Below are 56,440 nucleotides of genomic sequence, written 5' to 3'. Positions count from 1 at the left end.
CTTCGCCGTCGGCGGCACCTCCATCGCGGCGATCAAGATGGCCTACCAGATCGGCCAGGCGTTCAATGTCGAGGTACCGGCACGGGTGGTGCTCGGCCATCCGACCATCGAAGCCCTGGGTGGCTGGCTGCGGACCGGATCTAGCATTCAGGTGGACAATGGCAACCTGATCACCTTCCGCAGCGGTGACGGGCAGCGCAACGTGGTGTGCATCCACCCGGCCGGCGGCACCGCGTTCTGCTACCTGTCCCTGGCCAAGGTGCTGCCCGAGGCGGTCGGCGTGTACGGCGTGCAGTCGCCGGGGCTCAACCCCGGGGAGGCCACCGAGCCCACGGTCGAGGCGATGGCCGAGGCCTACCTGCGCCAGATCGAGCCCTTGCTGGAGCGGCCGCTGGTGCTCACCGGGCTGTCGTTCGGCGGCCTGGTGGCCTACGAGATGGCCCGGCGCCTGCGCGAGGCCGGGCGGGCGTCGGTCAGCGTGGTGCTGCTCGATACCCAGGGCTCGGACGATCCGGCCTTCCGCGGGCAGATCGGCACCGTCGACATGGCCGAGTTCCGTGACAAGCTGGTGCGCTTCAACGGCATGTACCCCGGAATCGAGGACGCCCAGGTCGAGCGCTATTTCCACCTGTACAACCACAATCGCCTGGCCATGGCCGCCTACACCTGTCCGCCGCAGGCCGGGCGGGTGGTGCTGGTGCAGGCCCGTGAAGACCTGCCGCGTGGCCAGTTGCGCGCCTTGCGCGGGTTCTGGCGGCGTCGCGCCGCCGACGGCTACCTGGCCACCCTGGTGCAGGGGGGGCATTGGGACATGCTCGAAAGCGCCGAGATTCATCGGGTCTCACGGACGATCCAGCGCGAACTGCAACGTTTCGATGCCCAGGAGGGGAAATGATGAGCGTGCTCCAGGAAACCGTGCTCGCGCGTTTTGCCGCCCAGGTGCAACGAGATCCGCAGGCCCTGGCGGTGATCGACCGACAGCTGCACATGACTTACGCCGAGCTGGCCAGCGCCAGTGAGCGCATCGCCCGGGGGCTGCAGGCGCGGGGCGTATTGCCGGGCCAGGCCCTGGCGCTGTACCTGCCGCGCGGCTGGCAATGGCTGGCGGCACTGCTTGGCGCGCTCAAGGCCGGCGCCGTGGTGATGCCGCTGGATCGGGCCAGCCCCGCCGAGCGCCGCGGGTTGATGCTGGCCGATGCCGACTGCGTGGGCGTGCTCAGCCTCGCCGATGCGCCCCAGGGTTTGCCGGGGCCGTGGGAGGCCAGTGTCGAGGCGTTGCTGGACCACCCGGATCAACCGGCCCAGCCGTTGCCGGAGCGCTTTGCCGAGGTCATGTGGCTGTTCTACACCTCCGGCACCACCGGGGTGCCCAAGGGCGTGGAGGTCGGCGAGCGCGGGCTGCTGCGCCTGGCGCAGGCCGGCAGCTATATCGACATCCGCCCCGGCCAGCGTTTCGCCTGCCTGTCCAACCCGGCGTTCGATGCCTGCAGCTTCGAGTTGTGGGCGCCGTTGCTCAATGGTGGTTGCGTGGTGATGGTCGCCGACGAGGACGTGCTCGACGCCCGCCGGCTGGCCCGGCTGCTGCAGGTACAGCAAGTCGATACCCTGTTCATCACGGTGTCGCTGTTCAACACCCTGAACGCGCAGTACCCGGCGTGCTTTGCCAGCCTGCGCCAGGTGCTGACCGGTGGCGAGCAGGTCAGCCCGGTGGCGGTGCGTGCCTGGTACCAGGCCAACCCGGACAGTGCCTGCCGCCTGTTCAACGTCTACGGCCCCACCGAGTGCACCACCTTCGCCCTGTGCCACCCCATCCCGCGCGACTTCAGCGGCGACAGCGTGCCCATCGGCCTGCCGCTGCCGGACACCGGCATGCAGGTGCTCGACCCACGCCAACAGCCGGTGGCGCCGGGAGCAGTCGGCGAGCTGTACCTGAGCGGCAGCGGCGTGGCCCGTGGCTACCGCAACCGCCCCGAGGAGACCGCGCGCGCTTTCGTGCGCCTGCCGGCGCTGGATGGCGGGCGGCATGTGCACTACCGCACCGGCGACCTGGTGCGGGTCAACGACCAGGGGCAGGTCGAATGCCAGGGGCGGGTCGACCGGCAGATCAAGGTTCGCGGTTTTCGCATCGAGCCGGGCGAGGTGGAGCAGCGCCTGCTCGAACACCCCCAGGTGGCCCAGGCCTACGTCTGCAGCCGCCGGCAGGCTGCCGAGGACCATCAACTGCTGGCCTTCCTGGTGCCGTGCGGGGAGCTGGACTATCGCGTGTTCGACGCCTACCTGCGTGCCCACCTGGCGTCCTGGATGCGCCCGCACCAGTTGTTCCGGGTGCCAGGCCTGCCACTGACGGCCAATGGCAAGATCGACCAGGAGCGCCTGCTTGCCCAGGCCGACACTCCCTGGCGACCGCCTGTCGAGGCAGGCGAGCACTCGCCGGCCCTGGACTGGCTGTTGCAGCAGGCGCGCACGCTGCTCGGGCAACCCGCCCTGGGGGGCCAGGACGACTGGCTAGGCAGCGGCGGTGATTCGCTCAGGGCCATGCGCCTGAGGTCGGCGATCCGTGACCGCTGGCAGCAGGAAATCTGCATTGCGACGTTGCTCGGCGAGCCGTTCGCGGCCTTGGCCGAGCGACTGCAGAGCGGGCAGGGCATGACGCCGGCCTATCCCCCCGCGCCGGCCGCGCAAGGCGCCCGTCGCGGTCCGGCTAGTGCCGAGCAGCGCCGGCTGTGGCTGGAGCAGCAGCGCGTGCCCGACTCGACCGCGTACAACGTGCCCATGGTCCTGCACCTGGCCGCAGGCGCTGATCCGCAGGCCCTGGCCGAGGCGGTGAGGCGACTGGTGGCCAGGCACCCCGCGCTGCGCACGGCTTTCGTGGCGGGCGCCGACGGTCCGGAGCAGGTCGTCTGCGAGCAGGCGGCGGTGTGCCGGGTGCTTGCAGCGGGCGCGCTGGACGACAGCACCTGGCCAGCCTTTGCCAGCCTGGTGTTCGACACCCCGTTCGAGCTGGCAAGCCCCACGCTGCTGCGCGCCTGGGTGGCGCCACACGCCGACGGCAGCTGCCGCCTGCTGCTGAACCTGCACCATATCGTCACTGATGGCTGGTCGATGAACCTGCTGTTCGACGACCTGGCCAGCCTGTACCAGGATGCCCTGCAGGGACAGGAAAGCGCAGCAGCCACGCCGACACTGGACCCGCTGGACTTCGCCTCGTGGCAGCGGCAGTGGAGCGTCAGCCCGCACTACCGGGAGCAGCGCCGCGCCTTGGCCACGCTGCACGCCCGTCACGGCGAGGCGACCCCGCCGCGGCCAGCCAGGCACCCCGGACAAACAGGAGGGCGGCTGTATCGCCAGCCCTTGGGCGAACGGCGCAGCGCTGCGCTCGAACGTTTTTGCAGCGAGCAGCGCCTGACCCGCTTCGACGTGTTGTTCAGCGTCTTTGCCTGGAGCCTGCACGCCCTGGTCGGCTGCGAGCGTCCACGGATCGCCAGCCCGGTGGCCAACCGCCCGCTGGCCCAGTTCGAGGCCAGCGTGGGCATGTTCGCCAACACAGTGCTGATCCCGACCGATCTGCAGGGCACGCAAGCGCTGGGCGAGCAGCTGCGCCGACAGACCGCCACCGTGCGTGACGTGCTGGCCTTGCAGGACGTGGCCCTGGCTGATCTGGTCGAGGACCTGCGGCTGTCCTCCGACCAGGCCCTGTTCGACTACCTGTTCGTACTGGAGAACACCGACTACGCCAAGCTCGCCGCCGCACCTCTGCGGGCCAGCCTGGAGCCGTACCCGACACCCCAGGCCAAGTGTCCGCTGACCTTGCTGGTAGTGGGCGGCGAAGGGCCGTTGGAGTGCTGGTGGGAGTACCAGTGCAGCCATTTCGACGCCCATGAGGTGGCCGCGCTGGACCAACTGCTGCAGCGGGGGCTGGATTTGCTGCTGGAAGACCCTCGGGCGACCCTCGACAGCCTGGTGGCGCCTTATCGGCAAAGCCTGCCGCCGGCCAGCGAAGGCCTGGCCGCCACGCTGCCGTTCGCCACGCTGGCCGACTGGTTCGAGCATCAGGCGCAGCAGACTCCCGAGGCCACCGCGCTGGTGGCCGGACAGCTGCAGTTGAGCTACGCGCAACTGAATGCGCTGGCCGACACCCTGGCGGCGACCTTGTCCAGCCAGCACGCACGCGACGAGTCGGCGACCATGGTGCTGTTCCTGGCGCCGTCGGTGGAGCATGTGGTGGCCTTGCTGGCCCTGGCCAAGCTCAATATCACCGCCGTGCCGCTGGACCCGAACTACCCCGTTGCGGTGCAGCGCCAGGTGCTGACCCAGGCGCGCCCGGACTGCGTGCTGTTCAGCAGCGCCACGGAAACCGTCCTGGCCGCGCTGGACGTCGAGCTCCTCAGCCGTCACCGGGTGGACCTCGACGCGCCGGCACGGTCCCTGGAACGCCTGCGCCACAACGGCGAGCGACCGCTGTACACCTTGTTCACCTCGGGCTCGACCGGCACGCCGAAGGGGGTGCAGGTGGCCGACCGTACCCTGTGCAACCTGTTGTACTGGCAGCGCCACGCCGGCCAGTTGCCGGCCCGTTCGGTGACCTTGCAGTTTTCCATGCTGTCGTTCGACGTGGCGTTCCAGGAGCTGTTCGGCACCCTGTGCGGCGGCGGTTGCTACCACCTGATCGAGCCCCACTGGCGCCAGGACTCCCAGACGCTACTGGCGTACCTGCAGCAGGCGCGTATCGAGCGGCTGTTCCTGCCCTGCGTGGCCTTGCAGCACCTGGCGCAGACCGCCGTCGCCCAGGGCATCTACCCAGCGGCCCTGCGCGAGGTGGTGACGGCCGGCGAGCAGTTGCTGTGCAGCGAGGCGTTGCGCAGTTGGTTCGGCGGCATGCCGAAGGCCCGCCTGTTCAACCACTATGGCCCCACCGAAACCCATGTGGTCAGCGCCTACCGCTTGCCAGCGCAGGTGAGCGACTGGCCGCTGCGCGCGCCAATCGGGCAGGCGGTCGACAATGCCCGGCTGCTGCTGGTGGACGCCTATGACCGTCCCGTACCCCCTGGCAACCAGGGCTACCTGCTGGTGGCAGGGGCGATGGTCGCCCGCTGCTACCTGGCAGATGTGGCGCTCAACGCCGAGCGTTTCGTCGAACTGCCCCAGGCCGACGGCAATCGCTGCCTGTATTACCGCACCGGCGACCTGGCCTGGGTCGATGCCCAGGGCTGCCTGCACTACGTGGGTCGCGACGATCAGCAGGTCAAGCTCAGTGGCCATCGCCTGGAACTGGGGCAGGTCGAGGCGGCACTGATGGCGGTGGCCGGGGTGGCCAACGCGGTGGTGACGGTGCAGGGCGAGCCCGCGCGCCTCACCGCCTATCTGCAACTGACCGGCATACCGCCCTCGGCACAGGATCTCGATCGCCAGGTGGCGCGGCATTTGCCGGCCCATGTGCGCATCGACCAGTACCGACGCCTCGACAGCTGGCCGCGCACGCCCAGCAACAAGGTCGACCGCAAGGCGCTGGCCGGGCAGGGCGAGGCCCTGGAGCGGCGGCGCGTGCAGGCAGCCACCTTGACCCCGCTGGAAAACCAGCTGGCCGCGCTGTTCCGCGAGGTGATCGGCCACGACATCGAGCCGACGCAGACCTTCTTCGAGGCGGGCGCCACCAGCCTGGGCCTGATGCGCCTGCAGGCGCGCTACGCCCAGGCCTTGCCCGGCGCGCCGAGCATGGCCGAGCTGTTCGAGCACGTGACGATCCGCCGCCTGGCCGCGCACCTGGCCCGTGCCGAGGCCGCACCGCAACGCCTGGAGCGCACGGTCACCGCTGGCGAGCAGCCGATGGCGATCATCGGCATGGCGGTCAACGTGGCCGGTGCCCGCGACCTCGGCGAGTTCTGGACGATGGTCCAGGGCAATGCGCTGGGCATCGAGCACTTCCAGGCCGGCGAAGGCCTGGTCGGCGCACGCAGCCAACTGCAGGGCATGCTCGACTTCGACCCCGAGTACTTCGGCATCAGCCGCCAGGAAGCGCGGCTGATGGATCCGCAGCAACGCCACCTGCTGATGGCCTGCGTACAAGCCCTGCAGCATGCCGCCATCGTGCCGGCGGCGGGCGGCCCGCGCATCGGCCTGGTGGCCAGTTGTGGCGAGACCACCTACTTCCAGCAGCTGCTGCGCGAAAACGGCGAGGGCGAGCTGCCGGATGGCTTCCAGCTGGCCCTGCATCACGACAAGGACTTCCTCGCCACCAAGGCCGCCTACCACCTGGACCTCACCGGGCCGGCGCTGAGCGTGCAGGCCGCCTGCGGCAGTTCGCTGATCGGCGTGCACCTGGCCTGCAACCTGCTGCGCCAGGGCGACAGCGACGTGATGCTGGCGGCCGGCGTGCTGATCGACCCGACCCTCAGCGACGGCTACCGCCACCGTTCGCAGCACATCTTCTCCCGCGACGGGCTGTGCCGGCCGTTCAGCGAGGATGCCAGCGGTACCCTCGGCGCCAGTGGCTACGGGGTGGTGGTGCTCAAGCCCCTGGCCCGCGCCCGTGCCGACGGCGACCGCATCTATGCGCTGGTGGAGGGCTCGGCACTGAACAACGATGGCCGCGGCAAGATGAGCTACACCGCGCCGTCGGTGGCCGGGCAGGGCGCGGTGATTGCCCAGGCCCTGGAAAGAGCCGGGGCCGCAGGTGCCGACATCGGCTATGTCGAGGCCCACGGCACCGGCACCTTGCTCGGCGATCCGGTCGAGGTCGCCGCGTTGGCCCAGGCATTCGGCGAGGCGCCGGCGGGCAGTTGCGCCCTGGCCTCGGTGAAGAGCCAGATCGGCCACCTGGGCGCTGCTGCCGGCGTGGTCGGGCTGATCCGCGCCACGCTGGCGGTGTACCACGGGGTGATCCCGCCGAACCTGGGCTTTTCCCGGATCAATCCGCAGATCGACCTGGCGCGCTCGCCGTTCCATATCCCGACCACGGCATGTCCCTGGCCGGCGGGGCGGCGACGCATGGCCGGGGTCAGCAGCTTCGGCATCGGCGGTACCAATGCCCATGTGATCGTCGGTGCCGTGCAGGCGGAGCCACAGGAGCCTGAAGATGCAACACCGTTGTTGCTGCTGTCCGCCCATAGCCGTGAGGCACTGGAACGCGACATCGCCGCCACCGATGCCTGGCTGCGCGCCAACCCCGGGCAGGCACACGCGGTGTTGCGTCACCTGCAGGCCGGTCGCCGGCAGGGGCGTTGGCGCTTTGCGGCGCCGTACCGGGCGGGCGACGCCTTGCCGTTGTCGGCCATCCGCGAGGTCACGCCAACGCAGGCGCGGCTCAAAGCCAGCGAAAACGCACCTGATGACCTGCTGACGGCGTGGTACGAAGGCGCGCAGATCGAATGGCCGGGCCGTTCGGCGCCGCCGCCCTGGAACCTGCCGCCTGCGTCATTCGATCTGCAGCCCTTCCACTTCCAAGGTCAAGCGGCAGCGCAGCGCCAGCCGCTGGCCGACTGGTTCCATCAACGGCAGTGGCAGCGGGTGCGACGGCTGGGCACATCCATGGCGCAGGGTGTCCGGCAGACGCTGGTGGTGTGCGTCCGCGAGGCCATCGACGACGTATTGCTCGCAACCCTGGGCCGTGCCTACCGGCGAGTCGTGCAGGTGCAGGCAGGCCAGGGCTACCGCCAGCTCGCCACGGATCGCTTCGAGCTCGATGTGCTCGACGTCCAGGCGCTGGGGCGGTTGCTCGAGGCGCTGCCGGGTGAACTGGATTGGCTGCACGCCTTGCCCTTGTCGGTGACCGGCGCGGTGGACGAACAAAGCCTGGCGGCGGCCCAGTGGGCCTGCCTCGATACGCCCAGCAGCCTGCTGCAGGCCTGGGGCCAGGCACCGCGCGACGCCGACCTGCGCCTGTGGCTGCTGTCCTGGCAAACTTGCGCGGTGCAGGGCGCGGTGGCGCGTCCGGAGCTATCGGCCCTGGCCGGGGTGACCGAAGTTGCGCCCCAGGAATACCCGCTGCGCTGCCACTGGCTGGACTGCCCGAGCCCATCGCTGGGCGAGCATGCCAACGCCCTGGCCACGTTGCTGGCCGAGCCCGAGGCATTGCCCCGGCGCATGGCGCTGCGCGAAGGCTACCTGTGGCGGCCGCGCCTGGTGCCAAGCCCGCTGCCGTCGCCCGCGGCGCCAGGCCTGGCCGAGCGCGGCACATACCTGATCCTGGGGGCTGGCGGCATCGGCCGCACCCTGTGCCAGCACCTGCTGCGCGCAGCGGACCGGCGCGTGGTGCTGCTGTCGCGTTCGCCGGTAGCGGACCTGGACCACGAGCGGGTCGATTGGGTGCAGGCCGATCTTGCCGACCTGCAGCGCTGGCCCCAGGTCCTCGAGGCGCTGGTCCAACGCTACGGGCGTTTCGACGGGGTGATCCACGCCGCCGGCATCGGCGCCGGCAGCCTGATTCGGCAGCGCGATGCTCGGCAGATGGCGATCGCCATGGCCGCCAAGACCCACGGCTTGCTTGCCGTGGAGGCGCTGATCGCACGGATGGCACCGGATTTCGTGTTGTACTGCTCGTCCATGTCGGCGCTGTTCGGCGGTGCCGGTCACCTCGACTACGCCGCCGCCAACGCCGTGCTCGACGGCTTCAGCCACTACCGCGCAGCGGGCGACGAAGGCTGCCTGCGCCTGGGCATCAACTGGGACATCTGGTGTGATACCGGCATGGCCACGCGCGGCAACGGCAACGATGCGGCGCACCAGCAGCACCTGAAGGTCGGCCTGTCGGCGCAGGAGGGCTGCGAAGTGTTCGAGCGCGCCATGGCGGCGCAATTGCCCCAGGTGCTGGTCTCGACCACGGCACTGCACAGCGCCCGGCGTTTCTATCCACGCCGTCATGGTGCCGTGGTCGCACCGGTCGACGAGCAGCCGCGCCAGGACGATCTGCCGACACTCCTGCGCGAATGCCTATGCCAGTGGCTGGGCGTGGACTCGCTGGAGGACGATGCCTCCTTGTATGACCTCGGCGCCGATTCCCTGACCCTGCTGGACCTGATCGACGAACTGCAGCACGCCACCGGCGTGGTCGTGCAACTGTCCCAGTTCAGCCCCCATGTCAGCCTGCGCGAGGTGCTGGCCCTGGTGGACGCGGACTCAGGCCAGGCCGCATGCGGCAGCGATCCGTGGCGCGAGGCGCTGCGCATCGATCCGTGGCAGCAGGGCGATGGTCGCCAATACCTGTACCTGATCCACCCGGTCGGTGGCGATGTCCAGGCCTACCGCGAGCTGGCCGCGGTGCTGCACCCGAGCCTCGGCGTGCGGGTGATCGCCGACCCGGTGCTGCGCCAGCCTGAACTGGCCAACCTTTCACTGGCGGCGCGGGCGCAGCTGTACCTGGAGGCGATACAGGCCGACCTGCCCGATGGCGCAAGCTGGGGGCTGCTCGGTTGGTCCTTCGGCGCCTGGGTGGCCCAGGCCATGTGCGCGTTGGCCTGTGAAGCCGGGCACGAGCCACCGACGCTGTACCTGGTCGATCCACCTGCGCCGGACGCCGGGACAGAGTTGCGGCAGATCGACGAAGGGCAGATCCAGCAGGTGTTCGAACAGGAGTTCGCCCTGCGCAACGGCGAGTCGGACGGCGCGCGCTATCTGGAGCGCCTGGTGACCTGCTGTCGCAACAACCTGGCAAGCATGCTGGGGCATGCGCCGGCAACGCAGGCCGGCCCGACCGGGCGCCTGTTCATCGCCACGCACCCCAACCCCTATGGCATCGGCAGTGGCTGGCAGACCCAGGACTTGCGCCAGGCCTGGCAGGCCTTGCTGCCGGACCTGGACAGCTGGACGACGTTGGATACCGACCACTATGGCATCGTCACCGGCCCCTGGGCCCGGCAGATTGCCGAGGCAATCAATGCCGACCTGCTCAGGCAGGAGGAGCGTGTCCATGGTGCCTGAACACGCCACGCCACCGGCGTGGCTGAGCCCGCTGCTGCGGGTATTGGGGGCCGGGCCCTTGGTGCAGCCGATGGACCGTGAGGCGTATTGGCGACTGCTGCACCTGTGGCAAGCCGAGGTGGTGCTGCCGCTGCTCGCCGAGGCGCTCGCCGAACACGCTCCGGCCGTGGTCACGCTGCAACGTCTGCACCAACGTGCCAGCCTGGGCCTGCGCGGGCGGACCGGTGAGTGGCGCGCTGCGCTCAGGCCGGTGCTGTTGCCAACGTTTCGCCGGGCCTACGACTTCGAGAGCGCCCATGCCCAGGCCTATGACAGCGCCCTGGCCTACGGTCAGGCACCGTCCAACCAGGCAATGATCGCCGGGCAGTTCGGCGACGCTGAGGCATTCGCCCGACACTATGCACAGCTGAGTACCGAGGCCAATGCCCAGGCATTTGCCACGGCCAACGCGGCGGCCAGCAGTGAGGTCGCTGCCCGCGCCTATGCCCACGCTGACGAACAGGCGTGCGCCAGTGTTGTCGGCGCCTTGGCGCGGGTCTGCGGTTGGGCCTGCGCGACCTCGATCGAGCAACGCATGGCGCGAGTGACGCAACTGGCGGCGGGGCTCCAGCGCCTGGCGAGCCAACTCAATCAACACACATCAGGGAGGGAAGCATGGATCAACAGGGATTGAGCGCCATCGAGCGGATTGCCGGCGCCCAACGCGCGCCGTACCGCAGTATCAGCGTGGAACGGCTGACACCGATCATCGGCGCCGAGATCGGCGGGGTCGACCTGTCGCGCAGCTTGCCGTCGGAGCAGCTGGTGGAGATCCGCCGGGCGTTCCTGGAAAACCATGTGCTGGTGTTCCGCGACCAGCAACTGAGCGTCGAGCAGCACAAGGCCTTCGGTCGGCTGTTCGGCCAGCTGCGCGCCTTGCCCCTGGAGGACATCGACGGCGACGACCCGGAACTGGTGGTGATCCGCGCCAACGCCCAGTCGCGTTTCGTTGCCGGCGAAACCTGGCACACCGACGGCACCGCCGACCCGGAGCCGTCCATGGGCTCGATGCTGTATGTGAAGGAAACGCCGGCCATCGGCACGGGCGGCGACACCCTGTTCGCCAACATGCACCTGGCGCTGGAGATGCTGTCGCCGGCGATGCAGGGGTTTCTCGGCACCTTGACGGCCATTCATGACGGCGAGATCCCGTGGAAGGGCTACACGCCGCCGCCAGGCCTGCCCAAGACCGAACACCCGGTGGTGGTGCGCCATCCAGAGACCGGACGAGCCTCGCTGTTCGTCAACTCGGGCTTCACCTCGCATATCGTGCAGTTGTCCGCCGGCGAGAGCCAGGTGCTGCTGGGGATGTTGTTCGACCTGGTGGCCCGCGAGCCGGTGCTCAGTTGCCGGGTACGCTGGGCGCCGGGGACCCTGGTGTTCTGGGACAACCGTTGTACCCAGCACCATGCAGTGTGGGACTACTTCCCGCATTCGCGGTATGGCGAGCGGGTGACGATTCTTGGCGGGCGGCCACAGGCCTAGGCCATCTGCCGCAACAACTGGTCGAGCACCAGCTCGCCAAAGGCCAGGTTGCCATGCAGCGGATCATCGACTTCACAGAACTCGATCCGCTGCAGCCCCCGGTCGTCATTGGCGGCCTCCCGCACATCGACCAGCTCGACGCCCAGGGCGCGCAGGCGCTCGACCAGCCGGGCCTGGGCGGCCATGAACACTCGCGCGTCGGACATCGGCGGCACCCGTTGCGGCGGCAGCACGGCGTATACCTTCAGGTCCAGGGCCAGCGCCTGCTCGTAGAACGCCAGGGCAGGGCGCGACAGGGTGTCGATGATTGTGGCGAACAACGGGCCTTCGAGAAAACCGAGGTCGAACTCGCCGTCCGCGCCCTGGTAGCACAGCCAGTTCTGGGTGGTGGCCAGGTAATGCACGCTCAGGCCGATGCTGGACACCAGCGGCCCGGGAATCCGTCCGAGATTGGGGGCGTCGAGCTGGGCAAGGGCCTGGCGGTACAGCTGTTCGATCTCGGGGTCGCGCATTGCCACGTCGTCCGCCGTCAGGCGGAAGAAGTCGACGCCGAAATCGCGCCCGGCACCCAGCGGCCCACCACCGAACGCCAGTCCCCTCGTCCTGGCGGCCAGGCCGACGACACCGACATGGGAGTCGCCCAGCAGCAGGAAACTAGGCGTAGTAGTCGAGTCTGGCGTCTTCACAGACAAGGTCCTCGCTGGCCAGGGATGGAGTGGCGGTGGGGGCTGCCGGCACGGTTTCGCCATCCAGGCCGGCAAAGAACTGGCGCATCACGAAGGCCACGCCCTCGGGCGTCACCTCGCGCTGGTTGGGCTGGTAGAAGGCGCCCTTGAACGGCGTGCCGGTGATGATCTCGTAGGAGGGGAAGTAGTCCACGCCGGGCAGGTCCTGGCACAGCTGGCCAGCGACGGCGCGCAGCACCGATTTGGAATAGGTGGTGGCACTGAGTACATGTTCGCCAGTGGCGCTGGCGGTCAGCGGCACCGGTGAGACGGTGAGCAGCAACTTCAGGTCCGGGTTCACGGTACGCATCAGCGCGATGGCGTCGGTCATGGCCTGGTAGCTGTCGTTGAAGCCGAAGTTGCGGAACACGTGTACCTGCGGGTCGAACTCACCGCGCACGGTGCCCGGGCACACCGGGTACAGCACGCCCGTGTCGCGGTTGGCCCAGGCCTCGGTCAGGCCCAGGGTGAAGACGAACACCTTGGCGCGGCGCAGCGCCAGGCGAATCGCCGCCAGGGTCTGCTCCCGTGCGTCGAACAGTGCCTGCTCGCTGGCAAAGCCGGCCGCATCCAGCGCCGGTCGGAACGGATCGAAGAAGCGCCCGTCGTGCTGCCAGGTTTCGCTCGACTGTGGCTGCCTGCCCAGCGCCCACTCCAGCCACTGGCGCAGCATCGCCGGGGTATAGAGGTTGCCGGTGCGGAACGAAAAAACGCCATACTGTTGCGCCTTGCGTTCCTGCTCGGTCATCGCGGCCGGCGCCGGCTCCGCGTCGAGCCAGTTCATCCCGCGCGCCACCAGGGCCTGGCCGATGTGCTGGGCGAAGCAGGAACCTGCGGTGACGATGGCGTCCTTGGCGTCGATCTCGAAGGCGGGCGACCACAGTTCGCCGATCCGTTCGGCGGGCCGCTCGGCGATAGCCGTGCGCCAGAAGGCGCGGGGTGGCAGGCATTGGTAGGGGTTCATGGGCTATCCGTGCAGGTCGAGGCTGTAGATGAGGTCGTCGTGCCAGCGGCCACCAAGCCGGTAGGCTTCCGGCACACGGCGGGCGAGGGTGAAGCCGCACTTCTCCAGGACCCGGCAGGAGGCCGTGTTGCCGTCGGTGACGGTGGCCTCCAGCGAGGTGAGTTCGGTGGCGCTGGCGAAATCCACGATCACCCGCAGCGATTCACTGCCCAGGCCCTGGCCATGCCACTCGGGCAGCAGCAAGTAGCCGCACTCGGCATGCCCTGGGCGCAGCACGCGCAGGCCGGTGACCCCGACGTCCCGGCCGCTGGCCTTGTCGGTCATCACCAGGCACAGCCAGTGTTCGGCGCCGGGCGACCAGTCCGGCAGGCGATGCTCGAACCCCCGGCGCACTTCACTTTCCGGCAGCTCGTCGAACACATGGCGCATGGTCTCGGGCTCGCGGTGGAGCCTGAGGAACAGCGGCCAGTCGGCTTCGGTCAGGGGGCGCAGGTACAAGCGATCGGTGTGCAGCTCCAGCATCCGGTACTCCTTGCGGGATTGGGAGGGCTGGAGGATTTGTACGCTGGGTTGTCTTGAGGTTCAAGCCTTTGTCCGCTGTTTGCGCGATGTGCTGAGCGAGCGCCACGGTCCGATGCGCCACGGGCTTGCGGCTCTACTAATCTCAAAGGGCTATTCAAATAACCTTGCGTCCCACCGGAGGTTGACCATGAGAGGCTTGAGCCGCGCACTGGATGATTTTCAGGATGACATCGTCGCTGGCGATTATCTGCACGCCATCAACTGCATGAACGAACTGCTGACCGAGTACCGCCAGGGGCTGTCCGACACACTCTGGCGGGAAAGTGTGGTCGATCAATGTCGTCAACACCCGATATTCCAGTTGCTCAAGCAAGATCCCTATACATCACGCGCCTTCGACAAACCCAGAGGTTATCCGGGGGATGCGGTGATGCTGGACTACGCCTACTACCAACAGCCGCCATCGGATGCCAGCGAGTTGGGCAAGCGGATCTTCAATGTCGTGACCTCCAGCCCGAATGCGCTCAGTGTGCGTTGGCGTCGCGAGCATATCGCCTGGTTGATCGAGCAGATGGCAGGCCAACGGGAAGCGTTGTCGCTGATGAGTGTGGCTTGCGGGCATTGTCGGGAGCTGGAGCTGCTTACGCCATCGACCCGCGCGCGCATCACCCGTTTCGTTGCCTTTGACAACGACGCCGAGACGCTGACCCAGGCCAGGCAAGTCTCTCCCGAGATCACGACCTGGCAGTGCAATGTCAAGAGCTTGCCTGCAAACGGTGAGCACAACGGCTTCGACTTTATCTACAGCATTGGCATCTACGACTATCTCAGCCACGCCCAGGCAGCGACGCTCACCACCTGGCTGATGGCCAGACTCAATCCGGGTGGTCGACTGCTGATTGCGAACTTCACTGCGGACAACTGGGGAAGGGGCTACATGGAAGCGTTCATGGACTGGAACCTGGTGCTTCGATCACGCGAGCAGATGAGAGGGTTCATTCCCCAAGGCGCGTCACCGCACACCTGCCTGTACTTCGATCCCTACCGCAATGTCATCTATCTATTGCTCAGCCGACCTGCCAACTAGGCCGTCAGGCTCCTGACCGGACTCCGTGATTAATCGATCAGCTCCGTGTCCATCCCTTGGTGCGCTGGGGTAAAATCTGCACTTCACCCCGGCGCCAACACCCGTCAGACAAAGGACTGTATGCCCGCCATTGCGCTACTGCGTCGTCTTTTCGCCACTTTCGTCCTCGCAGTGCTCACCGGCTGCCAGCCCGAGCCTGCACCGCCGCTCGACCAGCAACTCTACATCTGGCAACGCCAGTGGCGGCCGGCCCACGAACAAGCCCTGGCCGAAAGCCGCGCCGACTTTTCGACCCTGCGTGTGCTGGCCTTGCAGGCCCAGCCCAAGGCCGGCTGGAGCAGGGCGCTGGTCAACCTGCCTCAGCTCAAGGCCGATGGTCGCTCGGTGATCGCCGTGGTGCGGCTGGACGGTCAGTTGCCCGCGCTCGACCTGCAGCTGGCCGGCACCCAGATCGCCCAATTGCTGGCCGACTGGCAGGCCGCCGGCTTGACCCCGAGCGGGCTCGAGATCGACCACGACAGCGGCAGTGCCCGCCTGCCGGGCTATACCGAATTCCTCCTGAAACTGCGCGAGCAACTGCCGCCGGGCCTGAAACTGAGCATCACCGCGCTGCCCGCCTGGCTCGACAGCCCGCACTTGCCAGCGCTGTTGCAGGCGGTGGACAGCAGCGTGTTGCAGGTACACGCGGTGAGTGATCCCCGTCGAGGCCTGTTCGATCCGCTGCAGGCGAAGACCTGGGCCGAGCGCTGGAGTCGCGTCAGTGACCGAGCGTTCTACCTGGCCTTGCCCGCCTATGGCATCGCGCTGCTGCCGGATACCGGTGGTGCGCCGGTGGTGGAAAGCGAAACCCCATTGAACCGACCCGGCGAGCGCCGCGAGCTGCTGGCCGATCCGCAGCAACTGGCGGACCTGGGCAGGCAACTGCGGAACAAGCCGCCCGCGCACCTGGCCGGGTTGATCTGGTTCCGCCTGCCATTGCCCGGCGACCGCCGGGCCTGGAGCCTGACCACCCTGAAGGCGGTGGCGCGCGGCGACACGCTCGCCAGTCAGTGGCGGGTCGAACTGTCCGAGCAGGCCGGACTCTACGACATCAGCTTGGTCAACGTCGGCAATCTTGACCTGCCGGTACCCGCGCGGGTGGAACTGAACGTAGAGTCCTGCGATGCCGCGGATGGGCTCAATGGCTACCGCCTGCAGCAATCCCCGCAACACCTCATCTTCAACCGCCAGTCCAGCGTGCGTGTGGCCGCTGGCGGCCGGCGCGTCCTCGGTTGGGCGCGCTGCCATGGAATCGAACAAGGAGCATGGAATGTCTACCCCTGACTGGCCCCGGCGCCTGCTGTGCCTGTCCCTGAGCGTGCCGGTAGGCACGGCGCTGGCCTGTGGCCCGGACTTCCCGATGCGCCTGCTGGATGACCGGGCGCAGACCCTGTCCGAGCTGCCGGAAGGCAACTTCGGCTTCGAGGTGAATCGCCTCGGTGAGCAGCTGGCAGGCCTCAAGCCCACCACCGAGATGACCCTGACCCCTTACTGGGACGGTGACGACAACGACCGACCCTACCGGGAGCAGCGCCGCCGGATCGAGGCCGACGAGTTGCCGGAATCGCTGCGCGAAAAGGTCGCGCAACTGCGTGCCCTGCAGGATCCGCAACAGGTGCTGGAGCAGGGCGCCGAACTGCCGGATGAACTGCGCCTGTACATTGCCGGCGCAGTGGCCTTCGACACCGACGACCACGCCCTGGCGGCGGATTACTTCGCCAAGGTGCTGGCCCTGCCTGCCGAACAACGCAAGCTGCGCAGCACCTGGGCGGCCTACTCGCTGGGGCGGGCGCTGATGGCCCGCAGCTTCGAGGCCGGCGATGATCCGCAACAGACGCCGCAGGCCCTGCAAGCCCAGGCGCGCGAGGCCTTCCACCAGGCTCGCACGCTCAGCGCCGAAGGCTTCAGCGATCCGCTGGAACTGGGGGTGGCCAGCCTTGGCGAAGAGGCCCGCCTGGCCAAGCTCGCCGGTGACTGGAACAGCGCCATCCAGTTGTATGCCAGCCAGAGCCGCCTGGGTTCGGGCAGCGGCTACAGCTCGCTCAGGCAGCTTGCCGACGAACTGGTGAGCCTGCCGGATGAGCAGTTGAAGGCGCTACTGGCACAGCCGATGCCGCGCAAGCTGCTCACAGCCTACCTGCTCAGCCATGTCGGCTGGGACTACGACGGCCAGCCGCCGACCCAGGCCCGGCGCCTGCCCGCGTTGCTGCAGGCCAGTGTCGGCGACAAGCTGGAAGACGCCGACCGCCTGGCTGCGTTGACCTACCAGCAAGGCAACTATGCCGCGACCAGAAGCTATCTGCAGCAGGCAGGCGACACCGGACTTGCCTGGTGGCTGCGCGCCAAGCTGGCCTTGCGCGACGGCGACAAGACCCAGGCTGCGGCTGCCTATGCCAAGGCCGCCGCCGCATTCCCCCGCGAAGAGTCGTGGGGTTCGCGACAGACACCCGATTGGGACTACGAAAGCGTGAAGCCCGGCTGCCGGGTAGAGGGCGAGGGCGCGATCCTGGCCCTTGAGCGTGGCGACTACCTGCAAGCCTTCGACCTGCTGTACCGCAGCCAGGAGATCTACTGGCAGGACACGGCCAGCGTGGCCGACCGCGTGCTGACCCTGGATGAGCTCAAAGGCTATGTCGATGCCCATGTGCCGGCACCGCCAGCGCCCAAGGTGGAAGAGGGCGGTTACGTGCCGCGCCCAGTGGCGACACAGCTGCGCGAGCTGCTGGGTCGACGCCTGCTGCGCGAGGGGCGCTATGAAGAAGCACCCGGCTACTTCGCCACGCCACAGTTGCAAGCCGACGCCAAGGCCTACGGCCAGCACCGCCAGGATGCCGTCTCGCGCTGGACCCCCACCGGCCGCGCCGAGGCTCTGTACGCTGCGGCAAGCCTGGCGCGCAGCGCGGGCATGGAGATTCTCGGTTATGAAATGGCCCCCGACTATGCCTGGCTGGGCGGTGGCTACAGCCTCGGTAATGCCGAGGTGAAGCCAGGGCCTTTCCTGGCCGCTGGCGAGGTGCAGCGCCAACGGGCGACCGAGGCCAAGCCCGATCAGCGATTCCACTACCGCTATGTCGCCGCCGACCTGGCCAACCAGGCCGCTGACCAGCTGCCACACAGCAGCCAGGCCTTCGCCGCAGTTCTGTGTACGGCGGCCGGATGGGTGCCCGGCAGCGAACAGGAAAGCGCGCTGTACAGGCGCTACGTGCAGCAAGGGCCGTTCGTGCAGTGGGCGGAGGATTTCGGCAAGCAATGCGAAGAGCCCCGGTTCGACCAGGCCAACAAGCGCTACCTGACCGAGAAGCTGGACAGCGTGCGCACGGCGTTGCGGCCGTACAAGGCGCAGGTGCTGCCGGTGGGGTTGGTGGTGCTGGCGGGGGTTGCCTGGGCGTGGATGCGGCGGCGCAAGGCAAAGGCTTGAAATGAGATCGAGCGCCGCGAGGGCGGCGCTCGATTAACCGCCGTCAGTTCTGCGCGGTCTTCTGGCCGGGCTCCAGCTTCACTGTCTCCTCCAGGGTGAAACGCCCCAGCGGGTTCTGCAGGAAGTTCTGGATATTGCTGCGCGAGATGTTGATGTACGGGCTGTAGTACAGGTCGATCCAGTGCACGTCCTGCTTGGCCAGCTTCTGCAGATCCTCATACATCTGCTTGCGCTTGATCGGGTCGGTTTCCACCCGGGCCGCGGCCACCAGGTCCTTGACCTTGTCGTTGTGGTAGCGGGTCATGTAGTTCATGTTGGTGTCGTGGCCCAGCACGAAGGTGGTCTTCTGGTCCGGGTCGAGCACGTCGTTGGTCCAGTACATCACCGACAGGTCGTAGTCGCCGTCGACCAGCATCTGCCAGCTCTGGGTCGGGTCGACCTTCTGCAGGTTGGCGGTGATGCCGACGTCGGCCAGCTGCTTCTGCACCAGCACGGCGATCTGCTCGTCGGCCTCGTTGCCGGCGTTGACCACGTAGTTGACCTTCAGCCCCTCGGCGCCGGCTTTTTTCAGCAGCTCGCGGGCCTTGGCCGGGTCGAACGGGCGTTGCGGGTTGTTGGCGTTGTGGTAGAGCGCGCCCTTGGGAATGTACGAGTAGGCCATTTCGCCGTGGCCGAAGGTCACGGTGTCCACCAGTGCCTTCTTGTCGATTGCCAGGTCGATCGCCTCGCGCACTTCCTGTTTGCCCAGCAGGCCCTTGGAGTGGTTGATCAGCAGATGATCTTCACGGGTCGAGGGGTCGATATGGATGGTGATCTTCTTGTCCTTCTGCAACTCGTCCACCTGGGTGAACGGCACAAAAATCGCCGAGTCCAGTTCGCCGGCCTGGACCTTCATCATGCGCGTGCGGTCATCCGGGATGGAGATCCACTCCACGCCATCCAGGCTGACCTTGTCGGCCTGCCAGAACTCCGGGTTCTTCTCCAGGATCACCCGGTCGCCCCGTAACCATTCCTTGAGTTTGAAGGCCCCGGACACTACCGGGTTCTGTGCGTACTCCTCCTCGCCGAGCTTGTCCATGGCCTTTTTCGACAGGATCGAGATGTTGGCGGTGGCGAGCTGGGCCAGGAACGGTACCGACTTGCTGTGCAGGGTCACCACCAGGGTATGCGGGTCGGCGGCCTTGGCGGTGTCGATGATCTTGTACGAGTCGGCCCAGAGCGAGCCCGGGTTGTCGCGGATGCGCAGCAGGGAGAAGGCGGCGTCCTCGGCGGTGATCGGCGAGCCGTCGGAGAACTTGGCGTTGCGCATCTTGAAGGTGTAGGTCAGGCCGTCGTCCGAGACCTTCCAGCTTTCGGCCAGGCCCGGTACCAGTTGGGTGCCGCTGTTGTCGACGCGGATCAGCACGTCATAGACGTTGGCGAACACCCAGCTGTCGCGGTTCTGCGCGCTCTTGATCGGGTCGAAGGTGGTGCTTTCCTCACGGCAGCCGATGGTCAGCACGCCGGCTGCCTGGGCCATGCCGCTGGCCAGGGTGCTGGCGGCCAGTATGGCGGCGGTGAGAAGTTTCAATGCGGCGGGTTTCATGCTCAAGCTCCGTTTGATGGTCATGGTGGTGAAGTCAGCAGGGCAGTTGCGGATGCACGCAGGCGTGGCGCCGGGCGCCCTGGATATGCTCGGGTGGCGCGGTGTCGCTGCAACCGGGCAGCGCATGCCGGCAACGCGGATGGAAGGCGCAGCCGGAGGGCAGGTTCAGCGGGCTCGGCGGCTCGCCGGCCAGCGGGTCTTGCGGCAGGCGTCGGGCCGGGTCGATGTCGGCGATGGACTGGATCAGCGCGGCGGTGTAGGGGTGGCGCGGGGCGGTAAAGACCTCGTGCACCGGGCCTTCCTCGACGATCTGCCCCAGGTACATCACCGCCACCCGGTCGCACAGACGGCGCACCACGCCCAGGTCGTGGGTGATGAACAGCAGCGCCAGGCCCATGCGCTCACGCAGTTCCAGCAGCAGGTTGATGATCTGCCCCTGGATCGACACGTCCAGCGCGGCGACGCATTCGTCGGCGACGATCAGCCGGGGCTCGACGGCCAGGGCCCGGGCGATGCCAACCCGCTGGCACTGGCCACCGCTCAGCGAACCGGGCCGCCGCTCGGCCAGTTCAGCGCGCAGGCCGACCAGCTCGAGCAGTTCGCCGACCCGGGCCGGAATCTGCGCGGTAGGCACCTTGCGCTGCACCTGCAACACCTCGGCGAGGATCTGGCCGATGCGCTGGCGTGGGTTGAGCGCGCTGTACGGGTCCTGGAAGATCATCGCGGTCTCGCGGCGCAGGCGGGCGATATCCGCCGGGTTGCCCTGGTTCATGTCGGTGCCGTCGAACAACACCTGGCCGCCGCAGCTCGGGGTGAGCTGGAGGATGGCCCGGGCCAGGGTGCTCTTGCCGCAGCCCGACTCGCCCACCAGGCCGAGGGTTTCGCCGGCGGCGAGATTCAGCGAGGCGCCGTTGACCGCGCTGACCTTGCGCGGACGCAGGTTGAACAGGCCGCTGCCGGCGGCAGGAAACTGCACCTGCAGGTCCTTGACCTGCAACAACGTGGTCATGACAGGCCTCCGGCCAGCAGCGGGGTATGGCAGGCCAGGCGGTGACCGGGGCTTGCCTCCAGCAGTTCGGGCAATTGTTGCCGGCAGACCGGCATGGCCTGTGGGCAACGTGATTCGAAGCGGCAGCCCGCCGGCAAGTCGTCGAGCAGCGGTGGCTGCCCGGCGATGGTGGTCATGCGCCGTGCCTCGGGCTGCGCCGCCGGATGGCAGGCCAGCAGCCCGGCGCTGTAGGGATGCCGAGGCCGGGCCAACATCTGGTGCTTGGCGCCGTGCTCACAGAGGCGCCCGGCGTACATCACGGCGATGCTGTCGCAGGTCTGCGCCACCACGCCCAGGTCGTGGCTGATCAGGATCATCGACAGGCCGCGGCGGTCGCGCAGCTCCAGCAGCAGGCGCAGGATCTGCGCCTGCACGGTGACATCCAGGGCCGTGGTCGGCTCGTCAGCGATCAGCACCTTGGGGTTGCAGCCCAGGGCCACGGCGATCATCGCCCGTTGGCGCATGCCGCCGGAAAACTCGTGGGGGTAGTTGTCGACCCTGGACTTCGGGTCGGGGATACCGACCTGGCGCAGCACCTCGATGGCCTCGGCCCGGGCCTCGCGACGCGAAGCACCCTGGTGCAGGCGGATGCCCTCGGCGATCTGCTCGCCGATGCGCATCAGCGGGTCCAGGTGGCTGCTGGGGTTCTGGAAGATCATCCCCAGCTCACGGCCACGCAGGCGGCGCATGCCGGCTTCGTCCAACTGCAGCAGGTCATGGCCCGCCAGGCGCACGGCCTGGCCCTCGACCCGCAGGTTCGGCGCCGGCAGCAGGCGCATCAGGCCCCGGCAGGCCAGGGTCTTGCCCGAGCCGCTTTCGCCCACCAGGCCGAGGATCTCGCCTTTGCCAAGGTCGAAGGACAGTCGATCGACCAGGGTGATATCCCGTTGGCCGGCGCGGGCGATGACGCTCAGCCCGCGAACCTGGAGCAGGGGCGGGGTCATGAGCGGTCTCCCAGGCGTTCGGCGACGCCGTCGGCCAGCAGGCTGAAGCCCATGGCCAGGGTCACCACCGCCAGGCCCGGGAAGGTGCAGATCCACCAGGCGCTGGTGATGAAACTCTGCCCCTCGGCGACCATGGTGCCCCATTCCGGGGTCGGCGGTTGCACCCCGAGGCCCAGGTAGCTGACGGCGGCGCCGTTGAGCAGCACCAGCACGGCATCCGACATGCAGAACACCACCGAGCCGAACAGCGCGTTGGGCAGCAGGTGGCCGAACAGCGTGCGCCGGTGGCTGAAGCCCAGGCTCCTGGCGGCCAGGGCGAAGTCGCTCTGCTTGAGCACGAGGATCTGCGAGCGGATCAGCCGCGCATAGGACACCCAGCCGACCAGCGCCATGGCGATGTAGAAGCTGCCCAGGCCCGGGCCGAGAATGGCCATGATCGCCAGCATCAGCACCAGGAACGGGAAGGCCAGGACGATGTCGATCAGGCGCATGCAGGCGTTGTCCAGCCAGCCGCCGACGTAACCGGATACCGCGCCGATGCAGGTGCCGAGCAGGAATGGGAAGATCACCCCGATCAAGGCCATCTGCAGGTCGACCCGGGCGCCCCAGATCACCCGCGAGAGCACGTCGCGGCCGAAGTTGTCGGTGCCGAAGGGGTGCGCCAGGCTGGGCGCGGCCAGGCGCAGGTCGCCGTTCTGCAGCAGCGGGTCGAACGGCGCGACCCACGGCGCGCACAGCGCCAGCAGGCACCAGCCGAGGACGATGGCCAGGCCGCAGTACAGGGTCAGGCGGCCATTGCCGAGGTTCCAGGCCAGGCGCGCGCGCAGGGCGAAGGTGGCGCTCATTGGATCTTCACCCGCGGATCGAGGACGGTGGTCGCCACATCGGCGAGGAAGTTCACCGCCACCGTGGCGCAGGCCAGCACCATGGCCACACCCTGGACCACCATGTAGTCACGGGTGAAGATGCCGCGCACCAGCAGCTGGCCGACGCCCGGCAGCGAGAACAGGCTCTCGATCACCACCGTGCCGCTGATCAGCCAGCCGATGTTGACCGCCAGCAGGTTGATGGTCGGCACCATGGAGTTGGGCAGGACATGCCGGCGCAGGATCGCCCCTTCGCCCAGGCCCCGTGCACGGGCGGCGGTGACATGGTCGGCCTGCATCTCCAGCAGGATGCTGGCGCGCAGGTTGCGCACCAGCACCGCCGACAGTGCCAGGGCAATGGTCAGGCAGGGCAGCACCAGGTGGTGCAGCTTGTCGGCCCAGGTGCGGCCATAGCCGGACACCGGGAACAGCCCCCAGTGCACGCTGAACAGCAGGATCAGCATCAGCCCCAGCCAGAAGGCCGGCAAGCCGAGGCCGGCAGTGGTGAACAAGCGGATCAGGTTGTCGGCCCAGCCGCCCTTGCTGCGGGCGGCAAGTATGGCCAGCGGCACGGCGATCAGCAGCGCCAGGGCCACGCTACCCAGCACCAGCATCACGGTCGGCTCGATGCGACTGGCGATCAGCGGCAGGGCGTCGACCTTGTACAGCAGCGACTTGCCCAGGTCGCCGTTGAGCAGGTTCTTCAGGAAGTACAGGTACTGCACCCAGATCGGCTCGTCGAGGCCGAACTGGGCGCGGATCTTCTGGATCGCGTCCGGGGTGCTGCGCGCGCCCAGCAGCACCCGCGCCGGGTCGCCCGGGATCGAGCGCACCAGTACGAAGGTGATGATGCTGATGCCCAGCAGCACCGGCAGCAATTGCAACGGACGGATGAGGACGAACCGGTAGCGGGCCAGGCTCATCGATCAGCCCCGGTTGCGTTGCAGGAAATCCAGCAACACCGGGAAATAGGCCTGGGGCTCTTCGTAGAACGGCATATGGCTGCTGTTGGGGAACACGTGCAGCTCGGCACGCCCGTGCAGCGCCAATTTCATGCGCATGGCGCAGGCCGGGGTCAGTTCGTCGTGCTGGCCGGTGGTGATCAGCACCGGCATGCGGAACGCGCCCATCTGCTCGAGGCGGTTCCAGTCCTTGAGATTGCCTATATAAAGGAACTCGTTGGGGCCCTGCATGGTGGTGTAGGGGCCCATGTTCCAGTCGCCCAGCGAACGCTGGATCGGCGCCGGCCATTCATCGAGCCGGCAGACGTGGCGGTAGTTGAGCAGGGTGATGGCGGCCTGGTACTGCGGGTGGTCGAGGGTACCCATGGCCTCGTGGCGCTGCATCATTGCCACCGTCTCGCTGCCCAGGGCGCCGCGCAGGCGCTCCAGTTCGGTGATCAGGTGTGGAATATCGCCGACGGTGTTCTCGAGAATCAGGCTTTTCAGCGACTGCGGGTGATGAATGGCGTACTCGATCGCCAGCCAGCCGCCCCAGGAATGCCCGAGCATGTGCACACGGCCCAGGTCCAGGGCCTGGCGCACCTGCTCGACCTCGGCCACGTAGCGGGTGATGTTCCACAGGCTGTCGTCATCCGGACGATCGGAGGCGCCGGTGCCCAGTTGGTCGAAGGCGACCACGCGGATGCCCTTATCCTTGAGCCAGGCATGGGCGTCGCGCAGGTAGTCGCAGGGCAGCCCCGGCCCGCCATTGAGGCACAGCAGCACCTCGTCCCCTTCGCCAAAGCTGTACACCACGAGATTGTGGCCATCGACCGATACGTTGAACTGCTGGTCAGGTTGCATCTCACGCCACATCGCTACTCTCCTGTTGGCCATGGCTTGCAGCTATAACTAACGCAGGAGTTTTCGTCGCCTACAAGCTAGTGTTTCCTATAGGTTTCGTATGGCAGTCCCGCGCCAAGCCGTGGCATTCTACGTGCCGGACTTAGAGATGGAAATGCAAAAGGAATCACAGGGAGTGTCAGGTATGCAGGCCAAGGTGGCTGAACTCAATGCGCGTCTGGCGTCGGACGACAGCCTCGATGAGCAGATGGACAGCGTCGCCGAGCTGGCGGCGCAACTGGGCTTCGATGCCCTGGTGTACGACTACAGCCCGGTGCCGCTGGATCATGTCGGCGAGCTGATCACCCCGAGCGTGGTCCGGCTGCGCCAGACCCCGAAGGACTGGCAGGACCTGTGGTGCTCCGAGGGCTTCTACCAGATCGACCCGGTGCAGCAGGTGGCGGTGTCCTCCATCGCGCCCTTCGTCTGGTCGTATCTACCCAAGGGCGAGACCGTCCTGCAGCGCCACATCGACCAGCGCCACGCCCCGGTGGTCGGCTACCTGCACGACGCGCAGCTGACCTGTGGCGTCACCGTGCCCATCCACCTGCCACGGGGCGGGCTGGCGACCCTGACCGGCTTGCGCCCCCAGGCCAGCCAGCGCGACCTGGACGACGCCCGGGAGCACCTGGGCGATTTCAGCCTGATCGCCCATGCCTTGCAGGAGGCTGCCTACCCCTTGCTGGCCAAGGAGTCCGCCACCCGCGTCATCCGCCTGACCCGCCGCGAGGTCGAATGCCTGCGCTGGGCCGCCGAAGGCCTGACGGCGGGGGAGATCGCCGAGAAGCTCAACCGCTCGCTGGCGACGATTTCCCTGCACCTGACCTCGGCCATGCACAAGCTGGGGGCGAAAAACCGCGTCCAGGCGGTCGCCCGGGCGGTGCACTACCGCCTGCTGGACCAATGAAGCAACAAAAAAGGTCGAAAACCTAGAGAACTCTCTAGTTATGCCGCGCCACGCGTAGGGTTATTGTGTGCTCCATGATTCGCACGGAGCCGGATGACATGGAACTCACCCAATCGCGTGAAGGTTTTGCCCCCTTCGGCAACTACAAGACCTGGTACCGCGTTACCGGTGACCTGGACTGTGGCCGCACCCCGTTGGTCATCCTGCATGGCGGCCCGGGTTGCACCTTTGATTATGTCGACGCCTACAAGGATGTCGCCGCCGGTGGCTACCCGGTCATCCACTACGACCAGCTGGGCAACGGCCGCTCGACCCACCTGCCGCAGATGCCGGCATCGTTCTGGACGGTCAAGCTGTTCCTCGAGGAGCTCGACAACCTGCTGGAACACCTGGGCATCAGCGAGCGCTACGCGCTGCTGGGCCAATCCTGGGGCGGCATGCTCGCCAGCGAGCACGCGGTGCGTCAGCCACGGGGCCTGCGCTGCTTGGTGATCGCTAACTCGCCGGCCGACATGCGCACCTGGGTACGCGAGGCCAACCGCCTGCGTGAAGAGCTGCCCAAGGAGGTCCAGGACACCCTGCTGCGCCACGAGGCCGTGGGCGACTACACCGCAGCCGACTACATCGCCGCCACCCGGGTGTTCTACGACCGCCACGTGTGCCGGCTCAAGCCTTGGCCGGAAGAAGTGGCGCGCACCTTCGCCCAGGTGGATGCCGACCCGACCGTGTACCACGCCATGACCGGTCCGAACGAGTTCCATATCATCGGCAGCACCAAGGACTGGACCATCGTCGACCGCCTGCCGCAGATCAATGTGCCGAGCCTGCTGATTTCCGGGCGTTATGACGAGGCCACGCCGCTGGTGGTCAAGCCCTATCTGGACCTGATCCCCGGGATCCGCTGGGCGCTGTTCGAGAACTCCAGCCATATGCCCCATGTCGAAGAGCGGGTGGCGTGCATGGGGACAGTGGTGAAGTTCCTCGACGAGAGTCTGTAGCACGTAGCATCCGACCGTTTTCCCTTCCTCAGGCCTGTCCGGGCGTTGCCCGGCGGGCCTGAGTTTTTTGCGCGGTGTTGTCAGGTAAGGGGCCAAGCCATCCACACGCAAGGCGTCTGCGCTGAAAGACGCTGTTCAGGGGGCATCAGCTGGAGGGCTTGTCGCTAGCGTCCTGCCCTTGCTGGCCTAGATGCTGCCGGGCGGGTGACGGGGCGTCACCCTTGGCAATCTGCTCGGCCGCCTGCTGGCGTTGCAGCGCAAGTTGGTCGCTGCGCTCCCTGAGGCGGTCGGCGCCGCCTTCGGCAAAGGCCGAGGTGGCCGAGATCGTTGCCAGCAGGGCGAGTGCGCACGCTAAGAATTTCATCACTGGAGTCTCCATCGATTGACCTGAAGGTCGGCCGCCTGGCGGCCGGGTTGAGGCAAGGATGGCGTGCGCGGATTTTCCCGGGATTAACAAACCGTTCAGTTGGCCAACAGTTGCTCGTGCACCCAGCCCTGGGCCGTAAGGACCATGGATCGGGTTTCCTCCAGCGGCTTGGCCGCGCTGGCGACCGCCTGGCCAAGCCCGGCGATATCGGCCTGGACCGCCGCGTCGCCGGCCCACCCCGGCAGTTCGGTGATCTGGTAGCTGTAGGTCACCTGGGACTGCTGGCGCCCATTGTGTTCGACAGGAGGGCTGAAGCCCTTGATGGTGGTGACCTGTGCCTTGCCGAAGCACAGGCCGCCGGTACTGGCGCCGTTCGCCTCGCGCCGGGCGTCGGCCTTGTAGTGGCGCCGGCCCTCGTCGGTGAGGTCGTAGGCGTAGTAGATATCGGTCCGCGCCGGCTGCCACAGGCGCTCCGGCACCTCGGTGCGGGCGACTTCCCGTTCGCTGACCACGCCGACCCGGGCCAGGGCGTGCAGGGCCTTGTTGGTGCCTTCCACATCGAAGTCACGGGTGCGCGTGGGGAAGGCGCTGATCACGAAACAGTGCGGGTACTGGGTGTCGAGGTAGGCCTGGGCAGCCTGGCGCAGGTCGGCTTCGCGGGGCTGTTGGCCGTCCGAGCAGCCGACCAGGGTCGCCAGCAGGGCCAGCGGTATGATCTTCCTGTCCATCGTAGGGCTTCCTTGAGTTGCCAATTGCAGGGATGCGCGCCGGCCGGGCCGGCTGGTGCGGGATTAGAACCCGCGGGCCAGAGCCCCCGCAATCGTGGCAAGACGACATATCCCCGAGGGTGTGCGCTGTTTCGCAGCACCCGGGCAGCGCCATGTCCGGCAAAATGCCGCTGCTCATCCATACTTCTTTGATCCGCCCTGGCGCCGCCGGGGCAACCGGCAACGGACAGACCTGCAGCGAACACAGAGGAGCCGCCGATGGCCAAGGGCGAAGGCAAGAAACGCAAGGGCGATGCCACGGACAGACTCGGGCGCAAGACCTACGAGGCAGAACTGCGGCGGTTGCACGTCGAGCTGGTCAAGCTGCAGCAGTGGGTGGTGGAGAAGGGCCTGAAGGTGTGCATCGTCTTCGAGGGCCGCGACGGCGCCGGCAAGGGCGGCACCATCAAGGCCATCACCGAGCGGGTGAGCCCGCGGGTGTTTCGCGTGGTGGCGCTGCCGGCCCCCACCGAGCGCGAGAAGACCCAGATGTATGCCCAGCGCTACCTGGTCCACCTGCCGGCGGCGGGCGAGGTGGTGATCTTCGATCGCAGCTGGTACAACCGCGCCGGCGTCGAGCGGGTGATGGGCTTCTGCACTGACGAGCAGGCCCACAAGTTCCTCACCGTGGTGCCGATGTTCGAGCGCATGATGGTCGAGTCGGGGATCATCCTCATCAAGTACTGGCTCGAGGTCAGCGCCGAGGAGCAGACCCGCCGCCTGCAGGACCGCATCAGCGACGGGCGCAAGCTGTGGAAGCTGTCGCCGATGGACGTCAAGTCCTACAACCGCTGGGACGACTACACCCGCGCCCGCGACGACATGTTCGCTGCCTCCGACTCGTCCTGGGCGCCCTGGTACATGGCGCGTTCGGAGGACAAGCGCAAGGCGCGGCTGAACATCATCAGCCACCTATTGCAACAGATCCCCTACAAGGACCTCAGCCAAGCGCACAAAGTGTCGTTGCCCAAGCGGGGCAAGATCGGCAAGCACAAGGCGCAGCCGTATCCGTTCAAGATGGTGGCGGAGCGGTTCTGATGCCGTGGCGGCGAATGCCAGCCTCTGTTCCGAGCACTCGGGCAAGGTGCACGTTGCGCTCCCCGGACAATCAGCCAGCAGACTGCATTCGCTCGACCAGGTCCCACAACCGCGGGTCGTCATAGTCCTCGATCACCAGCCTGGCCCCGGCTTCCAGCAAGCGCTCGGCGGGCTGGGTAGTCGCCAGCCCGACGGTGAAGATGCCGGCATCGACGGCGGCCTTGACGCCTGGCAGCGAGTCCTCGAATGCCAGTGTCTGTCCGGCTTCGGCGTCCAGTCGCTGCAGGCCGGTGAGGTAGGGCAGGGGGTCGGGTTTGGGGCGCGCCAGTTCATCCGCCACCAGCACGTGCTCGAAACGCGTGGCCAGGTCCATGGCACCGAGCATGTGCTCGGCGTTCAGGCGGGGCGCGTTGGTCACCACGCACATGCCGATGCCATGCCGCGTAGCGTGGTCCAGCAGGCGCAGCAGGCCGGGCATCGGCGCCAGGGCCGGTGACAGTTCGCGGAACAGTGCTTCCTTGCGTTCGGCCAGGGCCTGACGGCTGGCGGCATCGGCCTGGGGGAACAGTTCGGCGAACAACAGGCCGTTGGAGCGGCCGCTGACCTGGGTGTTGAACTGCTCCTGCGTCAGCTCACGGCCGTCATGGTCGAACAGCAGCTTGCGGAAGGCTTGCAGGTGCAAGGTGTCGGTGTCGGTGAGGGTCCCATCGAGGTCGAACAGCAGGGCGGTCAGCATCGGGCATCCTGAAGGGTGGAGAAACCATTCAGCATCATAAGGGATCAGGGGTGGGGAATGCACTTGGCTGGGGGCGTTCGAGGTTCTCGGCGGGAGAGTTGCAGCGCCTGTCAGATCGAGCGCCGCCCGCGCGGCGCATCGCGACGCAAGGCCGCTCCTACATTTGTTGCAACGTGCCGAACCTGTCAGGCCATGGTTGCCCGCCTTGGGGCATGGCTTGGGAGTGGCGGGGCAGCAAAGATGCCAGCCGTTTGTGCGTTAGTATGAGCGGCCAGGCATTCCCAGCACGGAGCACCCCACGTCATGCCTTTCGTCACTACCCGGAAAATTCTCTTTGGCGACTGCGATCCCGCCGGGATCGTCTATACGCCGCGCATTTCCTATTTCGTCATCGAGGCGATTCACGAGTTTCTCTCCCACTGCCTGGGCGGCGAAGGCCTGCGCAGGTTGTTCGCCATGGGCGTGATGCCGCCGGCGCGGGCCCTGTCCATCGAATTTCTGGCGCCCATGACCTGGGATGACCTGATCAGCGTGCAGGTCAGCAGTGGCGTGCCTGGGACGACCTCGTTCAGCTTTGCCGTGGAGGCACGCGGCGCCGGCGGCGAAGTGTGCTTTCGCGCCAGCATGACCCAGGTGTGCGTCTGCCCTGAGAGCAAGCAGCCAGTTGCAGTGCCCGAGGCATTGCGCCAGGCATTGAGCGAGCACATGGACTAGCGGGACATCGCGACGAATAGTTTCCCAATAAAAGAACAAACGTTTCAGCATCAATTGGATATAAAGTCCGAACGTGACCGGTTATTCAGTTGGCGTTTTTCGAGCAATTACGGTGTTGGCCACTGGTTGCTACCGGCGAAAGCTGTTAGTTTCGCCACCGCTGAGAAGCAAACAAGCAGGCCTGCAATGCGCCGCTTGCCGCCAACCGATTAATCAACGGTTGGCTGAACAGGGAACGATAATAAAAAATCCTAGGGAGGGATAACCGGATGAATCTGTACATCCGCCTGTTGCTGGCTGTCCTACGCGGTTTCTTCAAGCCGCCCATGGCCCTGACCGATACGCTGCACCGCACGCTGCGGGTCTGGCCGAACGATATCGATATCAACAAGCACATGAACAATGGTCGTTACATGACCATCGCCGACTTGTTCATGCTGGAACTTTGCCTGCGCGCGAAAATCCTCATTCCGGCCTTCAAGTTGGGCTGGAAACCGATGCTCGGCGGCAACTTGGTTGTCTACAAAAAGCAACTTTCCATGTTCGAAAAGTATACCGCCGAATTCAGCATCTGCTGCCTCGACGAAAACTGGACCTACTTCCAGTACAGCTTCTTCAACATGGCTGGCGAAGTGGTCGTGACCGGCTACTCCAAAGGCGCCTGGGTCGGCCGCAAGGGCCTGGTCGCCAACGCGGTGATTGCCGAGAAGCTCAAGGTCCAGCCCACCACCGCGCCGATGCCTGAAGCCGTGAAGAAATGGCTGGAAGCTGAAGCCCACGTCCTCGGCAAGGCCTGAGCCAGGCCGCGCGGCGGCCCTTTTGCCAACCATCTGATACCTGCAACGCCTGTCCATTGCTCCACCGTCCCCGGCCTCTGGCCCGGGCGTGCGCGGCAGGCTTTGCCGTGCCCGGCGTTCGCGCCGCACCTCGATCCATGAATGAGTAGGGAAACACCTCATGTCGAACACCTTGCTGTTGATGCTGGCCTTTTTCGCCGCCTTCCTGCTGGTCGCCGAGCTGTTCAGGCGCTACCGCCTGGTGGGCCTGACCTTCTTCGTCCTGTCGCTGCCAGCGCTGCTGATGCCCAACGCCAACCTGTTCATGCGCATCAAGACCATCAGCGTGCTGCTGCCCATGTGCTTCCTGGCCTATGCCCGCTACAAGCCAAGGATCGAAGGCTTCATCTACAAGCTCATCTACGTGGTGATCGTGCTGAACATCATCGAGGCCTCGGTGATCGACTGGCAGACCGGCAACATCCTCAACATCGCCGCCGCCGTGGGGCTGATCGTCTGCCTGCCGTACTCGCGCAAGCATTGGGAAGTTTCCGGGCGCCACAGTGATTTCGTGGTGCGTGTCCCGGCCTACTGGCCCTACCTCTACACCACCTGGAACCTGTGCTTCCTGTACTCGGCGCGGATCACCACCTTCGGCTACGCCCTGCCGCTGTTGCTGGCGCCGGTGGCGTACGCCTTGCTCCTGCGCCGCACGGACCTGTACTTCCAGGCCCGCGCCTACACCTTCGGCTTCTACCTGTTCGTGCGCACGCTGGCCGGCGACACACCGCTGATGAACCTGTCGGCCTTCGACCTGACGAACTGGTACAGCCCCGACGCGGCGCTCGCCTGGAGCGTCGTCAACGTGATTTTCACAGGCGCCTGCCTGTACAGCTACGGCGCAAGCCGCAACAAGAACAAAGCGATCGAACAAGGAGTTTGAAGCATGCTGGAAGTCATCCTGCTGGCGTTTTTCATCACCGTCAGCCCCGTGATCATCCTGATGAGCAAGACCCGCGCCGAGCCGTTGAAGCATGTGTACGTGGGCCTTTACTACGTGAAGTTCGTGCCGCTGCTGCTGGCGCTGTACGCGGTCAACCTCGGCACCAGCTTCCTGGCCTGGAAGTGGGTCCAGTTGAAGTGGCTGCTGCCTCGCTACTTCGGCTACCGCCACTACAACCGCGATTCCATCTCGATGGAAAGCACGCCGATCCCGGGCACCGACTACCACATGGGCTACATCCCGAAAAAGCTCCCCGCCGAGCTGGTCTACCGCTGGAGAAAGGACAAGGTCTACCACAACTACATCCAGTCGATCATCAAGGCCAACCGCGACTACTACAAGGTGCCGCTGGGCCAGTTCCCGCAGCCGACGGCCATCTCGGACGAGGACCTGCGGGTATTCCTGATGTCCTCGCAGATCACCCACTACCTGCAGACGGTCGATGGCGTGTCGACCTTCGACATGCGTGACTTCACCCGCGAGATCCGCCTGTCCAGCTCGGTGTTCGACGTGGCCAGCATCGCCATCGCCGAGGATTTTGCCGCCGACAGCATGCGCATCACCCTGCGCGACGGCTTCAGCGTCGGCCCGGGCGAGCCGCACTGGGACCTGGCCAAGGTGTACTTCATGTCCAACACCATGGTGTTCTTCATCCTCGGCGCGCACCTGCACCACCACCTGTTCTTCGCCGAAATGGGCGCGGCGTTCCTGTTCAACCTGGTACCCAGGGATTCGAACTTCCACAAGCTGATGGACCCGCACACCGCCTACATCCTGATGCTCAACCACCAGTTCAAGGAATCGCCGCTGTCGCTGCGCGAAACCACCGGCATCGCCGACAAGTTCCTCTACAGCTGCATCGGCTACTACTCGGCGCAGACCTTCTACAAGGTCGGCTATGAAAATGCCCTGAACATGTACAACAAGCGCGAGACCGAGGACCAGGCGCTGACCCAGAAATTCGAGATCAGGTTCGCCATCCCGTTCGACCAGTACCTCAATGGCCAGCACGCGCTCAACGCCCAGTACCGCGACTACTACGCGGCGGTGCTGAATTTCGTCTCGACCAGCTACGACGACCTGCTGCGCGACGGCTCCGAGCCCTACATCAACAACTGGGTCGCCGAGCTGTGCCGCTACGTCAACCTGCCGTGCCAGCCCGGCGACAAGGCCTTCAACATCGAGGTGATCGCCACCTATATCTGGTACGTGTCGTTCGTCCACTCCCTGGAGCACTACCAGTTCCACAAGTACAAGATGAACTACTGCCTGCTGACCCGGGTGCCGTTCTCGGTCGCCAGGCACCTGCCGCAGGACCAGGTGTTCAGCCAGTACGACATCTGGAAGTCCAAGCACATCGTGCACACCTTCGGCAAGAACCACCTCAATGCCGGCGTGTCGGAAAGCTATGCCGACCTGGACTACAAGTTCCGCGACCTGGCGCTGATCGATCGGCAGGAGCAGTTGAAGAAAGAGGTGCTGGGCCTGCTGGACAAACACCAGACCCCGAACGAGGCGATCGCCTTGTCCATTCGCTACTGAGGCGAGAGTCATCTTAACTAAATCCCCCAACTTCTCTCTAGTCGATAATCTCGGTATTTCAATAGTTTGCGTTTCAGTCAGCTCGCGGATTTTAATATTTACTTGTTGTTTTCGAGGTGAGGGTTCAGTTGGGTTGGAGCGTTGTTACTAAAAGTTGGCGAATAGGCTTGCAGCTACGCAATAAGAATTGTTGTTTTAGCTTCTTAAGGTTATATGGCTTTCTGCTGCTCGGGTGTAATGGCTCAAGATAGTCCTAAGGACGCTATCTATTGGTAAGTCCTGTCGATTACGTCCTTGTTTTTGGAACTCCTTTTGAAGATGCCGAATGTGCTTTCTCCGATACTGGGGTAAGCATTGCGTGATGTCTGCTGCTGACCATCCACAATCCAGCAGAAAAGCCAGTAATCCGTTTCTCCACACAATCGGTCCTTTTAATGCATCAGGTGTAATGCGCTTTGCTCGGGATCTGAGATGATTTTGTAGGTTGGTTGCGGGCGTGTCAGCTAGTAGTTCGCCTGCTCTAATGTCTGGAAACAGGAGTCCCTCGCTAAGTTTGGAAAGTCCCAGCCAAGCGTGAGTTGCTCGCACTGGACATAACTGAGGTAAACAACCAATAGTCAAAAGCTGGGGAGGTGACTTATGCGACTTTGGGGTTGGGCGAACGATTATCTGTATTTTTTTTGGCGCCACCACCACGTCCTCCAGGCTTAGTGCGCAAGTCTCATTCATCTCCAATCCGTACCAGTAAGAAACGAGCAATATCGCTCGATTACGCACTGATTTGAGGAGTTTATGATGTATCAGGCGTGCTCTATCCTGGTTCAGGAGGGCGCGGGCTTTTTTGAGCTCGTGTCGGTGGCGGGCGATCTCGCCTTTTAACATTTTAGTCAGTTCGGAGACGCAATGAAATGTAGGAGTCGTCTGTGAAGATATAGGTGCTTGTAAATATATTACTTTCTCCAACTCCCTGCAGAGCCTTAATGCGGTGGGGCATTGGGTGGGATCTGCAAATCCGAGTGTTCGATGATAGCGAGAGAGCGCTGTTAGGATCCGACCGATTTCGGCAGGGGTACGTCGGAAGCTATGCAACAGATAGAGGCACAATTCTTCAGCTGTACAGGGAAGGCCACCTTCATAGTAATTTTGGAAATCACGTATATAACCCATTGTTTGACGGTCAAATAGGGAGGGCGTGGGGCCTGGCATGGATAACGTTTTCATCGCGTCGCTTCCCCTATGCTTGTGATTCCGGCTTATTATTTTTTTTACGTTATGTGGCACCTTTTATTTCCAATAGGCATCATGGGAATGGAGCAACTGTGCGATTATCACATTGTGGAATCCGCCCCCATCCGTCATTGAAGACCTCCGCGAGGGGTTGGCATATCTACCTGAACATGAAGTCTATGTTGAGGGTTAAGATATGTCTAAAAAAAGCATAAAGCAAGCGACGCCCAGCAATGCTTTGATTGCTCAGATGCGTAATCGTGGGTCTGTTCGTAGCAGTATTTGGCATGTTTATAGCTTGAAAGCCAATAATGACTTGATCCTAGAAAGCCATCGTGAAGTCGCGCATTGGCTAATTTATCTTGAGTTTGACTCATCGATAGTAAGTTTCTGGAAGCCACGCGGCGATGAGTTTAATGCAGATCAGCGAGGTGGGCGCAAGGTAAAACTTGATGCGATTGCTACGAATGCCGAGGGCTTGATCGAGTGGCATGAGGTGAAGTCCGGATACATTGATGATCTAGAGGCTCATGAGCAACTGAAAGTTCAGAAGGAGTTGGCGCAGGCCGCAGGTGCTATTTACCGACTCTTCGATGAGTCAACACGAAGCGCCCGTCACTATGAAGTTGTACCCTTACTAAGATTGACAAATTTTGTGGCGTTGACGCGCTGGAGTGCAGATATCAACACAACGGAAGCGCTTCTTTTTAAACTCATTGGGCGAAATGGAACTGGTACTATTGGCAGTTTGGCGCAAATGCTACCCAACCTCGACATGACGGAGTTGGTCGGCGGGCTCAGCCGTTTGGCAATCAAAGGGCAGGTAGAGTTAACCATTGATGCTTTCAGCCCAAACCTGCAGACCGCATGGTCTTGTAAAGTTGAACGGCCATGAAGCGGGTTGTGATACCCCAGAGCGTGCAAGCCGGAAACTGGCCGAGACTGCCTGCCTCGGCAGTCCCCGAGGAGCACTGGCAGCTGTTCTGTCAGCGTCGCACTGCAGTGCAGATGTACATTGAAGGTCACGCTTTGCGCGCAATTGAGCAGAAGACCCACCTAAAAGGGTGGGAGGTTAATCGATTAGCGACCCGCTTTCTGACTTTGGATGATCAAGGCCAGTGCATTGGCGAAAGAGCTTTGCTTCCCTATATTCATCTCAAACCGTACGAGCGACGTAAGCCATCGGGTCACAAATACAGTGGCCAGCAGGGAGGGATGTCGGGCTGCCTTCAGCATTTGCTCAAGACATATCCGGAAATTGAAGAGCGGATGATCGCGGTTATCAAAGATTCCGCACAGACGCTTGATGATCAGAGGAACGCAATTGCGTTCCTTGCTAAAAAATTCATGCAGATTTTGCACGCCATTGCCCCTGACCATCGCGGTTGGCCGTATTCGACTAAGTATCAGGGGCGTGTGAGCATACGCCGCTATATTCTCGCTCTGCGCAACCACTTTCCGGCTTCGTACATCAATGCGCATGGCAGTCCCGAGGCGAGAGCGCATATTGTCACGGGTACCGGGCATCGGCCTCATCTCGTCGCGCAGCGACCGTTCGACGTTGTGGAATTGGATGGCCATTTTATCAGTGCTTTTTTTGTTTTGTTGGTGGAGCAAGTAAATGGCTTGATGCTACCGATTCCGTTAGACCGCATGTGGTTACTCGCTGCTATTGATCAATATTCCCATGCTGTGCTTGCGTACAAATTGGTCTTGCGAAGCCAGCCTGGGGCCAGTGATGTTCGCGAAGTGCTTGTGCGAGCAAGTTTGGGGGGGTGGAAGGCGCAAACACTGGAAAACACCAATTTCCCCTACAAAGTCGATGCGGGTTTTCCTTCTAGCGTGATTGAGGAATGTTGCGGTGTCACGTTCAGCGTGCTTAGTGTTGACTCGCATCTATCCAACATAGCTAAGAAAATTACGCTTCAAGCGCGGCAGGATTTCGGCTTCCATCATTACTTGGGACCAACCGGACGTTTTGAAACACGCGCAAAGATCGAGCGACTTTTTGCGGAGGTGGTACGACACACAGCTTTATTACCTTCGACAACCGGTAGTCACCCTCGCCATGGCAGAGCAGATGGCGCACAGGAAAAAGCCGTTGATTATCAGTTGGATCTGACGCGATTTATCCAAGCATTGGACGTCGCGCTAGCCAATTATAATACGGAACCGTCGGAAGGTATTGGCATGTTTTCGCCGTTGGGCTTGATTCGACAGTATATGAATCAAGCTGCCATACTACCACGCATTGCCGTTGAGCGTCGTGAACGGCTAAAAGTCGACTTGATTACTAAGTATGTCACGGTGCGCGGAAGCTTGCCGGAAGGGCGGCGGCCATATGTCATGCTGGATCGGGTCAGGTATACCAGTGAGCATTTGGCGGCCAACTTTGATCTGATCGGGCTCAGATTGTGTGTGGAAATTGATGAGCATGATTATCGCGCTGTCAACGCTTTTCTACCCAATGGTGCTGCAATAGGTGTACTCCACGCCTGTGGTTGGTGGGCGACTTTTAGGCATACGCCGTACATTAGACGTTTGGTTAATTCGTTGATTGCTCAACGAGCGTTGATTATCACTGAGGATCTTCCACCCAGTCAGCAGATCTGTGATTATTTCATTCGCCACAACGAACCCAACCGGGCGCTACTGGTTAAGCAGGCCGAGGACCCAAGGCTGTCGACACTGCCGCGCGCCATCGTGTCTGTGAAGAAACCGGTGAAGGATTACCTGCTTCAGCCGGATAAAGAATATCCTGGTCTTCCCTCAGCTGGGCATGCCGATAACCGAGGTGGATCATGAGTACTACTCATCCATTAATTTGTCATCAGGCGCAAATCATCACGCCTGCGTTCATTTGGGCGGTGCGGCTGTGCCTTGATCGGGTTGCACTGAGGCGTTCAGCTGTAATGTTTCGTGGGCAATCACGGGTTGGTAAAAGTCGCTGCGCTGTGTTTGTGGCCGAGCAGCTAAAAAAACAGTTTCCTGGATGCCATGTTGTTTCGCATATGGCGCTGAAGCGGAAAGATTCGCGCCCTAATTTATGTAGGGAGCTTTGTTATTCTGAAAACATTCTTCCTAATGAACGAGTGGAGCTGCGTTATCATATTGTGGCTCATGTGGAGTCATTATTGGCCGGGCAGCACGCTGGGCAGTATGTCTTGATTGTTGATGAAATACAAAAGTTCTTGCCTATTGATTTTTTTATTTTGGCGGATCTGTACAATTTATTACAGGTGAAGAAAATCTGCATGACGTTGATTGCCTTTGCTCAGCCGGATATCGATGCCGTGATCACCTTGATTAAGGCGACACGTGAGAAGCAGTTGACGGCGCGGTTCTTGACTGAAATATTGACTTACCCTGGTTGTCGCGGGGTGGATGAACTCGGTGTGATTTTGAATGCCTACGATATGGGCTCCGAGTTTCCCTCAGGCTCCGGTACGAGCTATACCGCGCATTTTATACCCAAAGCCTTCTCGGCAGGTTTTCGATTGGCGCGTGTCACCGAGCCGCTGTGGCGCGAGTTGTCGGCCAGTACCTCAGGGAATTACATGAACAATATCCCCATGGAACATCTGTGCGAGTCGGTACTCAATTTACTGCTCAGTCTCGCAGCCAAGGATAGCACTTCGATGGACATCGATCCTCGCTGGATAAGTGAGGCCGTGCAAAAAAGCAACCTACGGGCTTTTTGTGATGCATTATAACCGTGGCTATTTCTTTCCCGATGGGTTTCCCACGCCCTTCGAAGCGGCCTTTGCTACTGTGCAAAAAGCTGCGGTCATCAACGGGGTGCCGGCACGCGCTTTGTTGCTGGCCTTCAGTCCTGGCGAAGGCGACCATCGGTGGCGCCACGGCAGCGTGGCCAGCGCAACGATTCAAGGGTTGTACGCGCCCGGGCGCCCCTACCTGGCGAATACGCACTTCATTGGCAGCGTTGCACAATTTTTTGCCCCGCGTGCCATGGATAAATTGCAGTACTGCCCACTGTGTGCCGCTGACTCAGGCTACCTCTCGCTCTTTTTTCATTTGCGATGCGTCCGATGGTGTCCATGGCATCGGGTTGAACTCAAATCCTTGTGCGGGCAATGTGCTGATGCTGCGGTCTTTTGTCCCGATCCTAACAGTCAGCCGTGTGCCACCTGCGGTTATGCCGTGCCCAGCTTGAAAGTGATCCTCGACAGCTTGCGCTCGGGTCTCTGTGCTCAGCGTGCCGCCCATAGTTTGCGGCTATTTAGCACCCTGGCGCGTCTTCAGCGCCTGGGTATTTTAGACACCATGCGGTTGGGGGAGGGCCCTATAGATCCTCCCGCTCTGATTCAACCCCACAGTTTTTATGAGGCGTTCGAAGAAGACTCGGCCCTACGGCAATACCGGGTGGCATTAGACATGAAAGGGGGCGCGGATTGCCTGACGCAACCGCGGCAGGTGGACGTTGTCTATCGACGATTTGTGTCATTCTGGAGGTCGCGGCTACTTCGGCGCCATCGTCATTGCCTGCATAATGCCAATAGTTGCATGGGGATCCGCGAACGGGGATCGTGCGTGTTCGCGCTCACGCTGATGCTGTTTCGGCAGAAATTTGAAGCATTGCCTATTTCAAATTCTCGCATTTGTATGTCTGACGCGGCTCTGGAGTGTCTAAGTGAATTGGGCTTCACGCGTAGTAGCCTACGCAGTTATTTCAAAGTAATGTTTTATCGGTTGTTTTCCCGGCTGTGGTATCGCTGTGCCCATAGCAACGGTTTTTCTGTCCGTGTTGATTCTCGCTTCTTCTTCACACCCTTTCTGAGCAGAACGCCATCGCTTAGCGACTACCTCGGTGAGAGCATCCGAGGACGGGTCCATGAAATCATTATCGACTTGCCTGCCGGACTGCCGGTGCTCCGCAAGCTCATGAACCACGGGCGCACCGATGCGTTGCTGCGGATTTCCCACGTTGCCGGCACCGTTTCAGTTCATACCGATGCCCAGCCAAAGTTCTTGTTCGGTTTCGAAATCCTGGCGAGCGCCTTTGTATTTTGAGTTCAGTGCACTGTGCGGGATGAAGGATGTCACTGCTCGAGGCGATTAGTCATCGGAAGGCGCTCTGGCGTTCGCTTGAGGTGTGAGGGCCTGGCCAATTAGGTTGGTTGCACGACTGCCCAGCAGCGATCCTGCCTGGAAATAGCCCATCACGGTATTGATGCTGCGGTGCTCGGTCATCGCCATCACCTCTCCCAGTGGCACTCCCTGGCGCCCGGCCTCGGTGACAAAGCCTGAGCGCAGGCTGTGCGCTGCCCAATCCCCTTCAAGCCCGGCCAATTGCGCTCGACGCTTGACGATACGCGCCACCTGATCGCCTGATAGTCCGGTGCTACTGACCCGGCCGCCTCTGTACAGCCGTCGGAACAGTGGTCCGGTCTGCGCGGGCGCCGCCTCCAGCCACGCCTGCAGTGCGTGGGCCGCAGGCCCTTGCAGGGGCTTTTCCCGCCGCTCGCCACCTGTGTCAGTCTTCGTCGCCCCCAACGCGTAGAGCCAAGTGTCTGCGTCCAAGCGACGGAGGTCCTGAACCTGCAGGCCAATCACTTCTGAACGCCTGCGTCCGCCGCCACTCCACGCCAACAACAACAGAGCACGGTCGCGGAGGCCGCGAATACCGTCAGTACAGGTAGCAAGCATCGCTTGCAGCGGTTCCAACACCACGGCGGTTTTCTTGCGAACCGAGACGCCGTGGCGAGCCTGGGCCTTACGGGCTTCACGCAACAGGGTTTTTACGACCTGACTCTCTGCCGGGTTTTCCCACTGCTGCAGGCGATGCCACTTGGCCAGGACTGCCAGGCGGTGGCTGACCGTGCTGAACGCCAACGGGCCTGGTTTTCCCTTGACGCCGGCGGCGACCAGCGCGGCATCGAGATTCGCTGGCAGCAGGTGGCTCCAGCCGCCCGCACCGTCGGGTCGGGCAAGGTGGTCGACAATGAACTGCACCGCCACCTCCGAGGGCAAGGCGCCATCACCGAGTGCGCGTCGGTAGCGCAGTTGCAGCCAGGCGGACCAATAGGCGAGGGCGCTCTGGTAGCTGCGCACAGTGTTGGCCGCAGTACCGGCGGCGATGAATGCCTCAGCAGCGGCGCGTGTGCTGGCGGCCAGCTCTGCTAGCACCAGCGGCTGGGAGGAGGGCATCGGTACCGGCTCTGTCAATCTCATCTCGCTCAGCGCTGTAATAGGTTCGGATAACCTGGTGCTTATCAGACCCAATATACCGAGACGTAGACTTAGAAGGTAAGTGTTTCAGTAGATTGTGAAACAATGCTAGGCGCTCGTCGTACAGTCTGAACGCTGTTCGCGTTTGAGAGTTATGGCTAGGGGACGACGGTCTCCGCTGAAACTGCGCGTCCCCATCGCCTGTGTCGAGCAAAGGCACCTTACCGTACTGGCCTGGACAGCTTTATGCTTCTCCCATTCACCAGGCTAGCGTTGCTCTATCTATCTTCGGGTGCCAAGGGCTGAGCCGCAGGGGCGGGTGAAGGTTTACTTTTTCTTCGAGCAATGTGCTGACGAGGCGCGGTGAAAGCGCCGCTCATCTGCTGCTGCGGAATCAAAACGAATCCTTTACGGTGTGGTGAACTCGTTTGTTGTAGACCTCATCAAAACAGCGAGAACCCCATGAAAACGAATCTATTGGCCACAGTGCTGCTCAGTGCCTGCACTATGCTGCTCGGTGGCTGTTTCGACCGTGACAACGACCATCCAGCCAAGGACGCCGACCCGAGCAAGCCCTCGCTGCAGATGCAGCAGCCCGATACACCCACGACCAACCCGTCCCCTGAGACCAGACCGCAGAATCCATGAGCGAGGTACCGGGCATGGTGGCGATGACTGAGGGTGTGACCGACAAGGCGACCGATGGACTTGAGCATCGCTATCGGGTCCTGCTCAAGGGCCCTGATCCGGCAGGCGAGGCTTGGCTGCAGCAGCAACTGCGCCATGTGCGCACGCTTGCGGACGACCTGCCGGATGATCCCGGGCGCTTGCCGGAATGGGCAGAGGCCCATGCCCAGCGGGTCGCCAGTGAACACACGGCCTATCTTGAACAGCGGCGCCAGGGGGCCGCGCGCCGCTACTTCGACAACCGGGCCCATGCCTTGTGGTTCCTGCAACAGGTCGCGCCGACCAAGGCGGTCGATGGTGCATGGTTGCACGGCGCCCTGTGCCATTGGCGGGACCCGCGTTTTCACGGGTTGATCCGCACCTTTCTCGAAGAACTGGGTGACGGCGATCCGCGTTGCAATCACGTGTTGATCTATCAGCGGTTGCTCAGTCGTCTCGGCTGCCTGCAAGGGGCACCGCTACCTTCCGCACGTTACCTGCAAGGCGCGCTGCAACTGGCCTTGGGGCAGCACTGTGATCGTTTTCTGCCGGAAGTGATCGGTTACAACCTGGGGTACGAGCAGCCACCGTTGCACCTGCTGATCACCACCCATGAGCTGGCAGAGCTGGGCATCGACGCCCATTACTTCCAGCTGCATGTGACCATCGACAACGCCGCCAGCGGTCATGCGCGGCGCTCCCTGGAGAGCTTCATCGACCTGGCCAGTGACCAGGGACCGGCGTTCTATGAGCGCGTCAGGCATGGCTATCGGCTCAATGACCTGGGCGTCGACACGCCGTCGTTGATCGCTTCGTTCGACCTGCAAGCCGAGTTGCTCGATGCCCTGGAACGTAAGCGCGTCTATGGACAGTGCATGCATTCGGACCGCTGTCGCCTGCAGAGACGCACCATCAACCAGTGGCTCTCCGAGCCCGGTGCGATGCCCGCTTTCCTCGATGAGCTGCAAGCCCAGGGTTGGATCAAGCGCAATAGCGATCCCAGGCAGAGTCGATTCTGGTCGCTGATCGATGGCCCGCTGGCGGCGATGTTTGGTGTATTCAATGCCTATGAAAAGCAGCTCTGGCACGACTGGATCGCCGGCACCTGGCAGGGCGCCGGTGTGCGTCGGGTGCCACCGGGGCAGTGGGAGCAGGCCTTGCGACTGGAAAATGACGCGCCCGGTGAAGCGCCTGCTGCGGACATGGCGGCGCTGATCGAAGCGATGGCCGGCAATCGCCATTCCACGCCTCAGGGCCTGCGCGCCACCCGCGCGTTCATCCAGGCCACCGGCTTGATGCAGGGAGGGCCGAATTGATGCTGCTCGACCAGGACCAGACCCGTGCCGACGAGGCCTTGCTGCAGCTGGGGCGGCGCCTGCGTGCCGACGGTTATCGTTTTACTTGCGTGACCCCGGCGACCCAGGCCAGGGTCAATGCCCGCGCCGAAGCGCGCCAGGCTCGCACTCTGCGCGATGTGTTCGGCTGGAGCCGACCGTTCGCCGCGTCGCTGCTCAGCGCTGACGAACTGCAACACCTGCATACTGCCGGCGTGCTCGAACCACAAGGCACATTGTGGCGCAGCAGGGTGCGTTGGTCGAGCCTGGACGACCTGCTGCTGGTGCATTCCGCCTGGCCGACCGACAGCCGCGATGCCGTGTTCTTCGGCCCCGACAGTTACAGGTTCGCCCAGATGATCCAGGATCACCTGCGGCACAGCCCCCAGCGCGTGCAGCATGCCGTCGACATCGGCTGCGGCAGTGGCGTCGGCGCGTTGCTGATCGCCCGGGCCGCGCAGCATGCGCAGGTCAGCGCGGTGGACATCAACCCAGTGGCCCTGCGCCACACCGCCATCAATGCGGCACTGGCTGGCGTGGCCAACGTCTCGGTGGAGCCCAGTGACGTGCTCGACGGTATCGTCGGCACGTTCGACCTGATCGTCGCCAACCCGCCCTACATGCTCGACGCCGCCCAGCGCGCTTACCGCCACGGCGGGGGCGCGTTGGGCGCCGAACTGTCCCTGCGTATTGTCGAGCAGGCCCGCGAGCGACTGTCGATCGGCGGCACGTTGCTGCTGTACACCGGTGTCGCGATCGTCGAGGGGCGTGACGCGCTGCTCGAAGCCGTACGCCTGCGCCTGGCCGGTCCTGCATTCGGCTGGTCGTACCGGGAACTGGACCCGGACGTGTTCGGCGAGCAGTTGCTCGAGCCTGGTTACGAACAGGTCGAGCGCATCGCCGCCGTCGCCCTGACTGTTACCCGCAGGGGGTGATGTCGCCATGGCGCGGCCCTGCACGTTTGGCATCGAGGAGGAATACCTGCTGGTGGACCTGGCCACGGGGCGGGTCATGGCCGCCCCGTCCCCGGCCGTGGCCCGCTGTTGCCGCGATGTGCTGGGGCCCTGGTTCGCCGAGGAAATGTTCCGCAGCCAGGTGGAGGTCGCCTCGCCGGTGTTCGATACGCTGCACCAGGCCCGTGACTTTTTCACCGAGCAGCGCCAGCGCCTGAGCCAGGCACTGGCGGACGAGGGGGCCGGCCTCTACGGCGCGGGGAGCCACCCGAGTGCCCAGTGGTTGCGCCAGCGTCCGCGGGATACCCCGCACTACCGTCAACTGTTCGACGACTATCGGTTGGTGGCCCGGCGCAGCCTGTTGAACGGCTTGCACGTGCATGTCGGTGTGCCGACCGGCGTCGATCGCATGCAGGTGATCAATCGGGTGTTGTACTGGCTGCCCCTGCTGTTGGCGCTCAGCACCTCGTCTGCGTACTGGGGCGGCCAGGATACGGGCTACATGAGCTACCGACGCGTGGTGTGCGGGGAGTGGCCGCACATGGGGCTGCCCGAGCCGCTGCCGGACTGGAGCGCCTACGAGCGCTACCGGGCGCTGCTGCAACGCACCGGCAGCCTGGCCGAGGACGGCGACTTCTGGTGGGCGATCAGACCCTCGCGGCGGTTTCCGACCGTCGAACTGCGCATCTGCGATGGCTGCCCCCGGCTGGACGATGCCTTGGCCATCGCCGGGCTGTTTCGCCATCTTGTCGAGCATGCGTTGGGGCGCAGTGACGCCGTCGCGAGCCGAGAGATGCGCTGGGTCACCCAGGAAAACTACTGGCGTGCCCTGCGTCAGGGCCGCCTGGGCACCTTCATCGGCGTGCACGACCAACAGCCGGTTAGCGCCGAAGGCTGGCTGGCGCAACTGCAGATGCAATGCCCGGCCGACACCGCCGATGCCGAACGCGCCTTCATCCTGGCCCGGCGCATCTTGCGCGACGGTACCAGTGCCGATCACCAGCGCGAAACCTATGCGCTGGCCCGCGAACAAGGCCTGGATGACCGGCAGGCGATGCGCAAGGTGGTCAAACAGGTCATGGACGACCACCGGTTGGTGTCCGTGGGCCATTCTGTCCAGATCGCTTAACGCAAAGCAGTTCATTCATTGTGCGATTGAGTTCATCCAGCGTGCAGGGTTTACTGATGAAGCGGGCATTCGCCGGCAGAAAACCAGGAGCCGGCGTCATATGGCCGGATACGATGATCACAGGGAGCTGTGGGCAGGCTGCCCAGATGGCTTTGGCCAAGTCGATACCATCCATGTGGCCGGGCATTCGCACATCTGTGATCACCAAGGCAAGCCGCTGGTCGCCTGAAAACTTCTCCAAGGCGTCATCCGCATTGGCGCACTCAATGACGTCATGTCCCAAGTGAGTCACCGCTTCTGTCATCAGCCATCTAAGGATGTCGTCATCCTCGACCACCAGTACCCTGCGTCGCATACCGACTACCCCGCATTTCCTCGTTAGTCAGTGCTTAGAACAAGTCGTTTCCAAAGGCTGACCAAAGGCAGGGTACCCGTTGTTATACAGTGTTGGCTTGATGGACTAGGCTGGTTGAGCGCCTGCCTGGAAGCATATTGAGGAACGTAATGAGACTGTACGATTTCATCGAGAGCAGCATGGAGGAGATTCTCCAGGCTTGGGAGAACTTCGCTCGCTCAGTCAGCACAGATCAACCGAAACAGGACGCCGCGGGTTTGAGGAACCACGGTGAAAGGATTTTACGTACCGCTGCCGCAGATATGCGTACGGCTCAAACCGCACAGCAACAGTCCGAAAAAGCGAAGGGCCGAGGCCCACAAACGTCCAGCGAGACTGCCGCGCAGACCCACGCAATGACCCGTCTGATAGCAGGCTTCTCGATGGATCAGATGGTTTCCGAATATCGCGCACTGCGTTCCAGTGTGCTGTCGCTGTGGCTTGCTCAGGAAGGATCCACCACGAAGGATCACGTCCAGGACATGATTCGGTTCAATGAGGCCATTGACCAGGCTCTGGTCGAGTCGATTGCCGCCTACGGGGCAGCGGTGGACTCCACACGCAAAATGATTCTCGCGGTGCTTGGCCATGATCTACGTTCACCCTTGGGAGCAGTGCTGATGGCCGGCGATCTGTTACTGCGCCAGGAGGGGGTGGAAGGGAAAGGCAGAGTATTGGCAACCCAGGTTTGCACGAGTGCACGCCGCGCCACTGGCATCGTCAACGATCTGCTCGACCTGGCGCGTTGCAACCTAGGGACAGGTATTCCCGTGTGCCCTGAAAATGTTGAGCTCAATCCGATATGTCACGCGGTGATCGAGGAATTGCAAATGGCGTTTCCCGAGGCGACCATCATCTTCAAGGAAAGAGGGCAGGTGACGGGACAATTCGACTCAGCCCGTATGGCTCAGGTTTTCTCCAACCTGATTGGCAACGCCATACACCATGGAGATAAAGCGTCTCCCATCACGGTCACCTTGACACATAAGGCTGCCGGGCCATGTATTAACGTTCACAATTCGGGCGAGCCCATTCCGGTCGAAGCAATGCCCTATCTCTTTAGTCCAGAGGGACGTTACTCAGGCTATGCCTCAAGTGAAAAGGGTTCCGCGGCAGGGTTAGGGCTTGGGTTATTCATCGCATCGGAAATTGTCGCTAGTCACGGTGGACGAATTGAAGTCGAATCGACAGCTAAAGGGGGGACGACGTTTGAAGTAGTACTGCCTTTATCCGCGAGCTCGGATGCAGCCCTTGAGTCCCCTTGAGCCGCCCCTCACGGCCACTGCCCTCAGTCTTGCGAGCCGTTACCTGCAACAAGTCTGGCGTAGCGGTTGGTGGCTTCGAAGATCAAAGCGTTCTTCTCCTCTTTACTTATCAGGCCGTCGTGTTGGTAGTTGTCGGCCAGCCGAACCAGCTCCTCATACTGATCTGGCGCAGCCATCCGAATCTCCGGCCTATCAAACACCTCACGCCAGGCCGTCAGTGCTTCCTTCTTCTCATCACTATTCATGAGCTTTTCCACCAGAGGTTTCACGGTAGAGGCACAGGCGAGCCGCTTTGTTCAACCAGATGAGCCCCGGGACGTAAAAGCTGGTTGGCACTCGATCGAGCTGCCAAATTTGAATGAACCATGAGCCAGCCGGGTCACCCAAAGCAGAACACGCCAATGGGAGAGTACTCATGGAAATCGCAACGATCTGGTTCTTTGTCGCCCTGATGGTCATCGCCCTTGAGGTTTACGCCATCTGGCACATCATCGGCAGTGACCGGCGCGCTGAGCGCAAGATGCTTTGGGTGATCTTCGTCGTCTATGCCCCATTGCCCGGCTTGCTGGTATGGGCCTGGTTGGGCCCCAGGGCGGTGAAGGGGCGGGCGGTGCTGCAGGAGAAGTGAACTGAGCTGGGCCCTCAAGAGCGCGTGGACCAGACCCGCGAACAGCTCGGCGGCCTGGACATCCTGGTCAACATCGCTGCTGGCCACCCAGGAGTCGAGCTATATCACCGGGGAGGTGTTCGGCGTCACCGGTGGGTAATCCACTGCCGTAGGGCAAAGTCGAATAAACCTTGGCCGCGACGCGCAGTCAGTTGTTGTAAGAGCCCCTAATCATGCGGGCCAGGGAGGTGGCTGATGAAACTCGTCTGCCTGCTGCGTGGCTGCCAGTGGCGCAGCCTGTCGGTCCGTGAAATCGCCGGGCTTGACTGCCAGTGCTGCGAGCGCTGCGGCGCGCTGCGCTACAGCCAGCCCGGCCAACCGTTCGACGCGTAGGAGCCGACCATGGCCCGGGCAATCTGGAAAGGCGCGATCAGCTTCGGCCTCGTGCACATCCCCGTCTCCCTCAATACCGCAGTGCGCACCGAGCGCGTCGACTTCGACTGGCTCGACAAGCGCAGCATGGAGCCGGTGGGCTACAAGCGGGTGAACAAGGTGACCGGCAAGGAAATCGACAAGGAGCACATCGTCAAGGGTGTGGAGTACGAGAAGGGCCGCTATGTGGTGATCAGCGAGGAGGAGATTCGCAAGGCCCGGCCCGAGGCGACCCAGACCATCGATATCTTCTCGTTCGTCGATGCCGGGGAGATCCCGTTGCAACAGTTCGACACGCCTTATTACCTGAGCCCTGACCGTCGTGGCGGCAAGGTCTATGCCTTGCTGCGCGAGACCCTGGAAAGTACCGGCAAGGTGGCCCTGGCCACCGTCGTGCTGCATACCCGCCAGCACCTGGCGCTGCTGCGCCCCCTGGAGGACGCGCTGGTGATGATTACCCTGCGCTGGCCCGAGGAGGTACGCGGCCTGGAGTCGCTGGAACTGGACAAGAGTGTTACCGACAGCAAGCTGGACAAGCGCGAACTGGACATGGCCAGGAAGCTGGTGCAAGACATGAGCGGGCCATGGACGCCCGACGATTACCATGATGCCTTTCGCCAGACCATCCTCGACCTGGTGGAAGAGAAAGCCAGCAAGGGCAAGATCGAGATCGTGGACAAAGGCGAAGGCGCGCCGGCGGAGAAGGGCGCGGACATCATCGACCTCACCGAGCTGCTCAAGCGCAGCCTGGGTGGCAAGACCAAGGCGAAGAAGCCGGCGGCCAAGCGACCACGCAAAGCGTCATAGCGCGGTTGCGCAGAGGTTACGGTAGTTGCCCCTCCAGTCCATTCAGGTAGTCGCCGAAGCCCTGGCGGGCGCGGCTGTCCCGGCGACTGCTGGTGGCCACGCTGTGCGCCGCCGTCCACACAATCTGCGCGCCACTGGCCTCGAGGGCCAGCACCAGTTGCACATCTTCGTGGGCGGGCAGTGGCTGGAATCCACCTACACGCTCATAGGCCTTGGTGCAGACGCCCAGGTTGGCGCCGTGAATATGCCGGTGGCCGTCCCGGGCCTGGTAACGGCTACGGTACAACTGGCGCAGGGCGGCGCCGTGCCAAGGTTGCCAGCGCTCGATGTGCACCGTGCCGCAGACCGCGTCGGCATGCCATTGCAGTTGCGACACCAGCCAGTGTGCGGGCACGCGACTGTCAGCGTCGGTGAAGGCCAGCCATTGGGCGCCGCGCTCGATCATCCACGCCGCACCCAGGCGTCGGGCAATGCCGACGTTGCCAGCCTGCAGTTCCAGAGTGTGCACGCCATGACGGCGTGCGATGCACGCGCTGGCATCGACGCAGCGATCGAGCACCACCAGCACCTCGACCACCAGGTCCGCCGCCTCGGCCCGCGCCACCGCCAGCTTGACGGCGGCCAGGCAGTGTCCGAGGCGGCGGGCCTCGTTGTGGGCCGGAATGATGACGGCGATCATGGGCAGGTCTCGTCCAGGTCCACGACGCTGGGCTGGCACGACCAGTACTCGAGCAGGAAATCCGCCTCCTCGTGGCGCAGCAGAGGGTACAGCGGCAGGTGTCGGGCCAGCAGGGCATGAACCTCGCGACCCTCCTGCGGGCAACCGGCGATGGGATGACGCCAATGGCAGGCTAGCAGGCCGCCGTCATGGCTCAGGCTGGCCACCGATTGCTCAATCACCTGTAGCCAGTCGGTGGGGTCCAGGTAGTAGCCGATCTCGCTAAGCACGATCAGGTCGAACTGTCCGCCCGGCCAGTCGCCCGGCAGGTGCCCCTGTTCGACGCGGGTATGGCTCACGCCCGCCAGTCGCTGGCGGGCCAGGGCCACGGCGGTGGCGTCGATGTCCTGGCACAGCAGATCGGCGCAGCGCTCGGCCAGCAGGACGCTCAGTTCGCCGTTGGCGCACGCCGGCTCGAACGCGCGTTCGTAGCACTGGCGAGGCAGGCTGGCCAGGACCAGGTCGCGCTTGCGTCGTTCATACCAGCGGGTACGAAAGGCCCACGGGTCATCGTTGCCGGCATACAGGTCGGCGAAGTACTGCGCGTCGAGGCTCATGGCGACTCCATTGACAGGAAGACCAGTTCGAAGGGTTGCAGCAGGCAGGCCTGCAATTGTTCGGGCAGTACCGGCGGACGGTCGCCATCGGGCTGCAACTGGCTGGCATGGGCGGCCAGGGCCTCGCGCTTGCGCGCCAGGCGCGTTTCATCGAGCTGGAGGCGATGTGCCTGGGGCCAGGGTAGGCGTGGATCCTCGGGAGTCGCCCAATGCCAGGCCCATACCGGCATTTCGGCCAGTTGCGCGCGGCACGACTGCGCCGCCCGGGCGCAGGCGCGGCCGGCTGCTTCATGATCGCAGTGCCCGTCGCCGCGCCAGGTGGTCAGCAGCAGGTCGTCGGGCTGGAGCAACTGTTCCAGGTGCGTGACCAGGAAAGCCTCGTCGCGGGGCAGGGCGCCGTCCTTGAGATTGAGTCGTCGCCAATCGACGCGGTTGAGGTCCAGCTCCAGCTTTTGCAGGGCATGGCGGCTCTCAAGGGGGCGCTGATGGCGCAGGCGGTGTTCGGTCCACTGGCTGGAGTGCGGATGGCTGGCCTCGCCGTTGGTGGCGGAAATCAGCACCAGGTCGTGTTCCCGGCCGTGGAAGCTGGCCAACAGGCCGCCAGCCATGAGGATCTCGTCGTCCGGGTGCGGCGCAAGCAGCACCAGCCGTCTGCCGGGCGGGCACAGTCGGTCGGCTGTCAGCCAGGTGGCGCGGGCCAGGTGCGCGGATTGCTGCCAGGCGCTCCATGGTGTGCCGTCAGCGGCCTGAATCAGATTCTGGCTCATAGTTGCCATGCTCCTGCAGGCATGTCCATCAGTTGCCGCCCCAGTTCGGCCAGGTCGCGTTCAGCGTGACTTTGCCGTAGGTATACCGGCAGGTCGGCGCTGAGGCGGGCGAAGTGGCTGCTGCAACAGAACGGCGTGGCGCCCAGCGCCCGGCCGACGTGCTGGATGACCAACTCGACCGCCTGCTCGACCTGGGCGCGGGTGCGGCGTACCTCGAAACTGGCATCGTCGCGAGGGTGCCGGTCGATCCAGGCGGCGCATTCGCGCAGGGCGGCGCGGGCCCCGAACAAGGCCGCATCGACGGCGCCCAGATGGGTGTCGGCGTGTGGGTCGGGCCGGGGTTCGCGACAGTGTTCACGCAGGTAGCCTGACAGGGCTTCGGCCGCGCCGTACCAGCAGGCGGCGATGCCCGCGCCCCCGTGCCAGAAGCCCGGGCGGGACAGGTACTGGCCGGGCTGACCGATGGCCAGTCCTGGCGAGTCGTCGAACACTATGGCGACGCTAGCGGTGGCGGCCATGCCAACGGCCTGCCAGTGGTCGGCCTGGATACGCTGGCTCGGGTGGCCAAGCTCGATAGCCACCAGTTGAGGCTGGTCGTCTTGCCAGGCGGTCAGTAGCGCACGGTCGATCTGCAACGCCCCCGAACACCAGGCCTTGCGACCCTGCAGACGAACCCGCTCGCCATCCTGGGCGACAATGTGGGTGCGGGCATCCGGCGGCTCGGCAGCCCACACGCCCCAGGTCCCTTCACCGGCATGATGAGCAGCGCCGCACTCGGCAAGGATCGCCAAGGCGTCGGTATGGCCTTCGTAGAGTTTGGCCAGGCTGAGATCGCAAGCAGCGACCCGCGCCAGGGCCCGCCAGCGCTCCAGGGTCCGCCCCTGGCCCGGCAAGGGGAGCAGGTCGAGCTGTTCGCGCTGCAGAGCCTGCAACAGTTCCGGTAGCAAGGGTTCGAGTTCGAGGGGCTGCGAACGGGCAGCGAGCTGGTGTAGCAGCTGATCGAAGTGGGTCGAATCCATCAGGCAATCCCCAGTTGCTTGCGCATGCGCACGGTGATCGATTGGCGGGTCCTGGCCATTTCGGCCCACGGATCGTCCACTTCGGCAAGCCGCGCCTGCAGATTGCCGATGTTCCATTGGTTGGCGCCCTTGAGCTGAGTCAGTTCCTCGCGCCAGATCGGCACCGACACCGGCAGGCCCTCGCGGGCGCGCAGCGAGTAGGCGGCGACGGTGGTGGCGCCCTTGCCGTTGCGCAGGTAGTCGATGAAGATCCGCCCGACCCGGTTCTTTGGCCCGGACACGGCGCTGAGGCGATCTGGGAACAGACCGGCCATGTGCTCGACCAAGGCATGGCTGAAGTCCTTTACCTCGTCCCAACCGGCGCGCCGGGTCAACGGCACGATGAGGTGCATGCCCTTGCCGCCGCTGGTCTTGAGGAACACTTTCAGGCCCAGCTCATCGAGCAGGGTGAGGGTCAGTTGGGTGGCCTCGAGCATGGCCTTCCAGGGCAGCGCAGGATCCGGGTCCAGGTCGAGCACGAAGCGGTCGGGCTTGTTGAAGTCCTTGGTGGTGGCATTCCAGGTATGCAATTCCAGTGTGTTCATCTGCACCGCGCCCAGCAGGCTGTCGGTGCGGTTGAGCACCATGGCCGCCTGGCCGGCCTGGGCCTTGCTGTAGCTGAGCACGTGGGGAACTTGCAGATGGCCGGCGTTCTTCTGGAAGAACAGCTCGCCGCCCAGGCCATCCGGTGCCCGGACCAGGGCGACAGGCCGATCCTTGAGCTGCGGCAGCAGCCAGTCGGCGACCTGGGCGTAGTACTGTGCGACCTGGCGCTTGGTGGCCCCGGTGGTCGCGTCGACCACGCGCTCGGGGTGGGTCAGGCGCAGGTTGCCCAGGCCCTCGGGTCGTGTCTGTGCTGCGCGCTTGGCGGGCATCGCTCGCTCCAGGTCGATAGCGGTGGCGGGTTTGTCGTCGCGCAGACCGTGGAACACCGAATGGCGCACGATGCCTTCGCGGGTCATCTGGGCGTAGGCGACTTCCGCCAGCAGTTGCGGTTTGAGCCAGTGCACGCCGCGGGCTTCGGCTCCGATGGGGGGGCTGGCCAAGGGCGGCTTGGCGGCCTGCAGCGGTTTCAGGCGGGCGAGGATGCTGTCCAAGGTGGCGGCGCTGAAGCCGGTGCCGACCTTGCCGGCGTAGCGCAGCTGGCCGCTGTCGTGGTCGTGCAGGGCCAGCAGCAGGGCGCCGAAGCCGTTGCGACTGCCCTTGGGGTCGGTGTAGCCGACAATCACGAATTCCTGGCGCTGTTGGCACTTGAGCTTGATCCAGTCGCTGTTGCGTCGGCCGACGTAGGGGCTGTCGGCACGCTTGCCGATCAGCCCCTCGAGTTCCAGCCGACAGGCGCTGTCGAGCAGGGAGTCGACTGGCTCCTTGAAATCGGCGGAAAACCTGAGCAGCGGCGAAGCGTTGTCTTCCAGCAACTTGGCCAGGGTGTCGCGACGTGCCTGTAGCGGCAGCTTGCGCAGGTCTTCATCGCCCAGCCAGGGCAGGTCGAACAGGTAATAGGTGATACGTTCGTCGTGCTCGGTGTCGAAGGCGTTCTGCAAGGCCTGGAAATCGGCCACACCGTTGTCGCCGACCACCACCATTTCGCCGTCCAGCCATGCCGCGTCGAGCCCCAGTGCCTTGAGCGCCTCGACCTGGCGGGGCATTTTCGCGCTCCAGTCGTGGCCATTGCGGGTGAACAGGCGTATGTCGTCACCGTCGATGCGGGCCAGGATCCGGTAGCCATCGAACTTGACTTCGTAACGCCAGTCGCCGCTGGGAGGGGAGTCGACCAACGTCGCCAGTTGTGGCTGGAGCAGCGCCGGCAGGGCTTTGCGCCCGGCCTTGCGCTTGCGGGTGGAAGCGGTAGCCTTGGCCGGGCGCCGCGGTGGCAGGGTGCGCTCGCTTAGCACACTGTCCGGCAGGGCCTCGACGATGCGGTAGTCGGTTTCGCTGCGCGCCTGTCCGTCATGGGACTTGACCAGCATCCACTGTTCTTTCTTGCCGGCCAGGTGGGTGCGGAACAGGTTCCAGATTCCCGACAGCTTCTCGCCTTGCAGGCGAAAGCGCAGCTTGCCCTTGGCATAGGCCTCATGCGGATCGCCTTCGGGCTCCCAGATACCCCGGTCCCAGACGATCACGTCGCCTGCGCCGTAGTGGCCTTCGGGAATGTTACCTTCGAAGTTGGCGTAGTCCAGAGGGTGATCCTCCACGTGCACCGCCAGGCGCCGCACCTTGGGGTCGAGCGAGGGCCCCTTGGGGATCGCCCAGCTCTTGAGGGTGCCATCGAGTTCCAGGCGCAAGTCGTAGTGCAGGTGGCTGGCATCGTGTTTCTGGATGCAGTACTGCAGCGCGTGGGCCGAGCGTGGCCTGGCGCGCTTGCCAGCAGGCTCGGGCGTGGCGTTGAAATCGCGCTTGCGCTGGTACTCCTGCAGGGGCTTGGCCATGGCGGGCTCCGGGAGGGTTCGCGGGTCTCAAGATTGGGAGGCGGCGGCGCGGCGTGGAGTTCAAAAAATGCGCGGGGCGGAGCTTTGTGAAGAAACTCTGAATCATTGCTTCGTGGAGGCAGTCGACCGTGTGAAGCCCACTGACGGAGAACGTTCATGCCTAGACCCGATGACCCAAGACCGCAGGTTGATATCGACGACACCGAGGACCGCATGGGCAGCGTCCACGAGCTGGATTTCAGCGAGCGCCGCGATGAACGCCAGGGGCGCGTCGGCGACGAGCGTCCGGCGCGCGAGATCGCCGAGGACTACCCGCCCCGGCGTGTTGCCGAAAGTGGCATGACCGGTGGCGAGACCCTGAGCGACAGCCTGCACGAGGACAATGTCACCCTTGACGACCTGAGTCCGGACACGCTGTTTGATAAAACCGGCGCCCGTGATCCCGATGAGCCTGGCACGGGTGACGGTCCGGCCGACGAGTCCCTTCGTGAAGTGGGCACCGACGAAATCGGCGCAGGCTTCGGCCTGGACGAGGCCGAACTGGCCCGTTCGGCGCCGTTGGACGGTGAGCCGTGGACCGACGACGTGGAGCCTGATGACGACAGGAGAGAGCCGTGATGAATGAGCAACGCTGTTCCTGCAACCACTGTTCCTGCACCGTGGATGCCAATGCCGTGGTCCAGGATGGCAAGGCCTATTGCTGCGAAGCCTGCGCGACGGGGCATCGCAATGGGGAGCCTTGCCGTATGGCGGACTGCAAATGTGGAGAGATGACCCAACCGAACGAGAGCAATGTCGATAACGCGCTAGACGAAACATTCCCGGCGAGTGATCCTATATCGCCATAAGGTTCTTTCACTCATCAATGTACGCACCGCAGCTGTAATTCTCTTGATCTTGATCTTGATCTTGCTTCTAAGCGCGCAATAGTCCAGGCGCCGGCAATAGCGACTTCAGGAGGTCGAACGCAGGCCTCCTGAAGTCGCGAAGGTACGGGCGGCGCCTGGGATGACGCAGCTGTCGCTAGCTGGGTATGGCGCTAGACTCTTGATCGGCATCGGCATCGGCATCGGCATCGGCATCGGCATCGGCATCGGCATCGGCATCGGCATCGGCACAGCACCGGGCTTGCCTCGTTGGGACGTGGGCGCGTCTCAAGCCACCTTGCGTAATGCCTCGATCAATTCTCCCTTGCGCATGGTCGAGCGTCCGGCAATGTGCCGCTTGCGCGCACGGTCCATCAGTTCGGCCTTGGTCATGTCCTCCAGCCGCTGTCCGGAACGAGGCACGCCGTGCTTGGTCGCCACCGCGCGCCGGGCCGATGAAGCCCGCGCCTGGGCCTTAGCCTCCGGGCTTTTCTTCTGCCCGGAACCGCCTTTGCGTTCGCCGCCTCCGGACTGCTTGTTGACGGTGGCCCAAGCGCGGGCCTCAGCTTCGCCCTTGGACACGCCCTTGTCCTCGTAGCTCTGCTCGATATGCTCGGCCTTGCGTTTCTGCTTGTCGGTGTACTTGTCTTTGTCTCCGCGTGGCATGGTCGTTCTCCTCTGCATCAGTGGGTCTGCCAGACCCCGTTGTTGCGTTCGCAATCGCTGCGCGCCTGGCCCATGCTCGGGGTATCGTAGTAATACGTGATGATCCGCGCATCCTTGGGCACGGCTGGGCGGGTGGAGGGCTCGTCACGCCCTGCTGCATCCGGGTTGGCCAAAGTCTCCTGGGTCAGCGGCGCGATGCAGCTGCCGACGCTGCCGTCGGCGCAACGCTCGACCCTGCGTTTCTGGCTGTTGAGCATTTCCTTGCTTTCGTTGCTGCACGACCAGGCGATCGCTTCGGCCGGCATGTTGCCGTAGCTGTAGCAGGTGTGCTGCTGCACCGGCTTGACCGCCTCGCTGGATGAGCGGGTGACCACATCGCAGCCTTCGGCCAGCACCTGTCCGCTGGCCAAGGTGCCCAGCAGTGCCATACACAGAATGAACCGCATGATGTACCTCCCGGGCCCGACGGCCCATCAGCGCTTGTCGAGGGCCGGCCCGGCCTGTTGGCGCAGGGCCTTGGCACGCTTCTCGAGGATCAGGTAGGTGACCACGGCCAACAGCAGCGGAATCAGGTAGTACAACGTTCGATAACCCAGTAGCGCGGCGACCAGCGTGGCCTGGCCAAGCTGGCCGTGGAGCAGGGCGAGGAACACGGCTTCCAACACGCCGAGCCCTGCGGGAATATGCGCGACCACGCCCGCCACGCAACTGATCAGCAATACCCCCAGTACTGAGGGATAGAACAATTCCGGTGGCAGCAGCAGGTGGATCAGCGCCGCCATCAGCGCCCAGTTGCTCGCGCCCAAGGCCACCTGGCACAACGCCAGGCGCAGGCTCGGCAGGGTGACTTCGTGCCCTCGCAGGTCCCATGTGCGCCGCTTGGCGAAGGCGCAGGCGAACAGGTAGGCCAACGCGACCGCCACCATCAGCACGCCGATCAGACGCAGGCCGCCGGCGCCCACCGCCCAGCTAGCCGGCAGCTTGACCAAGCCCAAGGCGAACACCGTGCCGGCCAGCAGCAGGTAGCCCATCCAGTTGGTCAACAGGCCC

General features: G+C 64.1%; 50 protein-coding genes and 1 pseudogene (1 of these 51 cut by a window edge). 28 read left to right on the top strand and 23 right to left on the bottom strand.

The features are described from left to right. The 4 genes in view from HU735_RS21965 to HU735_RS21940 are tightly spaced (each overlapping or abutting the next) and all read left to right on the top strand, a layout consistent with a single transcriptional unit that may run on beyond the window. Positions 1-895 carry the end of a non-ribosomal peptide synthetase gene (locus HU735_RS21965; RefSeq protein ID WP_189657122.1) on the top strand. The gene continues 3,221 nt to the left of window position 1, outside the view, so 895 of the gene's 4,116 nt are visible here — the last part of the coding sequence; its start codon lies off the left edge, out of view; its stop codon occupies positions 893-895. After that, positions 892-9,912: a non-ribosomal peptide synthetase gene (locus HU735_RS21950; protein ID WP_186715294.1), complete on the top strand. Its 9,021-nt coding sequence runs from the start codon at positions 892-894 to the stop codon at positions 9,910-9,912. The genes HU735_RS21965 and HU735_RS21950 overlap by 4 nt, the downstream gene beginning before the upstream one ends. Then, a complete protein-coding gene (locus HU735_RS21945) occupies positions 9,902-10,585 on the top strand; it encodes a hypothetical protein (RefSeq protein ID WP_186715292.1) in 684 nt (227 codons plus the stop codon). Before HU735_RS21950 ends, HU735_RS21945 begins: the two co-directional genes overlap by 11 nt. Further along, entirely contained in the window at positions 10,567-11,436 is an 870-nt protein-coding gene (locus HU735_RS21940; protein WP_186715290.1) for a TauD/TfdA family dioxygenase, read from the top strand. Before HU735_RS21945 ends, HU735_RS21940 begins: the two co-directional genes overlap by 19 nt. Here the strand turns inward: HU735_RS21940 and HU735_RS21935 are convergent. From HU735_RS21935 to HU735_RS21925, 3 genes are read right to left on the bottom strand one after another with little or no spacing between them, the layout of a single operon-like run. Then, entirely contained in the window at positions 11,433-12,122 is a 690-nt protein-coding gene (locus tag HU735_RS21935) for a hypothetical protein (protein ID WP_186715286.1), read from the bottom strand. The two genes, HU735_RS21940 and HU735_RS21935, sit on opposite strands and share 4 nt — an antisense overlap. Continuing rightward, positions 12,091-13,125 (bottom strand): GSCFA domain-containing protein, encoded by a 1,035-nt coding sequence (locus tag HU735_RS21930; protein ID WP_186715285.1) that lies wholly within the window; start codon positions 13,123-13,125, stop codon positions 12,091-12,093. Before HU735_RS21930 ends, HU735_RS21935 begins: the two co-directional genes overlap by 32 nt. 3 nt (positions 13,126-13,128) lie before the next feature. Beyond that, positions 13,129-13,647, bottom strand: a complete 519-nt coding sequence (locus HU735_RS21925; RefSeq protein WP_186715284.1) for a GNAT family N-acetyltransferase — start codon at positions 13,645-13,647, stop codon at positions 13,129-13,131. Positions 13,648-13,834: 187 nt separating this feature from the next. Between HU735_RS21925 and HU735_RS21920 the strand changes: the two genes are divergently transcribed. The 3 genes from HU735_RS21920 (at position 13,835) to HU735_RS21910 (ending at position 18,191) form a co-directional block, all read left to right on the top strand. Beyond that, entirely contained in the window at positions 13,835-14,734 is a 900-nt protein-coding gene (locus HU735_RS21920; protein WP_186715283.1) for a class I SAM-dependent methyltransferase, read from the top strand. A gap of 120 nt (positions 14,735-14,854) precedes the next feature. Then, positions 14,855-16,057, top strand: a complete 1,203-nt coding sequence (locus HU735_RS21915) for a DUF3142 domain-containing protein (protein ID WP_186715281.1) — start codon at positions 14,855-14,857, stop codon at positions 16,055-16,057. Beyond that, a complete protein-coding gene (locus tag HU735_RS21910) occupies positions 16,044-18,191 on the top strand; it encodes a hypothetical protein (protein WP_186715279.1) in 2,148 nt (715 codons plus the stop codon). The genes HU735_RS21915 and HU735_RS21910 overlap by 14 nt, the downstream gene beginning before the upstream one ends. 43 nt (positions 18,192-18,234) lie before the next feature. Here the strand turns inward: HU735_RS21910 and HU735_RS21905 are convergent, their stop codons facing one another. Genes HU735_RS21905 through HU735_RS21880 form a run of 6 tightly spaced genes read right to left on the bottom strand, consistent with a single transcriptional unit; the run spans position 18,235 to position 24,451 of the window. Further along, positions 18,235-19,776, bottom strand: coding sequence for an ABC transporter substrate-binding protein (locus HU735_RS21905; protein WP_186715277.1), 1,542 nt, complete (start codon positions 19,774-19,776; stop codon positions 18,235-18,237). Positions 19,777-19,810: 34 nt separating this feature from the next. Next, positions 19,811-20,785 carry an ABC transporter ATP-binding protein gene (locus HU735_RS21900; protein WP_186715274.1) on the bottom strand — a complete coding sequence of 325 codons (975 nt, stop codon included), beginning with the start codon at positions 20,783-20,785 and terminating at the stop codon, positions 19,811-19,813. Then, entirely contained in the window at positions 20,782-21,768 is a 987-nt protein-coding gene (locus tag HU735_RS21895) for an ABC transporter ATP-binding protein (RefSeq protein WP_186715272.1), read from the bottom strand. The genes HU735_RS21900 and HU735_RS21895 overlap by 4 nt, the downstream gene beginning before the upstream one ends. Further along, complete coding sequence (locus tag HU735_RS21890; protein ID WP_186715270.1) at positions 21,765-22,613, bottom strand: ABC transporter permease; 849 nt, start codon at positions 22,611-22,613, stop codon at positions 21,765-21,767. Before HU735_RS21890 ends, HU735_RS21895 begins: the two co-directional genes overlap by 4 nt. Beyond that, the gene (locus tag HU735_RS21885; protein WP_186715268.1) at positions 22,610-23,557 is read right to left on the bottom strand and encodes an ABC transporter permease; all 948 of its coding nucleotides are present in this window, start codon (positions 23,555-23,557) and stop codon (positions 22,610-22,612) included. The genes HU735_RS21890 and HU735_RS21885 overlap by 4 nt, the downstream gene beginning before the upstream one ends. Before the next feature lie 3 nt (positions 23,558-23,560). Beyond that, positions 23,561-24,451, bottom strand: coding sequence for a proline iminopeptidase-family hydrolase (locus HU735_RS21880; protein WP_186715266.1), 891 nt, complete (start codon positions 24,449-24,451; stop codon positions 23,561-23,563). Between the two features lie 172 nt (positions 24,452-24,623). On the opposite strand from HU735_RS21880, the gene HU735_RS21875 reads away from it, so the two are divergent. After that, positions 24,624-25,385 (top strand): LuxR family transcriptional regulator, encoded by a 762-nt coding sequence (locus HU735_RS21875; RefSeq protein ID WP_186715307.1) that lies wholly within the window; start codon positions 24,624-24,626, stop codon positions 25,383-25,385. A 98-nt stretch (positions 25,386-25,483) separates the two neighbouring features. Further along, positions 25,484-26,383 carry a proline iminopeptidase-family hydrolase gene (locus HU735_RS21870; protein ID WP_050705550.1) on the top strand — a complete coding sequence of 300 codons (900 nt, stop codon included), beginning with the start codon at positions 25,484-25,486 and terminating at the stop codon, positions 26,381-26,383. Between the two features lie 145 nt (positions 26,384-26,528). Here the strand turns inward: HU735_RS21870 and HU735_RS21865 are convergent, their stop codons facing one another. Together HU735_RS21865 and HU735_RS21860 are read right to left on the bottom strand one after the other, a co-directional pair. Next, the gene (locus tag HU735_RS21865; protein ID WP_186715264.1) at positions 26,529-26,747 is read right to left on the bottom strand and encodes a hypothetical protein; all 219 of its coding nucleotides are present in this window, start codon (positions 26,745-26,747) and stop codon (positions 26,529-26,531) included. 98 nt (positions 26,748-26,845) lie between these two features. Next, positions 26,846-27,478, bottom strand: a complete 633-nt coding sequence (locus HU735_RS21860) for a hypothetical protein (protein ID WP_186715262.1) — start codon at positions 27,476-27,478, stop codon at positions 26,846-26,848. 258 nt (positions 27,479-27,736) lie between these two features. Between HU735_RS21860 and ppk2 the strand changes: the two genes are divergently transcribed. Then, positions 27,737-28,555 carry a polyphosphate kinase 2 gene (gene ppk2 / locus HU735_RS21855; protein WP_186715260.1) on the top strand — a complete coding sequence of 273 codons (819 nt, stop codon included), beginning with the start codon at positions 27,737-27,739 and terminating at the stop codon, positions 28,553-28,555. Between the two features lie 70 nt (positions 28,556-28,625). On the opposite strand, the gene HU735_RS21850 is transcribed toward ppk2, so the two are convergent. Beyond that, positions 28,626-29,291 (bottom strand): HAD-IA family hydrolase, encoded by a 666-nt coding sequence (locus tag HU735_RS21850; RefSeq protein WP_186715259.1) that lies wholly within the window; start codon positions 29,289-29,291, stop codon positions 28,626-28,628. A gap of 303 nt (positions 29,292-29,594) precedes the next feature. On the opposite strand from HU735_RS21850, the gene HU735_RS21845 reads away from it, so the two are divergent. The 8 genes from HU735_RS21845 to HU735_RS21810 all read left to right on the top strand — a co-directional run bounded on the left by HU735_RS21845 (position 29,595) and on the right by HU735_RS21810 (position 39,584). Then, positions 29,595-30,005 carry a thioesterase family protein gene (locus tag HU735_RS21845; RefSeq protein ID WP_186715258.1) on the top strand — a complete coding sequence of 137 codons (411 nt, stop codon included), beginning with the start codon at positions 29,595-29,597 and terminating at the stop codon, positions 30,003-30,005. A 326-nt stretch (positions 30,006-30,331) separates the two neighbouring features. Next, on the top strand, positions 30,332-30,802 hold the full coding sequence (locus HU735_RS21840; RefSeq protein ID WP_186715257.1) for a thioesterase family protein: 471 nt from the start codon (positions 30,332-30,334) through the stop codon (positions 30,800-30,802). 160 nt (positions 30,803-30,962) lie between these two features. Next, positions 30,963-31,724, top strand: coding sequence for a hypothetical protein (locus HU735_RS21835; protein WP_186715256.1), 762 nt, complete (start codon positions 30,963-30,965; stop codon positions 31,722-31,724). A 3-nt stretch (positions 31,725-31,727) separates the two neighbouring features. Then, on the top strand, positions 31,728-33,326 hold the full coding sequence (locus HU735_RS21830; RefSeq protein ID WP_186715255.1) for a hypothetical protein: 1,599 nt from the start codon (positions 31,728-31,730) through the stop codon (positions 33,324-33,326). Between the two features lie 1,423 nt (positions 33,327-34,749). Continuing rightward, entirely contained in the window at positions 34,750-35,448 is a 699-nt protein-coding gene (locus HU735_RS21825; RefSeq protein ID WP_186715254.1) for a hypothetical protein, read from the top strand. A gap of 113 nt (positions 35,449-35,561) precedes the next feature. Further along, entirely contained in the window at positions 35,562-37,358 is a 1,797-nt protein-coding gene (locus tag HU735_RS21820) for a hypothetical protein (RefSeq protein WP_186715253.1), read from the top strand. Further along, positions 37,355-38,266, top strand: a complete 912-nt coding sequence (locus tag HU735_RS21815) for an ATP-binding protein (protein WP_186715252.1) — start codon at positions 37,355-37,357, stop codon at positions 38,264-38,266. Before HU735_RS21820 ends, HU735_RS21815 begins: the two co-directional genes overlap by 4 nt. Beyond that, complete coding sequence (locus tag HU735_RS21810; protein ID WP_186715251.1) at positions 38,256-39,584, top strand: hypothetical protein; 1,329 nt, start codon at positions 38,256-38,258, stop codon at positions 39,582-39,584. The genes HU735_RS21815 and HU735_RS21810 overlap by 11 nt, the downstream gene beginning before the upstream one ends. 45 nt (positions 39,585-39,629) lie before the next feature. On the opposite strand, the gene HU735_RS21805 is transcribed toward HU735_RS21810, so the two are convergent. Beyond that, positions 39,630-40,721 carry a site-specific integrase gene (locus HU735_RS21805; RefSeq protein WP_186715250.1) on the bottom strand — a complete coding sequence of 364 codons (1,092 nt, stop codon included), beginning with the start codon at positions 40,719-40,721 and terminating at the stop codon, positions 39,630-39,632. Between the two features lie 483 nt (positions 40,722-41,204). Here HU735_RS21805 and HU735_RS21800 point away from each other — a divergent pair, with 483 nt between their 5' ends. From HU735_RS21800 to HU735_RS21785, 4 genes are read left to right on the top strand one after another with little or no spacing between them, the layout of a single operon-like run. After that, positions 41,205-41,390, top strand: coding sequence for a hypothetical protein (locus tag HU735_RS21800; RefSeq protein WP_186715249.1), 186 nt, complete (start codon positions 41,205-41,207; stop codon positions 41,388-41,390). A 14-nt stretch (positions 41,391-41,404) separates the two neighbouring features. Further along, positions 41,405-42,724 carry an iron-containing redox enzyme family protein gene (locus HU735_RS21795; RefSeq protein WP_186715306.1) on the top strand — a complete coding sequence of 440 codons (1,320 nt, stop codon included), beginning with the start codon at positions 41,405-41,407 and terminating at the stop codon, positions 42,722-42,724. Then, positions 42,724-43,677, top strand: coding sequence for a class I SAM-dependent methyltransferase (locus tag HU735_RS21790; RefSeq protein WP_186715248.1), 954 nt, complete (start codon positions 42,724-42,726; stop codon positions 43,675-43,677). The genes HU735_RS21795 and HU735_RS21790 overlap by 1 nt, the downstream gene beginning before the upstream one ends. A gap of 7 nt (positions 43,678-43,684) precedes the next feature. Beyond that, positions 43,685-44,824, top strand: a complete 1,140-nt coding sequence (locus HU735_RS21785) for a carboxylate-amine ligase (RefSeq protein WP_186715247.1) — start codon at positions 43,685-43,687, stop codon at positions 44,822-44,824. Here HU735_RS21785 and HU735_RS21780 read toward each other — a convergent pair. After that, positions 44,772-45,179, bottom strand: a complete 408-nt coding sequence (locus HU735_RS21780) for a response regulator (protein ID WP_186715246.1) — start codon at positions 45,177-45,179, stop codon at positions 44,772-44,774. The two genes, HU735_RS21785 and HU735_RS21780, sit on opposite strands and share 53 nt — an antisense overlap. A gap of 149 nt (positions 45,180-45,328) precedes the next feature. Between HU735_RS21780 and HU735_RS21775 the strand changes: the two genes are divergently transcribed. Next, positions 45,329-46,483: a HAMP domain-containing sensor histidine kinase gene (locus HU735_RS21775; RefSeq protein WP_186715245.1), complete on the top strand. Its 1,155-nt coding sequence runs from the start codon at positions 45,329-45,331 to the stop codon at positions 46,481-46,483. Positions 46,484-46,506: 23 nt separating this feature from the next. Here HU735_RS21775 and HU735_RS21770 read toward each other — a convergent pair whose 3' ends face one another. Beyond that, positions 46,507-46,728, bottom strand: coding sequence for a hypothetical protein (locus HU735_RS21770; RefSeq protein WP_186715244.1), 222 nt, complete (start codon positions 46,726-46,728; stop codon positions 46,507-46,509). A gap of 170 nt (positions 46,729-46,898) precedes the next feature. Here HU735_RS21770 and HU735_RS21765 point away from each other — a divergent pair, with 170 nt between their 5' ends. From HU735_RS21765 to HU735_RS21755, 3 genes are all read left to right on the top strand, one after another. Beyond that, a complete protein-coding gene (locus HU735_RS21765; RefSeq protein WP_186715243.1) occupies positions 46,899-47,111 on the top strand; it encodes a PLDc N-terminal domain-containing protein in 213 nt (70 codons plus the stop codon). Between the two features lie 234 nt (positions 47,112-47,345). Then, complete coding sequence (locus HU735_RS21760) at positions 47,346-47,483, top strand: PSPA7_2676 family Cys-rich small protein (RefSeq protein WP_186715242.1); 138 nt, start codon at positions 47,346-47,348, stop codon at positions 47,481-47,483. Positions 47,484-47,492: 9 nt separating this feature from the next. Next, on the top strand, positions 47,493-48,329 hold the full coding sequence (locus HU735_RS21755) for a Ku protein (RefSeq protein WP_186715241.1): 837 nt from the start codon (positions 47,493-47,495) through the stop codon (positions 48,327-48,329). Positions 48,330-48,345: 16 nt separating this feature from the next. On the opposite strand, the gene HU735_RS21750 is transcribed toward HU735_RS21755, so the two are convergent. From HU735_RS21750 to ligD, 5 genes are read right to left on the bottom strand one after another with little or no spacing between them, the layout of a single operon-like run. Continuing rightward, positions 48,346-49,008, bottom strand: a complete 663-nt coding sequence (locus HU735_RS21750; protein ID WP_186715240.1) for a glycosyltransferase — start codon at positions 49,006-49,008, stop codon at positions 48,346-48,348. After that, a complete protein-coding gene (locus HU735_RS21745; protein ID WP_186715239.1) occupies positions 49,005-49,604 on the bottom strand; it encodes an SAM-dependent methyltransferase in 600 nt (199 codons plus the stop codon). Before HU735_RS21745 ends, HU735_RS21750 begins: the two co-directional genes overlap by 4 nt. Continuing rightward, a complete protein-coding gene (locus tag HU735_RS21740; protein WP_186715238.1) occupies positions 49,601-50,371 on the bottom strand; it encodes a PIG-L family deacetylase in 771 nt (256 codons plus the stop codon). Before HU735_RS21740 ends, HU735_RS21745 begins: the two co-directional genes overlap by 4 nt. Then, complete coding sequence (locus HU735_RS21735; RefSeq protein WP_186715237.1) at positions 50,368-51,390, bottom strand: acyl-CoA dehydrogenase; 1,023 nt, start codon at positions 51,388-51,390, stop codon at positions 50,368-50,370. Before HU735_RS21735 ends, HU735_RS21740 begins: the two co-directional genes overlap by 4 nt. Next, complete coding sequence (gene ligD / locus HU735_RS21730; protein ID WP_186715236.1) at positions 51,390-53,858, bottom strand: DNA ligase D; 2,469 nt, start codon at positions 53,856-53,858, stop codon at positions 51,390-51,392. Before ligD ends, HU735_RS21735 begins: the two co-directional genes overlap by 1 nt. Before the next feature lie 156 nt (positions 53,859-54,014). Between ligD and HU735_RS21725 the strand changes: the two genes are divergently transcribed. Further along, positions 54,015-54,476: a phosphotransferase system, HPr-related protein gene (locus HU735_RS21725; RefSeq protein ID WP_186715235.1), complete on the top strand. Its 462-nt coding sequence runs from the start codon at positions 54,015-54,017 to the stop codon at positions 54,474-54,476. After that, positions 54,476-54,706 (top strand): metallothionein, encoded by a 231-nt coding sequence (locus HU735_RS21720; RefSeq protein WP_186715234.1) that lies wholly within the window; start codon positions 54,476-54,478, stop codon positions 54,704-54,706. Before HU735_RS21725 ends, HU735_RS21720 begins: the two co-directional genes overlap by 1 nt. A 306-nt stretch (positions 54,707-55,012) precedes the next feature. On the opposite strand, the gene HU735_RS21715 is transcribed toward HU735_RS21720, so the two are convergent. From HU735_RS21715 to HU735_RS21705, 3 genes and pseudogenes are all read right to left on the bottom strand, one after another. Beyond that, the gene (locus HU735_RS21715) at positions 55,013-55,390 is read right to left on the bottom strand and encodes a Rho termination factor N-terminal domain-containing protein (RefSeq protein ID WP_186715233.1); all 378 of its coding nucleotides are present in this window, start codon (positions 55,388-55,390) and stop codon (positions 55,013-55,015) included. A gap of 17 nt (positions 55,391-55,407) precedes the next feature. Further along, on the bottom strand, positions 55,408-55,836 hold the full coding sequence (locus HU735_RS21710) for a hypothetical protein (RefSeq protein WP_186715232.1): 429 nt from the start codon (positions 55,834-55,836) through the stop codon (positions 55,408-55,410). Between the two features lie 27 nt (positions 55,837-55,863). Next, a pseudogene (locus tag HU735_RS21705) lies at positions 55,864-56,440 on the bottom strand (UPF0104 family protein); the annotation flags it as partial.

The organism is Pseudomonas sp. BW16M2 (assembly GCF_014268865.1).
GTDB lineage: Bacteria > Pseudomonadota > Gammaproteobacteria > Pseudomonadales > Pseudomonadaceae > Aquipseudomonas > Aquipseudomonas peradeniyensis.
This window is presented reverse-complemented; position numbering and strand designations above follow the sequence as displayed.

Excerpts from the sequence above, each read along its gene's own strand:
- HU735_RS21950 (WP_186715294.1), top strand. The coding sequence starts at position 892 with ATGATGAGCGTGCTCCAGGAAACCGTGCTCGCGCGTTTTGCCGCCCAG.
- HU735_RS21945 (WP_186715292.1), top strand. The coding sequence starts at position 9,902 with ATGGTGCCTGAACACGCCACGCCACCGGCGTGGCTGAGCCCGCTGCTG.
- HU735_RS21940 (WP_186715290.1), top strand. The coding sequence starts at position 10,567 with ATGGATCAACAGGGATTGAGCGCCATCGAGCGGATTGCCGGCGCCCAA.
- HU735_RS21930 (WP_186715285.1), bottom strand. The coding sequence starts at position 13,125 with ATGAACCCCTACCAATGCCTGCCACCCCGCGCCTTCTGGCGCACGGCT.
- HU735_RS21925 (WP_186715284.1), bottom strand. The coding sequence starts at position 13,647 with ATGCTGGAGCTGCACACCGATCGCTTGTACCTGCGCCCCCTGACCGAA.
- HU735_RS21920 (WP_186715283.1), top strand. The coding sequence starts at position 13,835 with ATGAGAGGCTTGAGCCGCGCACTGGATGATTTTCAGGATGACATCGTC.
- HU735_RS21915 (WP_186715281.1), top strand. The coding sequence starts at position 14,855 with ATGCCCGCCATTGCGCTACTGCGTCGTCTTTTCGCCACTTTCGTCCTC.
- HU735_RS21910 (WP_186715279.1), top strand. The coding sequence starts at position 16,044 with ATGTCTACCCCTGACTGGCCCCGGCGCCTGCTGTGCCTGTCCCTGAGC.
- HU735_RS21905 (WP_186715277.1), bottom strand. The coding sequence starts at position 19,776 with ATGAAACCCGCCGCATTGAAACTTCTCACCGCCGCCATACTGGCCGCC.
- HU735_RS21900 (WP_186715274.1), bottom strand. The coding sequence starts at position 20,785 with ATGACCACGTTGTTGCAGGTCAAGGACCTGCAGGTGCAGTTTCCTGCC.
- HU735_RS21895 (WP_186715272.1), bottom strand. The coding sequence starts at position 21,768 with ATGACCCCGCCCCTGCTCCAGGTTCGCGGGCTGAGCGTCATCGCCCGC.
- HU735_RS21890 (WP_186715270.1), bottom strand. The coding sequence starts at position 22,613 with ATGAGCGCCACCTTCGCCCTGCGCGCGCGCCTGGCCTGGAACCTCGGC.
- HU735_RS21885 (WP_186715268.1), bottom strand. The coding sequence starts at position 23,557 with ATGAGCCTGGCCCGCTACCGGTTCGTCCTCATCCGTCCGTTGCAATTG.
- HU735_RS21880 (WP_186715266.1), bottom strand. The coding sequence starts at position 24,451 with ATGTGGCGTGAGATGCAACCTGACCAGCAGTTCAACGTATCGGTCGAT.
- HU735_RS21875 (WP_186715307.1), top strand. The coding sequence starts at position 24,624 with ATGCAGGCCAAGGTGGCTGAACTCAATGCGCGTCTGGCGTCGGACGAC.
- HU735_RS21870 (WP_050705550.1), top strand. The coding sequence starts at position 25,484 with ATGGAACTCACCCAATCGCGTGAAGGTTTTGCCCCCTTCGGCAACTAC.
- HU735_RS21865 (WP_186715264.1), bottom strand. The coding sequence starts at position 26,747 with ATGAAATTCTTAGCGTGCGCACTCGCCCTGCTGGCAACGATCTCGGCC.
- HU735_RS21860 (WP_186715262.1), bottom strand. The coding sequence starts at position 27,478 with ATGGACAGGAAGATCATACCGCTGGCCCTGCTGGCGACCCTGGTCGGC.
- ppk2 (WP_186715260.1), top strand. The coding sequence starts at position 27,737 with ATGGCCAAGGGCGAAGGCAAGAAACGCAAGGGCGATGCCACGGACAGA.
- HU735_RS21850 (WP_186715259.1), bottom strand. The coding sequence starts at position 29,291 with ATGCTGACCGCCCTGCTGTTCGACCTCGATGGGACCCTCACCGACACC.
- HU735_RS21845 (WP_186715258.1), top strand. The coding sequence starts at position 29,595 with ATGCCTTTCGTCACTACCCGGAAAATTCTCTTTGGCGACTGCGATCCC.
- HU735_RS21840 (WP_186715257.1), top strand. The coding sequence starts at position 30,332 with ATGGCCCTGACCGATACGCTGCACCGCACGCTGCGGGTCTGGCCGAAC.
- HU735_RS21835 (WP_186715256.1), top strand. The coding sequence starts at position 30,963 with ATGTCGAACACCTTGCTGTTGATGCTGGCCTTTTTCGCCGCCTTCCTG.
- HU735_RS21830 (WP_186715255.1), top strand. The coding sequence starts at position 31,728 with ATGCTGGAAGTCATCCTGCTGGCGTTTTTCATCACCGTCAGCCCCGTG.
- HU735_RS21825 (WP_186715254.1), top strand. The coding sequence starts at position 34,750 with ATGTCTAAAAAAAGCATAAAGCAAGCGACGCCCAGCAATGCTTTGATT.
- HU735_RS21820 (WP_186715253.1), top strand. The coding sequence starts at position 35,562 with ATGTACATTGAAGGTCACGCTTTGCGCGCAATTGAGCAGAAGACCCAC.
- HU735_RS21815 (WP_186715252.1), top strand. The coding sequence starts at position 37,355 with ATGAGTACTACTCATCCATTAATTTGTCATCAGGCGCAAATCATCACG.
- HU735_RS21810 (WP_186715251.1), top strand. The coding sequence starts at position 38,256 with ATGCATTATAACCGTGGCTATTTCTTTCCCGATGGGTTTCCCACGCCC.
- HU735_RS21805 (WP_186715250.1), bottom strand. The coding sequence starts at position 40,721 with ATGCCCTCCTCCCAGCCGCTGGTGCTAGCAGAGCTGGCCGCCAGCACA.
- HU735_RS21800 (WP_186715249.1), top strand. The coding sequence starts at position 41,205 with ATGAAAACGAATCTATTGGCCACAGTGCTGCTCAGTGCCTGCACTATG.
- HU735_RS21795 (WP_186715306.1), top strand. The coding sequence starts at position 41,405 with ATGGTGGCGATGACTGAGGGTGTGACCGACAAGGCGACCGATGGACTT.
- HU735_RS21790 (WP_186715248.1), top strand. The coding sequence starts at position 42,724 with ATGCTGCTCGACCAGGACCAGACCCGTGCCGACGAGGCCTTGCTGCAG.
- HU735_RS21785 (WP_186715247.1), top strand. The coding sequence starts at position 43,685 with ATGGCGCGGCCCTGCACGTTTGGCATCGAGGAGGAATACCTGCTGGTG.
- HU735_RS21780 (WP_186715246.1), bottom strand. The coding sequence starts at position 45,179 with ATGCGACGCAGGGTACTGGTGGTCGAGGATGACGACATCCTTAGATGG.
- HU735_RS21775 (WP_186715245.1), top strand. The coding sequence starts at position 45,329 with ATGAGACTGTACGATTTCATCGAGAGCAGCATGGAGGAGATTCTCCAG.
- HU735_RS21770 (WP_186715244.1), bottom strand. The coding sequence starts at position 46,728 with ATGAATAGTGATGAGAAGAAGGAAGCACTGACGGCCTGGCGTGAGGTG.
- HU735_RS21765 (WP_186715243.1), top strand. The coding sequence starts at position 46,899 with ATGGAAATCGCAACGATCTGGTTCTTTGTCGCCCTGATGGTCATCGCC.
- HU735_RS21760 (WP_186715242.1), top strand. The coding sequence starts at position 47,346 with ATGAAACTCGTCTGCCTGCTGCGTGGCTGCCAGTGGCGCAGCCTGTCG.
- HU735_RS21755 (WP_186715241.1), top strand. The coding sequence starts at position 47,493 with ATGGCCCGGGCAATCTGGAAAGGCGCGATCAGCTTCGGCCTCGTGCAC.
- HU735_RS21750 (WP_186715240.1), bottom strand. The coding sequence starts at position 49,008 with ATGATCGCCGTCATCATTCCGGCCCACAACGAGGCCCGCCGCCTCGGA.
- HU735_RS21745 (WP_186715239.1), bottom strand. The coding sequence starts at position 49,604 with ATGAGCCTCGACGCGCAGTACTTCGCCGACCTGTATGCCGGCAACGAT.
- HU735_RS21740 (WP_186715238.1), bottom strand. The coding sequence starts at position 50,371 with ATGAGCCAGAATCTGATTCAGGCCGCTGACGGCACACCATGGAGCGCC.
- HU735_RS21735 (WP_186715237.1), bottom strand. The coding sequence starts at position 51,390 with ATGGATTCGACCCACTTCGATCAGCTGCTACACCAGCTCGCTGCCCGT.
- ligD (WP_186715236.1), bottom strand. The coding sequence starts at position 53,858 with ATGGCCAAGCCCCTGCAGGAGTACCAGCGCAAGCGCGATTTCAACGCC.
- HU735_RS21725 (WP_186715235.1), top strand. The coding sequence starts at position 54,015 with ATGCCTAGACCCGATGACCCAAGACCGCAGGTTGATATCGACGACACC.
- HU735_RS21720 (WP_186715234.1), top strand. The coding sequence starts at position 54,476 with ATGAATGAGCAACGCTGTTCCTGCAACCACTGTTCCTGCACCGTGGAT.
- HU735_RS21715 (WP_186715233.1), bottom strand. The coding sequence starts at position 55,390 with ATGCCACGCGGAGACAAAGACAAGTACACCGACAAGCAGAAACGCAAG.
- HU735_RS21710 (WP_186715232.1), bottom strand. The coding sequence starts at position 55,836 with ATGCGGTTCATTCTGTGTATGGCACTGCTGGGCACCTTGGCCAGCGGA.